This window comes from Brochothrix campestris FSL F6-1037 (assembly GCF_000525915.1).
In the GTDB taxonomy this organism is placed as follows: Bacteria; Bacillota; Bacilli; order Lactobacillales; family Listeriaceae; genus Brochothrix; species Brochothrix campestris.
Map to the genome: position 1 here is coordinate 1 of NZ_AODH01000021.1, position 54,585 is coordinate 54,585.

The following is a 54,585-nucleotide window of genomic DNA, read 5'->3' on the forward strand; positions in this document are numbered from 1 at the left end:
TTTGATTATCGCTATCATCGTTTATTTAACGGACAAAAAAGTTCGAGAGGAATCATCGATTACTTTATGACACTGGATGTTGAATTCAAAGAAACATACGAACTAGCACAGCAATTACTGATTGCGCTACAACACAAAAATTCCCCTGCTTACCAATCACTGATTCAGACTAAAAAACCTTTCGTTTCTTCACAACTGAAACGCAGTTTAAAAAACATTAAACAAGCATTTACCTGCAATCGAAAATAGCTTTAAATACGAGGATTCCAACGGGCATTTAGAAGGGATCAATAACAAACGTGCACGTCATGACGTTTGTGAAGGCGACTCTAGCGGGAAAAGTGGCCGCTGAATACCCCACAGCGGAGCGCGGAGGATGAAGCGTCACCCGCAGAAAGCGTCCTTCACATTAGGAATGACTACAAAAAAGCAACTACCAAAAAAGATAGCTGCAAAAATGACTTATTTTACTAAATTTTGAATAACAACACTATTTGACATAGTGCCTCTTTTTTTTGTGCGAAAAAAGACCCTGGATTCAATAAAGAATCCAGGGTCTTAAAAATTGCACAATAGAAAGTCTGAGACCTAACGAGAGTAAAACTCAACGATGAAGGCTTCGTTAATTTCTGGGTGTAATTCAGAACGTTCTGGTAAGCGAACTAATGTTCCAACGGTTTTTTCAGCGTCGAAAGATAAGTATTCAGCTACAGCTGGAGCCACTTCCAAAGCTTCTTTAATAGAAGAGTTGTTAAGTGATTTTTCGCGAACTGAGATAACTTGACCAGGATCTACTTGGTATGAAGGAATATCAACACGTTTACCATCAACCAATAAATGGCCATGGTTTACTAATTGACGAGCTCCACGACGAGTACGTGCTAAACCTAAACGATAAACCACGTTATCTAAGCGTTGTTCTAAAAGGATCATAAAGTTTTCACCTTGTTTACCTTGTAATTTACCAGCGCGTAAGAAAGTGTTGTGGAATTGACGTTCAGTAATACCGTAAGTGTGACGTAATTTTTGTTTTTCTTGTTGTTGTAAAGCGTATTCGCTTAATTTTGTACGTTGCGTAGGGCCATGTTGACCTGGAGCATACGGACGTTTTTCTAATTCTTTACCTGTTCCTAGAAGTGAAAGGCCTAAGCGGCGAGACAATTTCCAAGATGGACCTGTATAACGAGCCATTGAGAGACTCCTCCTTTGAATTTGTTTTAGCATAAAACAAATACGGATATGATTTACTACTGGCGGATTTCATCTTTACATACCTTCACCATGCAGCCGCAGGTTACACGATACACCTCATTATTAAAAACGGGAATGAAATACTGACCCAACAGCCACATACCAGCTGCACTATTTTACACAATATCTAGTATAACCCAGTAACTGATAATAAGTCAAGAACTAATCATTAAAGATAACGAACCACTTGTTCTAAATAGTGTTGGTCATCGGTCGAGAAACGCTCTTTTACGGGTGAATCAATATCTAAGACACCGATTAATTGCCCTTCTTTAATAATTGGAATCACAATTTCAGACTGTGATGCGCTGTCGCAAGCAATATGTCCTGGGAATTGATGGACATCAACTACGACGATACTTTCACGTTGTTGCGCAGCGGTACCACAGACTCCTTTGCCGATGGGGATATGAACACAGGCGACTTTCCCTTGAAAAGGCCCTAAAATAAGTTCTTCATTTTCATATAAATAAAAACCGACCCAGTTTATGTTTTCAAGTGTTTCATTGAGTAGCGCTGATAAATTACTCATGTTGGCAATGAGATTGGTCTCGCCAAATAAAAGGGCTTCTGTTTGTTTTACTAACCGTTCATATTTTTTAATATCACTCATATTTTATCCTCCCTTATCCATAGCACAAATTAAATAGAACAGACGAGCCAATTAACGGCTAAAATGTTTTATTTTTAAGCCTAATAGTGGTATTATAAACTATGTCTATAACCATTTACAATTAAAAAAAATCACGTCGACATTAAAGTAATAACTGACAGGAGGATGACCATGTTTTTAAAAATCTTAATCGTTTTTATCATCATTGTATTTATTATGTTATTGGTGTTTTACACGATGAGACGTCGTGCAGATAAGTTGATTGAGACAATTGAAACACGTAAAAAAGTTTTATTCGACCGACCTGTCATTGAACAACTAAATACAGTAAAAAAAATCGCCCTTAGTGGTGCAACAAAAGTTGCTTTTGAAGAAGAACGTCAACGTTGGGAAAAAATCGTTGATGTTGATTTACCACAAGTGGAAAAAGCAATTGATGAGATGGAACAAGATAACGAAATGTTTCGTTTCACATCAATTAAACCGGCGATTGGACAAACGGAGCAAAGTTTAGCTAAGATAGAACAAACGATGAATCAAATAAGTGAAGCGTTAGCACTGCTACAAGAATCACATGAAACGGTGGGTGAAGCATTGCAGCAGGCAGACACCGATTTAGTTGAAGCTCGCAAAGTGATGTTGACACAAGCCTACACTTTTGGTGATCAAATTGACCGGCTTGAAAAAGAAGAAGAACGTTTACGAGCTGAAATCACAACAGCGGAAACAGATTATTATGAGGGTGATTTTTTAGCGTTTTATCATCGCAAAGATGAAATTGAAGCTGACATCGCGAAACTGAATGTCCAAATTATTGAAATTCCGCCATTATTACAACAGATTAATCATGAACTGCCTAATGAATTCATCCAGTTATCTCGTGGCTACAATGGTATGAAAGCGCAGGGATATTCTTTGAATTTAATTGATTGTGATGGTGCCATTGAACGATTGACTGCTGAAATTAATGGTGTGAAATCGTTACTTAATGCTGGTGAGAATCAAGAAGCCTTCTCAGAAGTAGAACGGATGAGCAACGAAGTGAATGGGTTGTATGATCAATTAGAAGCAGAGGCAGTGGCGCGTCAATTTGTCGAGGCGGAGCAGTTAGAAACAGAACAGCAACTCCAAGCAGAAAAAGCGGCGGTTGATCTATTGTATGCAGAGGCGAAACTCGTGTTTGAAAAGTACGAACTCGATGAAGAGATGACAGCTAAGCCAGCGACAATGCGCAAGCAATTAAAGGCAGCTGAACAATCGTATGAACGTGTGAAACTTGCTTATGGTGAAGGAACAGTTGATCATTCACAAATTGCAACTGTCATTAAAGACCTTCAACAGACAGTCTGTGATAATCGTGACGAACAATTGGCATATAGTGAACAGTTGAAAAAAATCCGTAAAGATGAGATGGCAGCACAAGCGAAAGCTCAAAGTTATCTCGAACGCCTGAAGCGTGTCGACAACTATATTCGACGTTGTCGCATACCGGGTGTGCCAGCAGATGTTAATGAAAAGATTGAGGAAGCTTATGCAGCTGTTCAAACCTTGAATACGTCGTTAGAAGCTTCACCGATTAATGTGAGTGAGATGACGGGGAATTGGCGTTCTGCTGACAATAGCACGACGCAAGCGGAAGATACTGCTCATGAAATGGTGGAAGATGCACGCTTAGTGGAGGCTATTATTCAATACGCCAACCGCTACCGTTTTAAGAATCAAGAGATGGCGATGCAATTGCAAATAGCAGAAAGTTATTATGACTCCGATTATAATTATAAGAAGGCGTTAGAAGTAGCTGCTAAACAGTTAGAGAAAGTCGAGTCGGGTGCTGTCAATAAAGTTGAAGCACAGTTAAAAGAAGGCAATCAACCGTATTAAGCTGAACGTTATTAAAGGAAGGATGCCAGATGAATCTTTCGGTTTATCTGGCATTGTTGTGTGAAGAAAGGTGATAAAATGATTTATTTAGATAATAGTGCAACAACCCAACCTTATCCTGAGGTTGTGAAATCCTACAGTCAAGTGGCAACACAGTTTTTTGCCAATCCATCGTCGTTGCATGGCTTAGGTGGAACGGTCGAAAAGTTATATCGCGAATCGAAAAAACAAATGGCGCAGTTATTACAAGTCGATGCCCATGAGCTCATTATGACAGCGAGTGGGACTGAAAGTAATAATATGGCGCTTAAAAGTGTCGCCTGGACATTTAGAAACCGCGGTAAACATATTATTACGACGCAGATTGAACATCCCTCAGTCTTGAACACGATGGCTTTCCTCGAAAAAAACGGTTTTGAAGTGACGTACTTACCGGTTGATAAACAAGGACAGGTGGCGGTGGCAGACGTCGAGAAACATTTGCGCCCAGATACAATTTTAGTATCGATTATGCACGTTAATAATGAAATTGGTAGTATTCAACCGATTCAAGCGATTGGTGATCTGCTTGCAGACTATGATCATGTCTTGTTTCATGTTGATGCGGTGCAGTCACTGACAAAAGTACCGCTCGCGATTAAAGCGATGAAAATTGATTTATTAAGTGCGTCTGCCCATAAATTTCATGGTGTACGTGGCGCTGGAATCCTATACAAAAACAAATACTTGCGTTTAGAACCACTGTTACATGGTGGTGGACAAGAAGAAGGCTTCCGTAGTGGCACTGAAAATGTTGCAGCCGTTGTTGCGATGGCGAAAGCGCTCCGCATGGAGATGGCGCGAATGCAAACAGAAGTTAGTCAATTAGCTGCCTTGAAAAACGATTTCATTTTATGGTTGCAAACAATCGAGGCGGTAACTGTCTACTCGTCAACCATAGGCGCGCCGCATATTTGTTGTTTTAGCATAAAAGGGCAAAAAGGCGAGGTCGTCGTTCATGCGCTAGAAGCTGAAGGTATTTACATTTCAACAACAAGTGCCTGCTCATCGAAGTCAGCGACGATTGACGGCACATTGATTGCGATGAAGGTGCCAAATCAAGCAGCAAAAGGTGCTGTTCGTTTTAGTTTTAATTTTGATATTACAGCAGCCAAAATGGCACAAGTGAAAACAGCAGTGACGAAAGTTATAAAAAATTTAAGTGAAGTGGTGAACTAAATGATAGAATATGATCGTATTTTAGTACGTTATGGTGAATTATCAACGAAAGGGAACAACCGCAAAGTGTTCGTTCGTCGATTAGAAAAAAGCGTCCGTCAACTGTTAAAAGATATGCCAGAAGTGCATATTTCCGCAGAGCGTGACCGCATGTTTATTACGTTGAATGGGGCCGATTATGCTGTTATCATGGAACGTTTACATTTGATTTTTGGCATTCAAAGTTACAGTCCTGTGATTAAAGTTGAGCGCGACATCGAGGCGATTAAAATGATGGCAGTCGCCTTGTTTAAACGTCATTTTACGGAAGGAAAAACATTTAAAGTGCGCACGAAGCGTGCCGACAAAACGTTCCCGTTCGATACGAACGATGTGAACCTCATGGTCGGAGATGCTATTTTTGATGCCTATAACGATGATGTTGAAGTGAGTATGCGTCAACCTGACATTGAAATTACCGTCGAAATTCGTCAAGAAGCAGCCTACCTCTCGAGCGAGACGGTAATGGGGCAAGGTGGCATGCCAGTGAGCTCAGCAGGTAAGGCGATGTTAATGCTCTCAGGTGGGATTGATAGCCCTGTAGCAGGTTATTTAGCGATGAAGCGTGGCGTTGAGATTGAAGCTGTTCACTTTTACAGCCCACCATATACAAGTGAACGTGCTAAACAAAAGGCAATTGACTTAACTCAAAAATTAACGCGCTATACAGGTGATATTAAAATTCACCTTGTACCATTTACTAAAATTCAAGAAACAATTAAACAACGGATTCCAGAAGGTTACATTATGACATCAACACGTCGTTTTATGATGCGGATTACAGATGAGTTGCGTCGTCAACATGGTGGTTTAGCCATCGTTAACGGTGAATCGCTTGGGCAGGTCGCTTCGCAAACGATGATGAGCATGTTAGCAATTAACGATGTGACATCAACACCGATTATTCGCCCGTTAATTACGATGGACAAAAATGACATTATTAAAATCGCTGAAGAAATTGATACGTTTGAATTATCAATTCAACCGTTTGAGGACTGCTGTACGATTTTCACTCCGAAACAACCGAAAACGCAACCACGACTCGATAAGGTTGAACGATTTGAGTCGAATGTCGATTTTGATACACTTATTGCGGAAGCACTTGCTAATGTCGAGACAGTCGTTGTTTCAATTGAATCGAATACAGGTGCAGACGATGCGTTCGAGGGCTTACTGTAAGCTGATATAATAGCGTACGTACTGAATTAATCGTATAATAAGAGGGTAGCAATTAAAGAGTGAGAGGATGATTATAAAGATGACAACATTTAAAGGCGGACAAGTCACGTTATTAGGTAATAAAGTAAAAGTGGGGGACAAAGCACCAGACTTTACAGTGATTGATAATGCAACGGCGCCAAAAACATTAGCTGATTATAAAGGGAAAGTGAAATTAATTGCAGCTGTTCCTTCAATCGATACAAGTGTTTGTTCACAAGAAAGTCGTCGTTTTAACGTCGATGGTGGCAGCTTAGAAAACACGGTCGTTTTAACAATTTCAAACGATTTACCATTTGCACAAAAACGTTGGTGTGCAGCAGAAGGTTTACCAAACGCAATTACGTTATCGGATCATAAAGATTTATCATTCGGAATGGCTTATGGCGTTGCGATTGAAGAGTTACGTTTACTTAGCCGTGCTGTTTTTGTGGTTAATGCAAACGATGAAATCGTTTATGTTGAGTATTTAGACGAGGTAACAGATCACCCTAATTACGAAGCAGCACTTGAAGCGGCTAAAAACGCTTAATTTACTTCAGAGTAAAAGTAAATGATGAAATGCCCCCTCGAAGTTCGGCTGAAAAGCTAATTTCGAGGGGGCATTTTTTTATGGCTTTAAAAAGCATCGTCAACGCAAGGGGAAATTAAACAGTTGAATGAAGATGGGATAAAGGATGCTCGTGATGTATTTTAAATGGTATCCGAATAGTAATTTTTCTTTAACAACAAATTAAGCTCAATATATATATAAAGAAGCAACTGATGTTTTCACAATGTAATGCAAGTTAAAATATGTTTTTTTTATGAATTTTTCGCAAGGAATAAAAACGTTGAAGGATATAACAAAAACGTAATAGGTTTGGCGTGTGTCGAAAACAGTGACAAAAACAACTAAATGAAAACGCTTTAAAAAACAAGTGGTGCGGTGGGTTTGTGTGGGTGGTGTGAGCGGAACTGTTATAGTTTATTTATTTATCCGAATGATACACATATAATCAAAATGGTATGACTATGAAAGAAGGCGCTTGAAACAAGTTGAAAGAAACGGTTTAAACCAATGGGATTAATAGAAAAACACCACATTATCTGCTATTATTAGAGGTGAAGAAACACCATTAAATAGCAATACAGAAGGAATCTATACTAGTACAGATACTTTTTCTGTACTAGTTGTAAATCGGAGATGTCAGTTAATGGAGTTGAACGCAAGGATGGAAATTGAGTGGGCCATTTGTGAGGTTGAACCGTTTCAATTATGCCTGGCTGTGTCCAACAATCGCTTGGTGTTTGTTGGAGGCGATGCTAAAGGGGAAGCTGAGTTGTATCAATGGTTTCGTCAATCAAAAACGAAGGTGCATTATTGTTATAATCACTCCATCACTAAGGAGTATGCAACTCAACTAGAAGTTGCTTTGCGCGGAGAAGTAACGAGGCTGGTTGTTGAAATGTCGGGAACAGCTTTTCAACAGGCTGTGTGGTCAGCCTTACAAACAATTCCATACGGTGAAACGAGAAGCTATAGTGATATCGCGGCGCTGATTAACCGTCCGACAGCAACACGGGCAGTGGCAACAGCGATTGCCAAAAATCCGTTAACAATTTTGATTCCTTGTCATCGCGTGATAGCTAAAAATGGGCACCTCGCGGGTTATCGCGGTGGAATAGCGATGAAGAAACAGCTGTTGCACATCGAAGCGCAAAACAAAGGTATAATGTAGAGGCTAGCAAATCATTTATAGCGAAGTGAACTGAAAAAAGTGAACTTGCGTGGCTAGGCGTTACTCGATACAATATAAAGCGTATTGAGTCAGTAAAAAATAGGGGATGAATCAAATTATGTCAACAGAACAAACTTTCGAACAGCTATATGAGCAACTCAATCAAGTGATTGAAATGCTTAAAGGTGCACTTGGTACAACGTATTTAGAAGCCGTTTATCAAACGATTGAAAATATGTTTGAAGGGGAAATCAAGCAAGCTGAAGTGGCGCCAGAAACAGCGAAAACTTTATTAACAAGCTATCAAACAATTGATTTGGCGGATGTACCGGCTGAAGTCGTACGTCGTGCGTATCAATTGGTGTTGTTAAAAGGGTTACGTGAAGACAAAGTGCAAACTAATCATCAAATGACGCCTGATTCAATCGGTTTTATAATGGGGTACTTGGTTGATAAATTAACAGCTAAAACGAAAGAAGTGACCTTGTTTGATCCAGCGATTGGGACGGGAAATCTACTGATGACTGTGCACAATCAATTGAAGGCACGCGATGCGATTAACTTAGTCGGCGTTGAAGTCGATGATTTACTCGTGTCACTTGCGTATGCAGGTGCCAATTTACAAAGCACTCCAATTGAGTTAATGCACCAAGATGGCTTAGGCAACTTGTTGATTAATCCAGTGGATGCAGTTGTAAGTGACTTGCCCATCGGCTATTATCCAAATGATGAAGGGGCAAAAAGTTTCACCTTAAGAGAAAAAGAAGGGCATTCATTTGCTCATCTTTTGTTTGTCGAACAAGCCTTTAATTATTTAAAAGCAGATGGCTATGCAGTTCTTCTATTACCTTCTAATATTTTAGCAGGTGACGTTGGTAAGCGTTTAAACGCCTACCTCCAACAAGAGGGCAGCTTGGAGATGGTGTTGCAATTACCAGATTCATTGTTTGCTCAAAAAGAAGCTGTGAAAAGCATTATTGTCTTCAGAAAAAAAGGCAGTGTGGCTAAACCAGCCCACGATGTGTTAATCACACAGTTGCCTAATTTATCTGATGCTAAGAAAATGCTAGCTATTATTAAAAAATTGGAAGCGTGGTTTGAAAACACATAAAATATATCACGGAAGAGGTCGTATAATATGCATAAAATTATGGCAGTAAACGCAGGTAGCTCATCATTAAAGTTTCAATTATTTGAAATGCCAAGTGAAGATGTATTAGCAAAAGGTTTGATTGAACGTATCGGTATGAAAGATGCTGTTATTTCAATTAAAACACATACAGGCAAAAAACATGAGGAAGTTTCACACATCGCGGATCATGACCAAGCAGTAAAAATGATTTTAGAATTTTTAATTTCACTTGAAGTGGTTAAAAACCTCAAAGAAATTTACGGAACAGGTCACCGTATTGTTCATGGTGGTGAACAGTTTACTGGCGCAACAATTGTAACACCAAAAGTATTGGCTAAAATTGAACAGCTGGCAGAATTTGCGCCACTACACAACAAAGCTAATGCCACTGGTATTCGTGCGTTCCAAGAAGCAATTCCAACCGCTAAAACAGTTGCGGTATTTGATACAGCATTCCATCAAACAATGCCTCCAGCTTCATTCTTATACAGCATTCCTTACCGTTATTACCAAGAACATAAAATTCGTAAATATGGTTTCCATGGTACGAGTCATAAATATGTCTCACGTGAGGCTGCTAAATTTATGAACCGTGACTTAAAAGATTTACGTATTATTTCATGTCACTTAGGTAATGGTGCAAGTTTATGTGCGATTAAAGATGGTAAGTCAATCGATACAACAATGGGCTTCACACCGTTAGAAGGTTTAACGATGGGAACGCGTACTGGTAATATTGATCCAGCTGTTGTGCCATACATCATGGAAAAAGAAAACATGAGTGCGGCAGAAGTGATTGATGTCTTCAATAAAAAATCAGGTTTGTTAGGTATTTCTGAACTGTCGAGTGATTTACGAGATGTGACTTCGGCAGCTCAAGAAGGCAACTATCAATCAGGTTTAGCCTTATCAATCTTTATTAAACGGGTAAGAGAAACAATTGGAGCTTATGCTGTTGAGATGGGCGGCGTTGATGCCATAATATTCACTGCAGGTGTCGGTGAAAATAGTGTTATTGTACGAGAACAAGTGATTGATGGTTTACAATTTATGGATATTAAAGTTGATAAAAACTTAAATGAATCAAATGAAAACCGTGGGTCAACACGTTCAATCAGCTCATTCAATTCAAAAGTTGAAATCTTAGTGGTTCCAACCGATGAAGAAGTTGAAATTGCTCGTGACGTATTAAGTTTATCAAATCAAGGGTAATTAAAAAGAGCCTCATCTAAATAAATTAGATGAGGCTCTTTTTGTATTTGAAACGCTATTATAATTCTTCTTTAACGACTTCATCAAGATCAGAAGCTGTTCCTCGCACGATGAGAACGTCGCAAGGTGCGTGGCGGATAACGTATTCAGTTACACTACCAACGAGTAAACGTTCAACAGCATTAAGGCCCGTAGCTCCACACATAATTAAGTCGGCATTAAAACTCTTCGCTACCTCACGTGAGATAACTGTTTTAGGTGAGCCGTATTCGATATGAATTTCAACATGTTCAAGTCCGTTTTTGATAGCGACATCCTTGTATTCGCCTAATAACTTTTCGGCATACTCAGTAGCTTTATCTGTCATGGCGCCGTCGTACGATGTAACGGCAGAAAACGCGCGTGTATCAATCGCGTGTACAAGACCTAAGGTTGCGTTGTTTCGACGCGCTACCGCAGTTGCTTCTTTAAAAGCTTGTTCGGATGCTTTCGAACCGTCGATCGCTACTAAAATTCGTTTGTATGATAATGTCATGATGGATGTCCCCCTCAAATTTTAATCTTGTTCTACTTATAGTATACCCTTTAATTACTTATTTAAGCCCATGTCACAAAAAGTTCATAAAAAAGCCCCCTATCAAAAGATAGGAGGACTGAGCAATTTATTTAATTACTTTTTGTTTGCGTATTAATGAAGATTCTTTAGGGTTAGGAATCATTCCGTTCAATAATTGACGAAATTCATCATTGTTACGCGCTAAAATAACTTCTTTTTTAGAGTTATTTGTATAAATCATACAAGCACTTCCTTTCTTAAAGTACAACACTGCTAGTTAAATTTAACAATCGAATCAAGGCGGGTTCAATTATTAAAGCTCCGTATTAACCACGTGTAACAATAGTATATACCCACTAAGGCTAAAAGTAAACCATTATGTTTATAAATCACTATGATTATGACTTATATGAGAGGAAATGAAGTGAAAAAAGGTCTAATTATCTCTAGTGATAATGATTTTTTTGTGTAGGGATAAAGCACTGTTATTCTTTTGCTTTATCGACACAACGGCCAATCGCATCAATAACGGCATAACGGAAGTTGTGTTTTTCGAGTGTCTTTACAGCTTCGATAGTCGTTCCGCCAGGCGAACAGACCTGGTCTTTCAGTTCACCAGGGTGCAATTTTGAGACCTGCATTAATTTAGCACTTCCAATTAATGTTTGAGTCGCCATATCATAAGCCAGTTGACGAGGTAGGCCTTTTGCAACTGCGCCATCTGCTAATGACTCGATAAACATATCGATGAGGGCAGGAGCTGATCCAGCCAATGCCGCAGTAACGTCCATTAAGCGTTCTTCGATGACGACGGTTTGACCGAGCGGTGCAAATAAGGCTTCAACCGTTGCTAATTCGGCGGCTGAAACATTTTGATTAGGAACGATACTCATCATTCCTTCACCAACTGAAACAGGTGTATTAGGCATGATACGGACTAATTTGATAGCAGTCGATAACTGTTCTTCATATGAGGCGATGGTTAAGCTACCTGCTATTGTGATAATAAGTGTCTGTGGTGATTTGAGGAGTTCCGTTTTAATTTCAGCCAAGACGCTTGGCATAATAATCGGTTTAACACCTAACACTAAAATATCAGCCATGGCTGCTACATCCTTATTCGTTGTTAATTTGATACCTGTTTTTTGTTGCAGGGCTTTTGTACGGGGACCAGTTCCGCCAGACATGATGAAATTGGCTGCAGTCATAGTTGGTTGCGTAAGTAAGCCTTCAATAATTGCGCCGCCCATATTGCCGACACCGATAAATCCGAGTTGAGTCATGATAAATAACACACCTTTCGATTCTGAATATGCATTTACTGTACAGTTTTTCACAAAAGCTGTCTAGTTATTTGCCCGTCATAGGTGAAACATGCAATTTAGCTCAAAAACAGCTAAAATAAGAATGATAGTGAAAGGGTGACGAAATGGATCCGATTTTATCAGTAAAACATGTTCGTAAAATATATGGGACAAATGAAGCGGTCTCGACTGCAATTAATAGTATTTCATTCGATGTGCCAAAAGGTGAGTTTGTTGGAATTATGGGACCATCGGGTGCAGGAAAATCAACACTCCTAAATATTATGTCGACAATTGACGAGGCTTCAAGTGGTGATGTCTTTATTGAAGGCGTTGATATTACACAATTATCAGAAAAGAAAATGGCACAGTTCCGCAAAGAAAAACTTGGTTTCATCTTTCAAGAATATAATTTAATTGATACATTGACGGTGAAAGAAAATATTATTTTGCCGCTTACCATCATGAAACAGAAACGACAAATAATTGAAGCGAAGTTCCAACGGATTGTAAAGGCGTTTAGAATTACAGAGATGGCTGAGCGCTATCCGTCCGAACTGTCAGGTGGTCAGAAACAGCGAACAGCAGCGGCTCGGGCGTTCATTTCAAATCCAGCCGTGTTATTTGCCGATGAACCGACAGGGGCACTTGATTCAAATGCCTCGACACAGTTGCTCCAAATGCTCGAACAGGCGAATGAAGTCGAAAAAACGACAGTGTTAATGGTGACCCACGATGCTTATGCAGCGAGTTATTGTCAGCGAATCCTTTTTATTAAGGACGGGAGCATTTTTATTGAATTGTATAAGGGCGGTAAATCGCGCCAAGTGTTCTTGAAGAGTATCTTAGATGTGCTTGCAGTTATAGGAGGCGCTAACGATGATTTTTCGAATGGCCATACGTAACATTCGACGTAGCCTTAGTATCTATCGTGTTTATATGACAGCCTTAGTGTTTGCTACGACCGTTTATTATTTATTAGCGACATTAAAATACAATCAACAGCTCATGCGTTATTTTGATGTTAAAGGCTATGTTCAATTGGGCTTTAATATGTCAGCGGTCGTGCTCCTATTTGTTATGGCAATTTTGATTTTTTTTCTCCAGCAATTATTTTTTCAAGGAGCGTCAACAGGAGTTAGGGATTTATTTTTTAATCGGGATGCGTAAATATCAAGTGCGCTTGTTAGTGTTTTTGGAAACCGTCTGTATTAGTAGTGTCGCCTTAATCGGCGGCTTTTTAGCAGGCATGTTTTTTTCACGCTTAGCGACAATGATATTATTTAAATTTATCGGATTGAATGAAACGACCGAGGTTGTGAATCATCATCTTGCCTTGCTTGAAACAGGTACGGTTTACGTTTCCTTGATTGTATTGGCTTCGTTGACAGGTCTATCACGCTTAAAACATTTTCCAATCATTCGTTTGAAGGAGAACAAAAAGAAGAGGGGTCATCTATGGCTCCGCTGGTTGTTAAGTATTTTAGGACTGGTAATGTTAGCGTCAGGCTACTATATCGCCTATGAGATAAAAGGAATCGATGGTCAGTTTATCGGCATCTCTTACTTGCTATGGATACCTTTGGTTACGATGCTTGTTAGTCTGGCGACGTATCTTATTATTCAATCGGTGATACCTACAGTTTTAGAGGGCGCTAGAGCACTGAAATTGTATAGTTATCATGGGATTAATATGATGTGGTTGTCACAACTAAGAGCACGAATGGGTTCCCAAGTGGTGATGATGACGACGATTACGCTATTGAGTGCAGTGACGATAACTTTTTTTTTGTATCGTGAACAGTTTATTTATTTCCGAAAAAATCAAGGTCGATCAAAGCCCCATTATTAATTATCAAATCGTTAATCCAACAGCAAAATTGAGCGCAAACATTCTCGCAGGCATCGATAATAACAGTGTAGCGTTTAGTTTGAAAACGACATTAATAGAGGACGCTGTGAATGATGCAGCGAAAACCAAACCGTATCAATTATCGATTATTTCGTGGCAGACATATGCACAAATTAGTGAAACGTATCACTTTCCTGTCGGAGAGCAATTGCAAGGGGATGAAACAAAACTATTATTGGCTCAAGAAAATACTAAAGATGAGAGTAATACTACTCAGAAGTTAATACCGTATCAATTAAAGAAGCAGACGGTTAAGTTCGATGTTTCCAACGTAAGTGAACGGCAAAATGTGTTCAGTCGTTACGATGATTATTTAGTCGTGAGTCAACAAAAGTACAAGACGCTAAGTCGTGTGGTTACACCAACGTCGGTGTTGTATATCAAAATGAAAGCTCAGCAAGATAGCCCGCAGGTCGTTAAGACAATCAAACACGTGCTGAAAAACGCAGAAGATGTTTACCTCTATTCAGTTGAAGAAGATGCAAATTTCTTTAATTTAACTTTCGGTATTATTATGTATATAGGTATCTTTTTAGCGCTTGTGTTTATTGTGGCAACCGGCACGATTATTTACTTTAAACAAATGCTTGATGCCACCAAAGCTAAGCAAACATATCAGACTTTGTATCGTATGGGTGTGTCTTATGAAGAAATGCGCATGATTGTTATCAAGCAGTTAGGCTTCGTTTTCTTTATGCCATTGTTGTTAGCAATTGTCCATAGTTTGTTTGCCCTCAAGGCCTTTTATGCAATCATCGAGAGTTCGTTTGACCCGCTTATTTTAGGTAGTATCTTGTTGTATGCGCTGATTTATTTTGTCTATTATGTGATGGGAGTGCATCATTATTTAAAAATCGTCTGCCCACCCGAGATGCGCACAACTATTTAATTAAAGGAGTGAGACCATGAAAGTCTATGTTGTAGAAGATGATCCCGTTATTATTGAATCAATGGCCCTTAATTTAGGGCGTTGGGGTTTAGAGGTATTTAAGGTAACCGATTTTGAAAAAGTGTTAGAAGAATTTATTACAATTGAACCTCATTTTGTTATTTTAGATGTGACACTGCCGAAGTTTGACGGTTTTTATTGGTGTCGTCAAATGCGTGACATCTCGAAGGTACCGATTATTTTTATTTCATCACGTGATTCACAGATGGATCAAATTATGGGAATGAATATGGGGGCTGATTATTATATTGAAAAACCGGTCGATATGGATATTTTGATGGCACGAGTCAATGCCTTATTGCGCCGAGTGTATTCTTATAATGAGATTGCACAACCAGTCGTACTTGAACAAGATGGTTTAGTGTTACAGGTCGATACGAATGTAGTCAGCTATCAAGATGCCAAACAAGAGCTTACGAAAAATGAGTTTTTAATCCTCTACACACTGATGCAACAACGGCAAAAAATCGTATCACGTGATGAAATCATGAGAGTTCTATGGGAAGATGAAAGTTTTGTTGATGACAATACATTAACCGTTAATATCGTACGCTTACGAAAAAAACTGCTTGAAATTGGCATCAAAGACCGCATTCAAACGAAAAAAGGACAGGGTTATATGCTTAATTAATCGGAGGTGTCAATGTGAGTCTGTTGCATTATTTGAAAGAGAAAAAAAAACTTTTTAGTATACACCAGCGTGCTTTTTACGGTTATTTCACTGTTTTTGATGACGCAACCTGGCAATCGGATGATGTTGACTGATTATCGTTATTTATGCTTAATATATATTGGTTTAACCTTGTTGTATTTAGTTAGCGATTATTTTAAAATGCGTCGCTTTTGGCGTGCGATTGAGGCAGTGATGTCACGCAATGAAACGATTGATAATATTGCAGCCTTGCCACGTGGTTACTCGACACAACAAAAATTATTTGTAAGGGCGCTAAAAAAGCAAGTGAATAATTATCATCGTTTTGTCGCCACGTCGATTGATAAAGATAAGGATAAACAAAATTTCGCGATGTACTGGGCTCACGAAATTAAAACACCGGTGATTGCCAGTAAGATGTTATTAGCGGATCATAAAGAGGTGCTACCAGAAAAAGTAAGGCAGCAGCTCGACTACCAATTGAATGAAGTCGATCGTTTGACGATGCAATCGCTCTATTTCGCACGATTGGATTCCTTTGAAGCGGATTATATTATAACAGAAGTTAATTTAGCGCGGATTATTAAAGATGTTGTTAAGCGTCAGGCAACGCTCTTTATAAGTAAAAAAATCAAGTTAACAATGACTGTGCCAGATGTATGGGTACGCTCTGATTCGAAGTGGTTGAGTTATGTGTGTGATCAAATCATTTCTAATGCAATCAAATATACACCTCCATCTGGTGAAGTGACCTGTTCAATTGAACAAAGAGATAATCATGTGAGTTTAAGCATCAGTGATAATGGTCCAGGCATTGCTAGCGAAGACCAACAACGAGTGTTTGATAAAGGATACACCGGCTCCTTAGGAAGAAGCAGCCATAAGGCTACAGGGATGGGGTTGTACTTAGCGAAACAAATGGCGCTGAAACTCGGACATGAGTTAAGCTTGAAGTCCGAACTTGGCAAGGGGACAAGCATCCAGATTATATTTGAGACGAAACCCCAGTATTTTATGCCAGAATAAAAGTGACAGCAACCGTTTAGAACTATCGAAATAGACTCGATATATTAAAATAGGCAAGACAGTGAATGAGCGACTGTCTTGCCTGTTTGTATGTAAGCTTCCTAAGATATGTTAGTTGGCTTGTTGTTGAAAGCTCTCTAATGCTTTGATTGTGTCAACGACCCGTTCTGGAGTAACGGGACTTGCTAAAAAGTGAATGCTTTCACCTGGTGCACAGGCACGTTGCGCAATCGTTAATAAAGCGTCGTCGTTTAGCTCAGAAAGGTTGAGATCAGCTAAGGTTTGAGGAAGCTTAAACTGCTCATAAAAAGGAGCTAGTTTAGTGATTTCGCTCCATTTATCCTCAAGTGCAAGTTGCACAAGCACACCGTAAGCGACTTTGAATCCGTGTAAAAAAACATGTGTTTCAGTTCGAGCGGTCAAGGCATCATGGATTGGATGGGCAGCAGCGGTGCGACCGTAATCATCGCCAAAACCGCCAACGAGTCCACCGGCCATGATGTTGGTTTCCATTACTTTGAGCCATGCATAACTGGGGTTCTTGTCACGCATATCAGTGACGGCCTGTTGGGCGAGAGCTAAAGGGATATCATGGCACTGTTGTGCAGCATAACGACATAAATCTAGCGCAAGACTCGGTTGTTCAACCTGCGATAAGATTGCATCAGCTTCATACCATTTGGCTAAGGTGTCGGCAATACCGGCAATGAAAAAAGCGATGGGTGAATCGATGACGACACGTGGCTCGACCAACAGTAAGGCTGTCTGTTGGGCGTAGACTTCAAAACCAGTTGAGCTACCGTCTTCAGTATAAAGGACGCTTAACGGTGTCCAAGCCGCACAATTACTTGCCATTGTCGGCAGTAAAATCACCGGGACATAGCCACTACGGAAACCGACAGCTTTAGCTGTATCCATCACTTTTCCACCACCTAAGCCGATAATAGCATCTGCTTGAGCCGCTTTGAAGAGTGTGAGTAACCGTGTGATTTCAATGTCAGAGCATTCACCGTTAAATTGCACAGTAATAACCTCTATATTGCCGAATTCAGGTAAAAAGGGTGCGGCTACACGATAGGCATTTTCACCATGCAAGATCAGTACCTTTTTGATAAAACGTTCCGCTAGTTTGCCCGGAAGCTGTGCATAAGCGCCTTCCTGGCATAAATATTCTTGTGGTGCTGGTCGGAGTGTAAGGTTCATCGTCACGTTAAAGCACCTCTCTTTCTGAAGTGTAATGATTGATTAAAAAATCTTTGAACAGCTGTTCGCTCGGAGAAAGACGACGTTGGAGGGTGAAACCAATTCCGACAGTCCGGGTTAAGCTTGGGTTTTCAATTGTTAAAATATGAGAGTCGTTTGAATGAGCATCGGCTAAAATGATTTCAGGTAAAATAGCAATGCCTAAACCGGCTTCGACAAGGCCATTAATCGTGTGTAAATCAGCACTTTGGAAAATAATATCCGGTTTAAAACCGACACTTTCACAGGCGTTAATGATGTCGGTATAAAGTGAAAAGGTTTCAGGAAAAAAAACGAATTTTTCGTTTTTTAAATCGACTAAGTTAATTGTTGTTCGTCTGTTTAAAGGATGATTTTTAGGAACGACAAGTTTTAGTTTTTCTTCAAAGAAGGTAAAAGTGTCGACTAAGGTTGTTTGCTCAGGCAAAGGTGAAAAAAAGGTTAAGTCCAAATTGCCACTTAACAAATTCTCATTTAATTCCTTGTTTGACCCCTCAACAAATTGATAATTAACGTCGGGGTATTGCCGACGAAATGAAGAGATTAACTTTGGCACAAGGTTCGTAGCTAAAGATGTCGGGAACCCAATCTTAACGGTGCCAATTTCGGGATTGGCATACTCAGACACGATATTGGTTGCCTTGTTTAATTCATTCAAGGCAATCTTGACTTGAGCTAAATAAAGCTCGCCAATTTTTGAAAGGTGTAAATTACGGCCCATGCGATTAAAGAGGGCGACACCAAGTTCATCTTCTAAGTTAGTAATTTGGCGGCTAATGGCAGATTGTGCCACGTGTAGTTGCTCGGATGCTTTTGTCATATGTTCAAACTTAGCGACCTCGACAAAGTAATGCAATTGGCGTAATTCCAAAATATATCCCTCCAATGAAAATCGATTAATTATATACATGCTATCGCAAAAAAGCATAACTGACTAGTGTTTTTTGCAAATTAACAGTAATTTATTTGAAAATTCAAATAAATAAAAAGAAGAGAACGGGTCTTCGCTTAAGAAACTAATGCAATCTAAGGTGCTTTCTGTCATAATAAAAGAGAAGAATTGAGCAAAGAAAGGTTGTTATTTTTAAATGAATCAATCAAATTGGCCGAAAGAATGGCAAGATAAATGGGTAGAATTAGGATATAGTGAAGCAACACCCATTCAACAACAAAGTTATGAGCCACTAATGTCAGGTAAAGATGTCGTTGGCCAAGCACCAACGGGCACTGGTAAAACACTTGCATTTGCATTAGGGCATCTTGAACGAATTACAACTGAGAAAAAGAGTCAATGGCTCATACTAGCACCATCACAAGAACTTGTCGTTCAAATTGCAGATGTAATCCGTCCGTTTTTATTAACGGGACAAACGATGACAACACTGGGCGGCGGAGCCAATATTAAACGTCAGCTCGAAAAATTAAAGAAAAAGCCGAATGTGCTTGTAGGGACACCAGGTCGTGTGGCCGAATTAATCAAGCAAAAGAAATTAAAAATGCATGAAATCAACTATATTACAATTGATGAAGCCGATGTTTTATTAACTGAAGAACACGAAGCAACAACAGTCTTTATCTGTCAGTCAGCCAATCGTGATCGTCAAATCAGTCTGTTTTCAGCGACGACATCAGATCGGTTAGATGAATTTTTTGCCAACGTTGAAAGCGTTGAGCAAGTGGAAGTTGTGGCAGGTGATGCGAAGATGCCTGATTCGATTACGCATGTTTATATTCAGTCAAACCCACGAGATAAAGTGAAAACATTATATCGCCTTGCTCAAATTGAGGGCATGAAAGCAATTGTTTTTGTCAATACGATTGGACGACTCAATACGATTTATGAAAAATTGAACTTTGATGGATTGAAAATCTCAGCTTTACACAGTGATCTTTCTAAAATTCAACGTCAAGAATCAATCCGAGATTTCAAAAAAGGTGAGACAGCTTTATTATTAGCAACAGATGTTGCCGCACGTGGGATTGATTTGCCCAATCTGCCTGCGATTATTCAATTCGATTTACCAAAAAGTTTAACACAATATGTTCACCGTAGTGGTCGTACTGGCCGAATGGGCGAACCAGGTGCTGCTATAAGTATCGTAACGGATCGCGAGGCACGTGAATTAAAACAAATGGTCAAAGAAAATGATGTTGAAATGATCGAGAAACTAGTGAAGTTCGCACATTTAGTTGATCCTAAAAATTAATAAAAGGGGCGAGTGATGATGATTGATTTGATTGTTTTAATCTTCGTCATGTTAATAACGAGCTTTGGTATTTACTTTAGCACTTTACCGTTTGTTCCAGATATAATGATTAATGCACTTTGGGCTTTTTTTATCCTTTATCTGATTGTACGGATGGTATGGGGGAAATTTTCGCGTAATCGTGAAGTGACCGTGGTCTTGTTTACACTAGCTTGGGTTATTATCACGTATGTTATCGCGTATTTCATTTGAAAAGGACAGTAAGACTATATTAAGGGAGTATACTAACATGATTAAAGAAACATTAGAAACAATTGCACAGTGGGTTAACGGAACAATTGAAGGTGACCAGGCAACTGAGGTTAAAGGGATATCGTTTGATACACGTAAAATTAGCCGTGGCAACTTATTTATTCCATTTGTAGGTGAGCGCGATGGTCATGCTTTTGTCGTGGATGCTTATCAAAAAGGAGCTGTGGCAGCCTTATGGCAGGTCGATTCAGAGGCTAATAAGCCCGAGGGATTGCCAATCATTTTAGTCGAAGATACGTTGGTTGCATTACAAACGTTAGCCTCAGTCTATTTGCAACAGGTGAATCCGAAGGTGATTGGTATTACGGGTAGTAATGGTAAGACAACAACCAAGGACATGTTGGCGAACGTATTGGCAACGACCTATCGTGTGCATAAAACACAAGGGAACTATAATAACCATATTGGTGTGCCGTTTACGATTTTGAATATGCCGTATACGACAGAAGTGTTGGTGCTTGAAATGGGCATGAATCATGCGGGTGAAATTGCAGTGTTAACTAAAATCGCCCAGCCTGATATTGCGATTATAACGAACATCGGCGAAGCCCACCTCGAATTTTTAAAATCGCGTGGTGGTATTGCTGATGCTAAACTTGAAATTGCCGAGGGATTAACTGCTGAAGGGGTGCTTATTTATCCAGATGATCCATTACTAACAGAGCGTCTCATGGGAAACACGCCATTTGAGCGTCAACATTTTGGTGTATCTGAAAATAATGCTATCTATCCAACTGCAATAACAGCCTTAATGACGGCAACTGAATTTAAAACATCGTTAACAGCTAATACAGAATTTCACGTGCCAATTGTTGGTGTGCATAACGTTTATAACGCCTTGGCAGTCATTTTGGCCGCTCGTCGTTTAGATGTAGCTGCTGATGAGATTAAAGCGGGATTAGCAATTGTCGATCGAACAGCTGACCGACTCGAATGGATAGATGGTACAAAAGGTATTAAAATTTTAAGTGATGTTTACAATTCAAGTCCAACGGCATTGAAAGCAGTGCTTGAAACATTTGCACAAATACAATCAGATCGTCGCAAAGTTGTTGTTGTGGCTGATATGCTAGAATTGGGTGCTCAAGCGCCGATGTTACATGCAGGTATTGCCGATTCACTAACACCCGCTATTGATGAGGTATTTGCCTATGGACCATACATGTCGTACTTTAGTGAGGCTGCTAAATCACTCTTATCTCCAGAAAAAGTACATTATTTTACTGATTTAACAAAATTAACAGCTGCCTTACAGGACTCGCTCGTTGGTGATGAGCTCCTGCTGTTTAAAGGGTCTAATTCGATGAAGTTGAATCAAGTGGTCGCTAAGCTAACTGATGAGGCATCATCTAATTAAGTGAATGTTGTTGTCACAATGGCTTCGCTTATTTTTAAATTAAAAAAGTGCTCTTTTGGGACTTTTGCTACACTTGCGACACACTGTGAAAACAGTGTGTTTTCTTTCATTTTGAAGCTGTAAATTAATGAAAGAAAATAACGAATGTGTCAAAAAATGAACGAAACTATTTGAAATATTAAACTGTACGTGTTATTATTAAACTAGATTAGTAAGCCGAGCTAATTAAGGCGAGGGCTTTTTGAGTGAATATTAGTTTATAAGTAGTTACTGTGAGACACACTTGCTTGGTACGCAATACTAGACCAGGCTTTTATTATGGATAAAACTAAGACTGTAAAAAAACAGTGACAATTGTAGAAGAGATCATACAGAAGCTCTCCTGAATAGATGGTTAAACACCAATTTTGTTTCACAAAGGAGAAGAAGATATTGACTAAATTTTCAGAACTAGGTTTAGATGAAAACGTATTAAAATCAGTAGAACGCATGGGGTTTGAAGAAGCAACACCAATTCAAGCGAAAACAATCCCACTTGCAATTGCAGGTAAAGATTTAATTGGACAAGCACAAACAGGTACAGGTAAAACTGCTGCCTTTGGTTTACCACTTATCCAAAAAATCGATCCTAAAAACGACAGCGTGCAAGCAATCATTATTGCACCTACTCGTGAATTAGCGATTCAAGTTGCAGAAGAACTTTACAAATTAAGCTATGACAAACGTGCACGCGTTTTATCTGTTTACGGTGGTAGCGACATTGGTCGTCAAATCCGTTCATTGAAAAAAAACCCACAAATCGTTGTTGGTACACCGGGACGTGTGTTAGACCATATTCGTCGTAAAACATTGAAATTACAAAACGTTGAAACTGTTGTAATGGATGAAGCAGATGAAATGTTAAACATGGGATTCATTGATGATATCGAAACAATCTTAAGTGAAATTCCAAAAGAACGTCAAACATTACTTTTCTCAGCAACAATGCCTGATCCGATTCGTCGTATTGCGGAACGTTACATGCAATCGCCAGAAATTGTTCGTGTTGCAGCTAAAGAGATGACTGCTTTATTAATTGAACAATTTTACGTGAAAGTTCAAGAAAAAGAAAAATTCGAAGCATTAGTACGCCTCTTAGATGTACAAGCTCCGAAATTATCAATCATCTTTGGTCGTACAAAACGTCGTGTTGATGAAGTTTCTCGTGCATTAGACATGCGTGGCTTTAACGCTGAAGGTATTCATGGTGATTTAACACAAGCGAAACGTTTAAGTGTTTTACGTAAGTTTAAAGAAGGAAAAATCGATATCTTAGTTGCAACCGATGTAGCAGCTCGTGGATTAGATATTTCTAACGTTACTCACGTTTATAACTTTGATATTCCGCAAGACCCAGAATCATATGTTCACCGTATCGGCCGTACAGGTCGTGCAGGTAAAGAAGGTATGGCTGTAACTTTCGTCTCTCCTCGTGAATTAGGCTACTTACGTATTGTTGAACAAACAACTAAAAAACGTATGACACCTCTTGCTCCACCAAGTGAAGATGAAGCATTCACAAGCCAATTAACACAATCAGTTGAAACAGTAATGGAAAAAGTGCGTGAAGGTAAATTAGAAAACTTTGTTGCATCTGCTCGTGATTTATTAGAAAACGTGTCAGCAGAAGATGCTGTAGCAGCGATGTTAGCATTAGTAACTAAAACACCAGATCAAACACCAGTACATATTACTGAAGAACGTCCATTACCTAACCGTGGTGGCGGACGTGGCGGCAGCGGCGGCGGTTACAAAGGTAAACGCAGCAGTGGCGGTGGCAGTAAAGGCGGTTACAAAGGTAACGGTGGCGGTAATCGTCGCAGTTCAGGTGAACGTTCTAAAGATGGTGGCGCTCGTCGTGAACGTCCAGCCGGCGGTAACGGTGGCGGATCTCGTCGCAGTTCAGGTGAACGTAGCTCATTCAAAAAATAAGCACAATCAAGAAAACCAATTCGTTGGTTTTCTTTTTTTTTTGACTAAGATAGTTGTGAAATAAGCAGACCTCCATTACACTGAAAGAAAGGTAGGTGTGTTATGCAACAACAAAAATTACCACTAACGATTCGTAAGGTGTGGCGTCAAGTCACTTATATTAACAGTTCGGTTATTATCGGATTGACAGGTCTATATTTAATGTTAGCAATGTTCTTCCACTGGAGTTGGCTCTTTAGTTTAATTGGTGTAGTCCTCATTATCTATCAATTATTTGTCAAAGAAATGTTTATTAATAAGTGGCGGTGGGCGCGCTTTAGTTATAGTATTTATGATGAAGAAATTGAAATTGTGACAGGTGTTATATTTAGAAGTGAGGAACTGATTCCGATGATTCGTATCCAACATGTTGAAACAAATCAAGGACCACTATTACGAAAGCAACAATTGAAAGAAGTGCATATTTATACAGCAGCCTCGACGCATATAATACCTGGTTTAGCTGAGGAGAGTGCGACTCATTTACAGGCGAAAATTATTGAACGTGTAAAGGTGGCGACAGAAGATGTCTAATGAAGTTAAGGCATCAAGAAGGGAACACCCGATTCAACTTGTAATGATTATAGTGAAATACTGTAAAGATTTTTGGTTTCCGATGCTTTTTATGGGCGTCTATAGTATGTTTGAAGGGAAATTGAGTTGGACAAATTGGCGTTTGTATGTTGTGCTTGTATTATTTAGTGTTTTAGTGTGTCAACTACTCCAGTATTTTTTTAGGCGTTTTTATATCAATGAAGATGGGGTAGGCTATTATGAAGGGATTTTTTTTTAAAGAACATATCTTCATGCCTTATGAACGAATGCAAGCAATTGATGATAAACAATGGTTTTTTTATCGTCCGTTTAAGGTCTGTGAAGTTCAAATTCATGTAGCAGGAACCGAAAAAACACTGACGTTGCATGCAATTAAAGTCACGGAAGCAGTTGAGATAAAGCAACGACGAACGAACAATTTTGGCGTGATTGATGTCAACGATGAAACGGAAGGGAATTCGGTTATCGAACAGGCGAAGTGGACAGTTGAATTATCGGTGTATCATACCGTCTTGGAAGCGGTTTTATCGCTAAAAACCTATGTCGGTATGTTTGTGTTGCTCAGTTTTATCACACAAGTAAGTGAATATTATGATAGTCATCAATTGGAGGCGTCGGTTTCAAAAATTATTTCTCTCGGTTTTTTTGTGATTGTTATCGTTGTGATGGGGGCATTTATCATCAGCACACTACTAGGGATACTAATGAAGTTAATCCGTCATTACCACTTTATCGTGTCAGGGTTCGCGGATTATTTTGTCATTGAACGAGGTTTGTTTCAACGTCATCGGACCACGATTAATCATGCAAAAATACAAGCGTACACTTTAAAACATAATTGGCTAATGCACTTGTTAGGTTATACGAGCATCAGAGTTATACAAGCAGGTGACGACACCGAAAGTAGCAATTTAATCATGCCTTTAATAAAAAAAGACGAGCTAAGTGTTTTTTTTTGAAAAGATAGCGCCTAATAATATCTTTCCAATAGTAGAAAAAGGGCTTGCTCCAAAGGCTTCTTTGCGGTTGTTTTTGACGAGGGTTGTCTGGATAATTATCCCGATTATGGCTGTGATGTTTGTTATTTCATTTAAATATGCTGTGTATCTCTTAATTATTCCAGTTGTTCTTGGGGTGAAATGTCGGATTGAGCAGAAACATAGTGGTTATAATCTAGCGGAGCACGTACTTGTATTTCAGATGATTCGTTTGTGGGGTGTTGAAGTGGTTTATACCGAAAAAAAGCGAGTGCAATCTTTGGTGCATCGTCAATCGGTTTGGATGAAGCAATCAGGTCTATCTCATCTGACGATAACTTTGGCGGAACAAGGGGCGTATCAGCTACGACTAAACTATTTAAAAAATACAGATGCTGAAAAAATCTATTTTTGGTTTCGCCGTAAATCCTAACAGATGTGCTAAATCAGTCGTTTAATCGTAACGAGCTATGTTAGAATAAGTGTATATTATGTAGAAAAGAAGGTATGAGATGATTTTTGGAATTGGAATAGATACAGTTGATTTAAATAGAATAGCAACCTTATTACAAAAAAAATGACCGTTTTCTTAATCGAATTTTAACCGCTGCTGAAACGTCGGCCTATCGTCAATTAAAACAAACACGTGCGATTGAATTTGTCGCGGGCCGTTTTGCTGCTAAAGAGGCTTTTTCAAAAGCGTATGGCACAGGGATTGGGCCGGAATGCTCCTTTCAAGATATCGAAATATTAAACACAATGAATGGCAAACCAATTGTAACTCATCCCTTTGAATTGAAAGCGTTTGTTTCGATTACGCATACCGACACAGTAGCGATGGCACAAGTTATTTTAGAAGAGAGGGACTAATAGATGGAACCAGCATTACACCGTAACACTTGGCTTGAAATTAACACAACAAATATTTGTTACAACATTAAACAGCAACAAAAACAATTGCCGCCAGGAACCGTTATCTTTGCAGTCGTGAAAGCTAATGGCTATGGTCATGGTGCAGTTGAAGTAGCCCGTACAGCAATCAAGGCAGGTGCGAAAGGTTTATGTGTGGCAGTTCTAGATGAGGCATTATCACTAAGAGCTGCCCGAATTACAGTTCCTATCTTAGTATTGGCTCCAATTAGAGCAGAAGATGTGGCACTTGCTCAGTTGAAGGACATTAGTGTGCCGATAACAAGTGCTGAGTACTGGCAGAAACTCGTGCCGTTTATCAGCGCTGAGAAGCCGTTAAAAGCGCACCTCGTGATAGATTCCGGCATGGGCCGAATTGGAGTGCGGACCGCGACAGAGTTATCGAGCTTAGAACAACAGATTCGACAAGAAACGTTTGTCGAACTTGAAGGAGTCTTTACTCATTTTGCGACGGCAGATCAATTAAACCAAGTATACTTTAACCGTCAACTAAGGGTGTTTGAAGAAATGGTAGCAGTGCTAAAAGAACGACCTCTCTATGTACATTGCTCTAATAGTGCAACCGCCTTACTCCATTCACAGTTGCAACAGTCAAGTGTCCGCTTAGGTATTGGTATGTACGGCTTATCACCATCGCCCGAAATTGTTGAGGCATTACCCTATCAGTTACGACCAGCCTTAAGCTTATATTCGCAATTAATTCATGTTAAATGGGTTGAGGGTGGGGAAACGATTGGTTACGGTGCGACTTATACAGTTAAAGCACCGGGTGAATGGATTGGGACGATTCCGATTGGTTATGCAGACGGTTGGTTGCGTGATCGAACAGGTAGTCAAGTGATTGTCGCTGATCAATTCTGTGAAATCGTCGGACGTGTTTGTATGGATCAATGTATGATTCGGTTACCGCAACGCTATCCATTGCAAACGAAGGTGACCCTAATTGGACAAGATAAAACGAAACAGCTGACGGCTGATGATGTAGCTCATTATACAGATACAATCAATTATGAAATCATTTGTTTACTGAGTGATCGCATACCACGTGTTTATACTGAATAAAGTCGTAGGCTTGATGAGTTCGTGTGGAGAAGGACCAACTTCGGCAGATGGAGGGGTGGGAGAATGATAAAACGAGGTGAGATATATTATGCAGACTTATCTCCTGTCAAAGGATCGGAGCAAGGTGGAATTCGTCCTGTTTTGATTATTCAAAATGATATTGGTAACAAGTTCAGTCCGACTGTAATTGTCGCTGCGATAACTGCAAAAATACAAAAAGCAAAGTTATTAACACATGTGGAAGTGAAAGCCACTAAAAAGGGCTTGAACAAAAATTCTGTCGTATTACTAGAGCAGATTAGAACGATTGATAAACAACGACTTACTGATCGAATTACTGTATTAGATAAACAAACGATGGAAGCCGTCGATAATAGCTTGAAAATCAGCCTTAGTTTAGTTACTTTCTGATTTTTTGATAAATTTCAAAACGAGTCTATCCTATAAAAATAGTCTATACTAAGAAGAGTAAGTATTATAAGTCTCTTGACTGATTATAGGTGATAAAATGCGAATAAAAGAAAATTATGAAATAAACAGTGAGTGGGATATCGTTGACGCCAGACGCTACACTAAGAAGGTATGTATAAAATTAGGATTCGATTTTATAACTCAAGCATACATTGTGAATTTTATTAGTGAACTATGCCAAAATATGTATACAGTGGCACAATCAGGTATTTTATCAGTCGAAGCTATTATTGAGGAAACACGCAGAGGGATTGCGATTAAGGCTGTTGATAATGGCCCTGGTATTGCGAAAATGACCGATTTTTTATTAGAAAATAATATTAATGAGGACTCATCTGATAGTCGCTTAAATGTGATTGGGATGCGACGTTGGTTCGATGAATTTGCAATAGCTTCGGTTGAAGCGGGGGTAAAAGGCCTAGAAATAACAGTTATCAAGTGGTTAACCACAGGGGAGTGATTAGTCTGAAACAAAAGTTTGAGCAACAGTATCAGCATTTTTTTTAACTTATATTTGGAAAGTGGCGATGAAACTAATTTATACCAACTCAAAAAATGGAGCGATGAAGTATTAGCGTATGGTATATCGCCAGATGAAGTGGTAGCAATTCATCGTAAGGCACTGCTCAGTCAATCTACTAAAGTTTCAAACAGTATGGTGTTGGCTTTAGAAATATTAATGACAGTAATGATTACATATGGCACGGATTTCAGACAAAGTTTAATGATAAAAGAAAAGCAAATGGAACTACAAACTGAAATTAAAAAAGCAAGTAAAATTCAGCGGAAACTATTAGAAACGAAGGTGCCGCAAACGGATTACTTGGAAATCGGCATTTGTCATCAGCCAGCGCATCAACTTAGTGGTGATTTATATCATTTTAACGAGAACAACGGTGGGATTTCAGTCTGTTTAGCTGATGTGATTGGAAAAGGAGTGCCTGCGGCGTTAATTATGTCGATGCTTAAATATGCGATGCTTAATACACCAGACACGATTAAATCAGTCAATTCATTATTGAGTTATTTGAATGATGTAACCGTGGAACACTTAAGTGAAAATATGTTTGTGACGATGTTTTTAGGGGTATATGACAAGTTGAATGGGTCTTTTAAATACAGTTCAGCTGGTCATGAAATTGGTTTTTTTTATCAAGCAGAAACCGGTAAGTCACAAGATTTGTATGCGAAAGGTTTAATTTTAGGAATCCAAAAAGAAGAGGTATATCGTGAATATGAACAAATGTTACAAATTGGCGATATCATCATTATTTTATCAGATGGCGTGACAGAAACGCGTGTAGCTGACGGTTTCATTGAACGGTCTGAATTGAAACGATTAATAAATAAATATCATTGTCTGCCAGCTCAGGCGATTGTTGATCAAGTGTATCATTCATTAGCGGCTTTACAGGATTTTAAATTATATGATGATTTTACATTAATCGTCTTGAAACGTGTGCGTTAAGAAATGAGGGAGAGCATGGGACTACAAATTAAGTGTGAACAACAAGCTAACAACACTGTTTATTTCACATTGAGCGGTGAGATTGATGGTAATACTGCCCCGCATTTAGAAGCGGAACTGGCCCGTTTTTTCACCATAACTCAAGGGGTGATAACAGTTGATTTTGGGTCTGTTAGTTATATGGATAGTACAGGATTAGGTGTGTTAGTAGGCACATATAAAGCGATGGTTGCAAATAAAAGTCAACTCATTATTACTGAGGTATCTGAACGGTTATTTCGATTGTTTTCGATTACTGGTCTGGATAATATAATGACAATAATTCGTCAGAAAAAGGATGGCATTGTGGATGACAATAAAAAAAGGTGAGGTTATAGAACTGAAGATTCCAGCTAAATCAGAGTATATTTCGTTAGGGCGATTAGCAATCGCTAGTGTTGCTAATCGTTGCGGATTTAACTTTGATATAATTGAAGATTTGAAAATCGTGATTAGTGAGGCGATTACCAATGCGGTAAAACATGGCTACGTCTGTACGGATGATGGCGTGATTGATATTCGTTTCACTATTTTTGAGGAATACTTAAGTGTGCTCGTTAAAGATAATGGCAAACTTGCGAAGGGCTCATTACCAGAAGAAACGCTCCCGTATTCGACAGATGTGACGAGCGATACATTAGAAATTGGCGGTTTGGGGCTCCTATTAATCAAATCACTAACAGATGATGTTATAATAAAAGAAGATAAGGGACTCTCAATCGAAATGATTAAATACTTTGGCAAAGAGTAGGTGACTACAACATATGGCGCAAAGAGGGAAAATAACTGAAACAACAAAAGAAATGGTGGATGAATGGATACAGCGGGTGCAAGAAAGCGATGATGACGCGGCGAAAACCGAATTGGTACTTCATTATGCAGGTCTTGTTGAAGCGCTCGCTCGAAAATATTCTAAGGGCAAGGTTGCCTACCATAATGATTTGGTGCAAGTTGGTTATTTAGGATTATTAGGGGCAATTTCTCGATTTGATGCAACATTTGATCGAAAATTTGAATCGTTTGCGATTCCGACAATTATTGGCGAAATAAAGCGCTATTTACGAGATAAAACATGGAGTGTTCATGTGCCACGTCGGATAAAAGAATTAGGGCCTAAAATTAAAAATACAGTTGAAGAGTTAACAACGGAGCTACAACGTTCTCCTTCAATTATTGAAATAGCACAGACGATTGGTTGTGAAGAAGAAGAAGTGCTGGAAGCGATGGAAATGACGCAAAGCTATCAAGCGTTATCGGTTGATCATACGTTTGAAACGGATAATGATGGCTCACAAATGAGTTTGTTGGATGTCGTGGGAAATGAAGACGAGGGCTATGAACTCGTCGAAGAACGGATGATTTTAGCGAAGGTAATGCCCGTTTTAAATGAGCGGGAACAAATGGTAATACAGTTGACTTTCTTTGATAATTTAAGTCAAAAAGAAACAGGTGAAAAAATGCAAGTGTCACAGATGCATGTCTCACGATTACAAAGAGGCGCGATAAAAAAATTACGAACGGCCTTATTAGAATTGAATGAACATGATCAAACATAAAAGACAAAGCCACTTTAATTGCTGTGACGTTGTCTTTTTTGTTTGATGATAAATAATGCGTCTAAAAGACAAACTATGATAAACTAAAGTTAGTTACGACTGCAAACAGACTCACACTTAAAAGGGGTAATCGAATGAATGAACTAATCATCCAACAATTAACAACTGAATTAAATATAAACAAACAACAAATAAAGACGACCTTAACCTTACTTGAAGATGGCAACACAGTTCCTTTTATTGCTCGTTATCGTAAAGAAGCAACCGGCGAATTGGATGAGGTGCAAATACGGGCGATTGAAGACCGTCACACGTATTTAACAAAATTAATGCAACGCAAAGAAGATGTCATTCGTACAATTGCCGAACAAGAGAAGTTAACACCGAGTTTACAACAGGCAATTGAACAAGCGACGAAGCAACAAGTAGTTGAAGATTTATATCGTCCCTTTAAAGTGAAGAAACGCTCAAAGGCAACAATTGCAAAAGAACGAGGCCTCGAACCGTTAGCGAAATGGGCGTTAGCCTTACCACAAAGTGGCTCGATTGACGTTGAGGCCCAAAAGTACGTGTCGCTTGAACAAGAATTACCTGACGGAGAGGCGGTCATCGAAGGCGTGGTCGAGATTATTGCGGAGGTCATTAGTGATAACCCGACCTATCGAACATTTATTCGGGATCTGAGCTTAACAAAAGGGCGAATTACAGCCGTTAAAAAGAAACAAGCTGAAGATGAACAAGAAGTATTCGCAATGTATTACGATTACAGTGAAGCAGCGAATAAAATTGTGCCACATCGCGTGTTGGCGGTTAACCGTGGTGAAAAAGAAGGTGTCTTAAAAGTGACACTCGAAGTGGATGTTGAAGCGGTACACCGTTATTTAGCGCGTCAACTGCTACATAACAAAACAACAGTTGCTGACATGCTTTTAAATGACGCGATTACGGCAGCCTATAAACGTTTTATTGGACCCGCAATCGAACGTGACATTCGGAGTGATTTGACTGAAAAAGCGCAAACACATGCGATTGACATCTTTGGGAAAAACTTACGTAAATTATTATTACAATCGCCACTTAAAAATAAAACAGTATTGGCACTTGATCCAGCTTATCGTACCGGTTGTAAATTAGCGGTGCTTTCTAAAGATGGGCAAGCGGTGACGACAGCGGTCATTTATCCGCATAAGCCTGTTAATAAACGAGCAGAAGCAGAGCGTATTATGCTTGAGTTGATTGCCCAATACGACGTTGAAATTATTGCAATTGGTAATGGAACGGCATCCCGTGAATCGGAGCAGTTTACGGCGGCGTTAATTAAAGAAAAGCACTTAAATGTATCGTATATTATTGTCAATGAAGCGGGTGCTAGTGTTTACTCAGCGAGTGAAATGGCTCGTGAAGAATTCCCGGATTTAACAGTTGAAAAACGCTCAGCTATTTCGATTGGGCGTCGCTTACAAGATCCGCTCGCCGAGCTTGTCAAAATCGATCCGAAATCGATTGGCGTCGGTCAATATCAGCATGACGTTTCGCAAAGAGAACTGAGTGATTCGTTAACTTTTGTCGTCGAGACGGCGGTTAACCAAGTGGGTGTTAATGTCAATACGGCTTCGAGTGCGTTGTTAGAATACGTCTCAGGACTCAACAAAACAACGGCACATAATATTCGCTTATATCGTGAAGAAAATGGTCCGTTTAACAGCCGCGCCGAGTTAAAAAAAGTGCCGCGCTTAGGTGCGAAATCGTATGAACAAAGCATTGGCTTTTTACGTATTCCAGAAGGGAAAAATAAATTGGACGCGACTGCCATTCATCCAGAAACGTATGATGTCGCTAAGTTAATTTTACAACAATTGGAATTAAAACCAAGTGATTTGGGTACAGAGCTGTTGCGTGGAAAAATTAAAACAATTAAACTCGAAGACTTGAGTGAAGCAACCGGTGTCGGTATGCTCACATTAGCAGATGTAATTGAAGCAATGGAAGCTCCGAGTCGTGATTTGCGAGATGATATGGCCGCACCGTTGCTCCGTCAAGATGTTTTGACTGTCGAAGACTTAAAAATCGGGATGGAATTACAAGGCACAGTTCGCAATGTTGTAGATTTTGGTGCCTTTGTTGATATTGGTCTCAAACAAGATGGTCTCGTTCACATTTCGAAGTTAGCCACTAAATTTGTGAAAGATCCGATGAAAGTCGTCTCAGTTGGTGATATTGTGACTGTTTGGGTTGATAAGATCGACAGTGTCAAAAATAAAGTAGGGTTGTCAATGGTGGCAGCAAAAGTGAAGGTCGTTTAAATGAACAATCAGGAATTACAAAGTTGGGTCGAGGAGGTGTCCGAACGTGTATTCGGATACCCTTTTGTTCATCAAGCCACGTTTAATCGTCGGTTACGGACAACCGGGGGGCGCTATTTGCTAGCGACACATCATATTGAAATGAACGAGCGTTATTTGTTAGCCTATGATGCAGCTTATTTTGAGACAATCATCAAGCATGAATTATGTCATTATCATTTACATTTACAAGGAAAAGGCTACCAACATAAGCATCAAGATTTTAAACGACTGTTAAAACAAGTAGGAGGCTCACGTTTTTGTCAGCCGATTGAAACCGACTGGCGTTACTGTTATCAATGCGTGAACTGTCAAGCGCTGTTTCAACGTCGTCGTCGCTTCAATGTCGCTAAATACAGCTGTGGTCAGTGTCGTGGTCAATTGCAAGAACGGTCACAAAATGTTAGGCAAAAGACAATCTTTTAATTAAGGGAAACTTTTTTTTATTTTTTTTAAGATAGTTTCAAAAAAATGGTTGACGCTAGCTCTTAAAGTCTATATAATACTAAGAGTAGTCGAGAGCAATACTTCTTTTAAGGAGAAATACTCAAGTGGCTGAAGAGGCGCCCCTGCTAAGGGTGTAGGTCGCGAAAGCGGCGCGAGGGTTCAAATCCCTCTTTCTCCATAGCGCAATCAGGCCCGTTGGTCAAGCGGTTAAGACACCGCCCTTTCACGGCGGTATCACGGGTTCGAATCCCGTACGGGTCATTGGTCTGGTAGTTCAGCTGGTTAGAATGCCTGCCTGTCACGCAGGAGGTCGCGGGTTCGAGTCCCGTCCAGACCGCCAGTTTTTTAAAGAAAGTGACGTAATAAGAGATAACACCTATATTGGTCTGGTAGTTCAGCTGGTTAGAATGCCTGCCTGTCACGCAGGAGGTCGCGGGTTCGAGTCCCGTCCAGACCGCCAGTTTATGGGGTGTAGCCAAGCGGTAAGGCAATGGATTTTGATTCCATCATGCGTAGGTTCGATCCCTGCCACCCCAGTCATAAAACAGTGCAGAGTTGCACTGTTTTTTTTTATTGAAAAAAAACAAAAATACTTTTAAAAAAGCTGTTGACACTGGTGCGGTAATACGGTAATATAAGTGTTGCAAGTGTTGTTTATCTATTTTTGAAAATAACATAAACAATCAGCGGCCATGGCGGAATTGGCAGACGCGTCAGACTAAGGATCTGGTGCCCGTTTAGGGCGTGGAGGTTCAAGTCCTCTTGGCCGCATAATTTAAGACAGTCGGATATTAATCTGACTGTCTTTTTCTTTTGAAAATAATGGAAGGAGGCATGGAATGAACTACTTAATGGTCTTTGTTTTTGGCGGTTTAGGTGGCATTAGTCGTTATAGTCTCAGTCTGATGCTACAAGGAAACGTGTTTCCGTTTAGTACATTAATTGTTAATTTACTGGGCTGTTTCTTGCTCGTGATAGTGAATGAATATCTGAGTCTTAAATGGAAGTTACCGAAGGCTATCATTGTTGGAATAGGAACTGGTTTTATCGGTGCCTTTACGACTTTTTCGGCCTTTAGCATGGAATTTATGCAATTATATAAGGCAGGTGAAGTCGCCTTAGCGCTTACATATATTGGTGCGAGTTTAATTGGTAGTATGATTGTGATTAACCTTGCGTATTGGCTCGTTCATCACGCGTTGAATAAGAAGGGGGGCAATGTATGAGTTTTTTACTTGTGGGTATAGGGGCGGCCTCAGGAGCGTTATTACGCTATCTTGTCTCTCGACTTGTGCACCTTTTTTATAAGGGCAGTTTTCCGTTAGCAACCTTCCTTGTTAATATGGTCGGTTCATATATGATGGCATTATATCTCATCACAAAACCTTCGGAAACAGTCAGCTTAGTGATGTTAGTTGGTTTCTTAGGTGGCTTGACGACCTTCTCAACCTTTGCGGTTGAAGGCGTGCAATTATTAAAGAAAAAAGAAGTGTTTACTTTTATTTATTACATCGGGATGTCTTATGTTTTAGGGATACTATTAGCTTCATTACGTTACGTTTTATAATAGGATAAAGAAAGTAAGGTGGAGTAAGTGACAGGCAAGAATGAACAAGAAACACAACCGAGTGTGAAACGGCAACTAAAAACGCGTCATTTATCGATGATTGCGATTGGTGGTAGTATCGGTACAGGCTTATTTGTGGCCAGTGGTTCAGCCATTTCAACAGCAGGGCCAGGTGGGGCGCTTTTAGCTTACATCGCCATTGGTATCATGGTGTTTTTCTTAATGACGAGTTTAGGTGAAATGGCGACTTATTTACCGGTATCAGGATCTTTTAGTACATACGCAAGCCGTTTTGTTGATCCGGCCTTTGGTTTTGCCATGGGTTGGAATTATTGGTTCAACTGGGCAATTACGTTAGCCGTCGATGTCAGTACGGCCGCTTTAATTATTGGCTATTGGTTACCAGATGTACCTGGTTGGATTTTTAGTCTCTTTTTCTTAGTGGTAATCTTTTTGCTGAATGCGATGACAGTTAAGGCGTTTGGAGAGGCGGAATACTGGTTTTCAGTCATTAAGGTCGTGACGGTCATTGCCTTTATCATTATTGGGTTATTAACGATTTTTGGTATTTTAGGCGGTCATTATTACGGTCTCTCGAATTTCACACATAAAGAAGCGCCATTTGTTGGTGGTATGCCAGCTATTTTAGCGATGTTCGTCATCGCCGGTTTTTCGTTTCAAGGAACAGAGTTAATTGGGATTACAGCAGGTGAGTCAGAAACGCCTGAAAAAAGTATTCCGAAAGCGATTAAAACGATTTTTTGGCGTATCTTACTGTTTTATATTTTGGCGATTGCGATAATCGCTGCAATTATTCCGTACACGAGTCCTGACTTATTAGGTGGTAGTGAAACGAACATTGCAATGAGTCCATTTACGCTCGTGTTTAAAAATGCCGGCTTAGCGATAGCGGCTGGAGTGATGAATGCGATTATTTTAACATCGGTACTATCGGCAGGAAACTCCGGCATGTATGCCAGTACACGGATGCTGATGGCAATGGGTCAATCAGGCCAAGCACCAAAGGCAATGGGAAAAGTGAATAAACGTGGTATTCCGATGAATGCCCTTATTTTCACAGCCGTGATTGGAGCCTTAGCGTTACTGAGCTCTATTTTAGGGCCACAAGTTTATTTATATTTAGTGGCTGCCAGTGGTTTGACCGGCTTTATCGCCTGGGTTGGTATCGCGGTATCGCATTTCCGGTTTAGACGAGCTTATATTAAGCAAGGTCACCAACTAAGCGCATTGAAGTACAAAGCTAAATGGTTCCCGTTTGGACCATTGTTAGCATTGATTTTATGTATCTTTGTTATTATCGGCCAGGATTTAGGTTCGTTTGCTAAATTTGATTTACAGGCGATTTTAATGACTTATATGAGTATTCCGTTGTTTTTATTCTGTTTTATCTTTTATAAGATTAAGTATAAAACTAAGTTGATTCCGTTAGATGAGGTCGATTTAGAACAGATTGATCTCAAAAAAGAGCAGTAAGAATAGAATATAAAAGGCGGACAAACAGAGCATGTTTGTCCGTTTTTGTTTTTATCAAAAAATAAAATGTTATATTAATAAAAAAAGCGTATGATAGAAGAAAGGAAGAGGGATATTATGTCAAAAGAAACATTGCAACGCTCATTAACAGGAAGACATATTATGCTGATTGCCATTGGTGGCGCAATCGGGACAGGTTTGTTCTTAGGTGCCGGTCGGAGTATTAGTTTAGCAGGTCCTTCGATTTTACTCGTGTATGCGATCATTGGTTGTTTGTTGTTTTTCTTAATGCGTGCCTTAGGAGAATTGCTATTATCAAACACAGACTTCAATTCATTTGCAGATATTGCGCGTGCCTACTTAGGTAATTGGGCGGGCTTTTTTACCGGTTGGACGTATTGGTTCTGTTGGGTTGTAACAGGTATGGCTGAAATTACAGCTGTTGCTAAGTACATTGGTTATTGGTGGCCAAGTATTCCCCAATGGCTTTCAGCTTTAGCCTGTGCACTCTTATTATTAATGATTAACTTATTAACAGTGAAAGCCTTTGGTGAGTTTGAATTTTGGTTTGCAGTCATTAAAGTAACGACAATTGTCGTCTTAATTGTGATTGGTGCGGTGATGATAATCATGGGAACAAAAACACCGAGTGGTCACGTTTCGCTCACACATATATGGAGCCATGGCGGTTTCTTCCCCAATGGGGCTAAAGGCTTTATTCTAGCCTTCCAAATGGCGGTGTTCTCGTTTGTTGGTGTGGAATTAATCGGTGTTACTGCAGGTGAAACGAAGGATCCCGAAAAAACATTGCCAAAGGCAATCAATGCGATTCCAATTCGGATATTGCTGTTTTATATCGGAACGCTGATTGTGATTATGTCAGTGACGCCTTGGAACAAAATTTCGGCGGTAGATAGCCCGTTTGTAACGCTATTTGCCTTTGTCGGTATTCCAGCCGCAGCCACAATTATTAATTTCGTCGTTATTTCAGCCGCTGCGTCTTCATGTAATTCTGGCTTGTTCTCAACGAGTCGGATGTTATATGGGCTTGGGAAACAAGGAGATGCTTCTCCAAAATTCGCACAATTAAACAGTAAAGGTGTTCCGGCTTTAGGTTTGATTTTTTCAGCAATAATTTTATTGTTTGGTGTCTTGCTGAACTACTTTTTACAAGCCGATCAAGTGTTTACGATTGTAACAAGTTTAGCAACGGTGTTGTTTGTTTTTGTATGGGCCATTATTACCGTCTCATACATCCTTTACCAACGTCGTGATCAAGTGTTGGCAGCTAAACAAACCTTTAAGATGCCATTTTCAAAAGTGATGCCATGGATTTTAATTGTCTTTTTTATCTTTGTATTAGCCGTTTTATGTTTAGATGTAGAAACACGAATTGCGATATATGTCGCGCCGATTTGGTTTGCTTTACTAGGGTTATTTTATGTGCTGAAACAACGACACGCGCATAAGCAGTAACAATCTCAGATGAGTAAGACTGTTCTAGGGTGTTATTCCTTGCTTGTTCGGGATGACTTACTAGCAGTAAGTGCACCAATCTTGACCAATGACGATGACAATGTCGCTATTCAGTCATATCATCTTGTAGCCAAAGTCACTTGAACTAACGTTCAAAGTAAAACCAGTTTAATTCGACTTTGTCTACAATCTGAGAGGAGAATGTTTCTCCTCTTTTTTTTATGCCCGATTAAAAAGCAGCTACACCTTTTAGCAAGTTTGTGTTACGCTAACTGTACACAATAAAATGGATACGTCTATGCTGTCAGAGGCATACAGGAGGAATAAGTCGAATGAGTACATTTAAACAGTTTCAGTTAAGTAAAGAAATTATCGGGGCGATTGAAAAATTAGGGTATAATGAGCCAACAACGGTACAAACCGAAGTTATCCCAGCCTTATTAGAAGGTAAAAATCTGATTGTTAAATCACAAACAGGAAGTGGTAAAACAGCGGCCTTTGCAATTCCGATTTGCGAACGTGTACAATGGGAAGAACGCAAACCACAGGTGCTTGTCTTAACACCAACACGTGAATTAGCATCGCAAATTCAGCAAGATATATTTAACATTGGTCGCTATAAACGTTTAAAAGTTGAAGCGATTTTTGGTCGCAGTTCATATGAACGTCAAGCCTATAACTTAAAACAACGAACACATGTTGTGGTTGCAACGCCAGGGCGCTTAATTGATCATATGACGCAAAAAACAATCGATTTAAGCATGATTGATACGGTTATCATTGATGAGTCGGATGAAATGTTAGCAATGGGCTTTATTGAACAAATTGAAAATGTAATGAAAGTCGTACCACCAACAGCAACATTGGCGCTGTTCTCGGCGACAATGCCAGCCGAAATTAAAACGTTAGCAACACGTTACTTGAAAGATCCGCTCTTAATTGAAGTGAAATCAGAAAATAAAGTAACGCAACGAATTAAACAACAGTATTACGAAATTCCGTATGATGAAAAAATCACTGTACTCGAAGACGTGTTAACGGTTGTTAATCCTGAAAGTAGCATTGTTTTTTGTAACACTCGTGCCGCGGTTGAAGAAATTGCAGAAGCACTCGAAGCGTTAGAGATTGAAGTAGAAACATTACACGGTGGGATGGAGCAACGTCATCGTACGGCGGTAATTAACGACTTTAAGCATGGTTACTTCCGTTATTTAGTCGCAACCGATGTGGCAGCACGTGGCTTGGATATTGCTGATATTGCCTTAGTTGTTAACTTTGACTTACCTGAAAATGTTGAAAGTTATGTGCATCGAATTGGTCGTACAGCTCGTTTTGAAAATGATGGACATGCGATTAGTTTTGTTTCGTCATCAGATTACCGTTACTTAAACCCCATCCAAGCGATGATGGACGACCGCCTCGTAGCGATTGAACGCCCGACCCAAGAAGAGGTGTTGGATGCTCAAGCGGCCTTTAAAGCAACACAACAAACAAAAATGAAATTAAAGAAAGAAAAAGGACATGATTTTAAAGAAGAAATCATGAAATTACATATTAATGCAGGTAAGAAAACAAAAATGCGTGCGGGCGATGTTGTTGGGGCTTTATGTAATATTGAAGGTATGACGGGAGCTGACATTGGTGTTATCAGTTTATTAGATGTCTCGACCTTTGTTGAAATTTTAAATAGTAAAGGTGAAATGGTGTTGGCGGCCTTACAAGATTTTCCGATTAAAGGGCGAGTTCGTCGTGTTAGCAAAGCGAATGAAACAACGTATGAGAGTGATTTGAAAAATGAGGAAGACTAAAAAAACGTTCAAAAGCGTCACACGCTTTTGAACGTTTTTTTTATTATTTTTTGATGTCTTTTTTTGTTTTTTTTGAAGAAACATTAATAAGTTGACTGCACGAATGTAATCAATGGCAGCGAAACAGATGAGCATAATTGGATAGAAGGTCCAACCATTTTCTGTTACTGGTCGAATTGCTAAATAAGTGAAGATGACTCCGAAAAGCAAATTGAAGATAATTTGATTGCGGATAGATTGCATAATAAAACCCCATTCTTAGTTAATTAGGTAGAAAGACACTTATTAATAAGGCAGTGCCGTTCATTAAAGCATGAATACTAAACGAGACAAGCAGTCGTTTTGTTTTGTAATAAAAATAACTGAAGACGAGTCCCATTCCAGTGTAAACGAGTAAGTAGGCAAAGTCGAAATGGATTGCTGCGAACACTACAGAGCTGAATAATGCGGCCACGCCGACCGGAAGCTTGTTGGTTAAGCCACCGAATAACACTTTTCGAAAGACGACTTCTTCCAAAAAAGGTGCGATAATCACAATCGTTAAAATGAAGAGTGGATTCGTTTGGGTAATCCCGATTAAGTCAGCAGTATTCTCTGATTGCGCAACGGTTCCTCTAATCATCGCTGTAATTGAGGCAGTAATCGCTTGAACGATAAAGGCAACAATCACACCACCAATAATGTAAAGCGTGCTTTTTGCAAGCGGCATTGGTGCTTGTTGATCAATGTATGATGAACGCGGAGCTGTTTTTAGCAACCAAAGAAAGAGTAATGCCCCAACCGCAAAGGTGCCAATCGACCAATTTGTGACAATTAAGTTGGCTTGTTCTTTTGTGAATGGTGTCGCGTTATCGAGTAGCGCGACGTAATAAATACCGAAGGTGGACACCACTTGAATGATGAGGTAGAGTACTAAAATCCACCAATACTTCTTATTCATGGCGCTAGACCCCTTTGTTTATTGTATTTTGTTATAGTCTCATTGTAGCGATAATTGGTCGCTTGAGCAACTAAAATTATTCATATGACTTGCAAATTTGACCAAAATTGTCTATTATAAATGATGTGATTAGCACTTGCTTAATGCGAGTGCTAACATTAAATTATCTGAGGAGGTTGTACTATGTTAAAACCATTAGGCGAGCGCGTAGTTATCGAAGTTATTGCAACGGAACAAAAAACAATTGGTGGAATTGTCCTACCAGATTCTGCAAAAGAGAAACCATCTGAAGGTATCGTTATTGCTGTTGGGACAGGTCGTACATTAGCAGACGGAACAAAAGTTGCACTTGAAACAGCAGAAGGCGACCGTGTTGTCTTTTCACAATATTCTGGTACAGAAGTAAAATACGATAACAAGGACTACCTTATCTTGCGCGAAGAAGATATTTTAGCGATTGTCAAATAAGCAGTACAAATAGTAAATGAATTAGAGGAGGAACTCACATGGCAAAAGAATTGAAATTTAGTGAAGATGCACGTGCAGCAATGTTACGTGGTGTTGATCAATTAGCAAACGCAGTGAAAGTAACATTAGGACCAAAAGGACGTAATGTCGTACTTGAAAAATCATTCGGCTCACCACTTATTACAAATGATGGTGTGACAATTGCAAAAGAAATTGAATTAGAAGATGCTTTTGAAAACATGGGTGCGAAGTTAGTTTCTGAAGTCGCAAGTAAAACAAATGATGTTGCCGGTGACGGGACAACAACAGCGACTGTATTAGCGCAAGCATTAATTCAAGAAGGTTTAAAAAAATGTGACATCTGGAGCTAATCCAGTCGGTATTCGTGAAGGAATGGAAAAAGCGACAGCAGCAGCAATTGAAGCACTGAAACGTATCTCTAAACCAATCGAAGGGAAACATTCAATCGCACAAGTTGCAGCTGTTTCAGCAGGAAGCGAAGAAATTGGCGAATTAGTAGCTGAAGCGATGGCACGTGTAGGTAATGATGGTGTCATTACATTAGAAGAATCAAAAGGTTTTAAAACTGAACTTGATGTCGTTGAAGGGATGCAATTTGACCGCGGTTACCTTTCTCCCTACATGTCTACAGATCAAGAGAAAATGGTCGCTGAATTAGAAAATCCTTATATTTTAGTAACCGATAAAAAGATCAATAACATCCAAGATATTTTACCCGTATTACAACAAGTGGTTGAACAAGGACGTGGCTTGTTAATTATTGCCGAAGATGTTGAGGGCGAAGCCTTAGCAACACTCGTGTTAAATAAATTACGTGGTACGTTCAATGTTGTTGCTGTAAAAGCACCAGGATTTGGTGATCGTCGTAAAGAAATGTTACAAGATATTGCGATTATTACTGGTGCATCAGTGGTGACAGATGAGCTTGGTTTAGAACTAAAAGATGCAACCCTTGATCAATTAGGAACAGCAACCCGTGTTAACGTTACGAAAGAAAATACAACAATCGTAGAAGGTGCGGGTCAATCAAATAACATTGAGGCACGTATTGGCCAAATTAAAGCACAACTAGAAGCATCAACATCTGAGTTTGATCGTGAAAAATTACAAGAACGTTTAGCTAAATTAGGTGGCGGTGTCGCAGTCATTAAAGTCGGGGCTGCAACTGAAACAGAATTAAAAGAACGTAAATTACGAATTGAAGATGCGTTAAATTCAACCCGTGCCGCAGTTGAAGAAGGAATCGTCTCAGGTGGGGGAACTGCCTTAGTTAACGTTTACAACGACGTAGCTGCGCTCGAAGAAACAGGCGATGTGCAAACAGGGATTAACATAGTTTTACGTGCGTTAGAAGAACCAGTTCGTCAAATCGCTATTAATGCTGGTGTTGAAGGTGCAATCATTGTCGATCGCTTGAAAAAAGAAGCGATAGGCATCGGTTATAACGCGGCCAATGGTGAATGGGGTAATATGATTGAGCTTGGTATTGTTGATCCAACAAAGGTAACGCGTTCAGCTTTACAAAATGCAGCCTCAGTGGCGGCGCTCTTCTTAACAACCGAAGCTGTTGTAGCAAACAAACCATCAACAGAACCACCAATGGCACCAGATATGGGTGGCATGGGCGGCATGGGCGGCATGATGTAACTAGAAAAACATCAGTAAAAGCAATCGGTTAGAAGCCAATAACTTGGAAAATAACTGAAGGCGACTATTTATCGTCGCAACTTTTCGGTGAAATATCATCTTGTAGCCAAAGTCGCTTGACCACTTTTGACAGAACAAGCAGTTTAATTCGACTGTGACTACAATTTGGAGCCAGCATGCTACTAAGTATGCTGGCTTTTTACTTTTATTAGTGAATCTCTCTTTTGTATGTTATAATCATTATAAAGTAGAAAAACATAAAACTGATGTCCTAATCCAAAGGATATCAGTTTTTGTTGTTTTTATAACTATGTGAGAGTGGTAGTCATTCTCAATTGAGAGGGTGATTAAATTGAAAAAAACGAAAATTAAAAATCTAATTGAGAAAAGTCGTCGTCATCAGGAATTGATTGCTGCGTTGGTAGCAGGGGTAATGATTGTTCTGGCCCTTTGTTTACAAAAGCCTCTGCCACAGGTGACACCGATTGTTTTTTGTAGTGCTTATGTGATTGGAGGCTATGCCAAGGCAAAAGCTGGCTTGTTAGAGACCATCACTTCGAAAAAATTGAATGTCGAGTTGTTGATGATATTAGCTGCGATAGGTTCAGCACTCATTGGCTATTGGTTAGAAGGTGCCTTATTGATAGTTATTTTTGCGCTTAGTGGCGCACTCGAAACGTATGCACTGAACAAAAGCCAACAAGCAATGAGTGCCTTGTTAGCGATGCAACCGCATGAAGCATGGTTACTTGATGAACAGAAGACGGTGACACGTGTTCAAATTACTGAGTTAGTTGTGGGTGATAAAATACTTGTTAAGCCAGGTGAACAAATACCAGTTGATGGCAATGTACGTTTAGGGAAATCCGTTGTAGATGAAGCGGCTCTAAGTGGTGAAGCACAAGGAGTTGGTAAAAGCTATGGTGATAGCGTGTTTGCAGGCACCTTTAATCGCCAGGCCACACTGACGATTGAGATGACAACCTTGCCTGAGCAAAGTCTCTTTCAAAAAATAATCGACTTAGTGAGAGAAGCACAGTCAAAGAAAACAAATAGTGAACAATTTATCGATCGTTTTGAAGGGGTGTATGTCAAAATTGTCTTATTTGCTGTAGTTCTAATGATGGTATTACCGCCTTTATTAGGAGGTTGGACATGGCAAGTGGCAACTTATCGGGCGATGGTATTGTTAGTTGTTGCTTCTCCTTGTGCGTTAGTGGCATCGATAACGCCTGCTTTATTAGCTGTGATGTCTAATGGAGCGAAACACGGGGTGCTATTTAAAGGTGGCGATCAAATCGAACGGTTAGCTCGTATTACAACAATCGCCTTCGACAAAACAGGTACCTTAACAAAAGGGCAACCAATAGTGACAAGGTGTTATGTTGCTCCCACTGAAAACGTGCGCGAAGCGTTAGCGATAGTCGCAGGGATGGAAGCTCAAACGACACACCCACTGGCAGCGGCAGTAATGGATTATTGCAAAACAAAAGCAATTGAACTAGCGCAAGTAGATAGTATCATAGATCACCCCGGCTTAGGCATCTCAACAACGGTGGCAGATACGACCTATCTTGTTGGAAAAGGAGCTTTTATGAACAAGGCGGCATTAACAAGCTTTAGACGTATTAAAGGTGAGGTGGATTCTGAAACAGTGGGGACTGTTATTTATATGCAACGAGGCACTGAGGTCATCGTCGAATTAACCGTGAACGATACGGTTAGGGCTGAAAGTCATCGGGCAATCAATCAATTAACAAATTTAGGCATTCATACAGTGATGCTTACCGGTGATAATGAACAGACAGCGCGACAGATTGCGGCAGAAACGAAGGTGGAAAAGGTTGTCGCCAATTGTCTACCAGCGGAAAAGGTCGAAGCGATTACACAGTTACAACAAGCCGGTGAAGCAGTCGCGATGATTGGTGATGGCATTAATGATGCGCCTGCCTTAGCAACTGCCTCACTTGGGATTGCGATGGGTGAAGGATCTGATATCGCGATTGAAACCGCGGATATTGTCTTAATGAAAAATGATTTACTTAAATTAGTGAGTGCTGTCAAATTAAGTCGGCGGGCGAGTCGAATTATTAAACAAAATATTATGTTTTCATTGAGCGTTATTGTGTTATTGATTGCATCGAATACGCTCCAATGGATTAATTTACCGTTTGGTGTCATTGGCCATGAAGGAAGTACAATTTTAGTAATTCTTAATTCACTACGATTATTACGTCATTAACAACGAAAAGAGAATCGCAATGCGATTCTCTTTTCGTTGTCTTTATTTTGTTGCGGCAGGAAACGCCCGTACATATTGTTTGGGTAGCTCAATCGTTTTGTTTAAAGTGTCGGCTGCATTCAATGCCCAATAAGGATCGCGTAATAAAGCGCGACCAACAGCAACCATATCAGCTTGGTTATTGAGAATAGCTGCATTTGCCAACTGTGGATTGCTAAGTTTTCCGACGGCAATCACAGGCGTTGTCAAAGCTTGTTTATAAGCTGCGGCAAGTCCAAGTTGATACCCCGCATCGCTTCCAATTGTAGCAGACGGTCCGGTGGGACTTTCACCACCTGCACTGACATGAAAAACATCGACGCCAGCTTGTTGGTAAGCCGTCGCCAGTTGTAAGCTCTCAGCTAACCGGTAGCCGTTTGCGTCAAATTCAGTGGCTGAGATTCTGAAAAGTAATGGCATCTCAGTCGGCATCACCTGCTTAACAGCTTGAATGACTTCGGTACCGAATAAGGCTTTATCGGCGCCGTATCGATCGGTACGTTTGTTTGTTAAAGCCGATTGAAATTGATGGATTAAATAGCCATGGGCGCCGTGCAGTTCAATCGCATCAACACCGGCTTTGACTGCCCGTTTAACAGCAGCAGCATACTTGTTAACCATGTCAGACACTTCAGCTGTTGAGAGCGCCCGTGGTGTTTTTGAAGCGCCGTCAAACGGGATGGCTGAGGCGGAGACCGGGGTGATTGCGTCGGTAGCCTTTCGCCCAGCGTGCGCAATTTGAATCGCGACTTTGGCACCCGCAGTATGACAGGCTGCGACGATTTTTGCGAGGCCTTCGATTTGACCGTCTTCCCAAAGGCCAAGGCAGTTGTTTGAAATACGACCGTCGGGCTCGATGTTGGTCATCTCGATAATGATTAAACCTGTACCACCAATGGCCCGTGAGGCATAGTGCATCACATGCCAGTCTGTACTGTAACCATCTTGGTTGCGGGCAGAGTACATACACATGGGTGGCATGACGATGCGGTTTTTTAACGTTAAGCCCTTAATTGAGAGCGGTGAATATAAGTCAGTTGTCATTAAAATTCCCCCTTAAAGATATCTCTTACTATAGCTGTAAATCGCGGTTACGACAAATGAAGTGCCTAAAAAACAGAATGGCAAGGGCCATTCTGTTCAGGTTGTTGACACTAGTCTCTTTAAAAAAGCAGTCAAGCGGTTTTTCGCTAAGAAGATAAACCACTGTTACTTAGTTTGTTCTTGGCCACGAATATTCCAAGTGAAGGCAAACACGATTGCCGCTAAGATACATGAGATGAAGATGAGTGTGAAACCAACATCCCAGCTATAGGCATCTACAACGAAACCGAGTAACGCATTAGCCATCACAGCCCCACCGAGGTAACCGAATAATCCAGTTAAGCCAGCCGCTGTTCCAGCTGCTTTTTTCGGTACAAGATCGAGGGCTTGTAAGCCGATAAGCATAACAGGACCATAGATTAAGAAACCGATGGCGATCAAAGCGATGTTATCGATTAAAGGATGGCCAGCAGGGTTGAGCCAGTAGACTAAGACCGCAACCGCGACACCGAGCATAAACACAACACCGGCAGGCCCACGACGCCCTCTAAAGAACTTGTCTGAAATCCAACCACAAAGTAAGGTACCAGGAATTCCTGCCCATTCATATAAGAAGTAAGACCAACTTGTCTTACTTAAATCCATGCCTTTAACTTCGTTTAAATAGGCAGGCGCCCAGTCTAATACGCCATAACGTGTAAAGTAGACGAACACGTTGGCGATCGCAATCATCCACACCCATTTATTGCTAAGGACGTATTTGAATAAGATTTCTTTGACGCTGAGTTCTTCTTCAAGCGTTTCATGAGAAGAGTTGGGATAATCGTTACGATATTCTTCAATTGAAGGTAATCCTTCAGATTGAGGTGTGTCACGCATTAAAATGTACGAAATAATCGCAACGATAATCGCGATCAACGCAGGGAAGATGAAGACGCCATTAAAGGCTTTAATGCTAATTATGTACGTTGAGGTTAAACTGATCCCTGCAACTGCAATCGGAGCCATAATTCCGCCACCGACATTGTGAGCAACGTTCCAAATTGCTGTTTTGCCACCGCGCTCATTTAATGAAAACCAATGAACGAGCGTTCGACCAGCAGGTGGCCAACCCATGCCTTGGAACCAACCGACTAAGAACAGCATCACGAACATTGTCGTAATTGAAGACGTGAAATACGGGATAAAACCTAATAATAAGTTAATAATAGCAGCTAAAACTAAACCAAGTGGTAAAAAGATACGGGCGTTACTACGATCGGAGACAATCCCCATCACAAATTTACTGATACCATAGGCGATTGAAACAGCAGATAAAGCTAGACCCAATTGTCCCTTAGTAAATCCTTCTTCCATTAAGCCAGGAATTGCGAGTGAAAAGTTTTTACGTAATAAGTAATAACCGGCGTAACCGATAAAAATTCCGATGAATACTTGTAGCCGTAAACGACGATAAACAGGGTCGATTTCTTCTTTTGGTAACCGCTTTTTGGCGGTTGGTGGTGCTAAAAATGACATGTAATTTCCTCCTTTTAATAAGTAATAGGGTCAGTATAGCAAGGAATAATAAGGTTGTAAGCGTTTTTTTTTATAAAAGTGACTTTAGTTCGACGCATTAAACGCAAGAAAACCTCCATTTTAGGAATGTTTATATCAAAAAAAAAGAACAACGAAGCTTGTCTGTACAAGTGGAGAGGCTAGCGGTGTATACCACTTAAGGTCGAATTGTGAAAAAAGGCCAGTTCTGTGAGTATAGTCCTGTTCTTGTCGGTAGTTGTGAAGGCAATAAAAAAAACGCTTAAATCTACTCGGAATTTGAGCTGATTTAAGCGTTTGACAATTATTTAAAGGCTTTATAGTACATCCAACCAATTGTTTTACCCTTTACCTGGAACTGATAATAGATACCGTTTTTAGTAGTGGCTTGTTTGATGATATGGACTTTTTTTTGCTTGGTATTTTTTGCCGGAGTTTAATTTTTTGTAGCCATATTCTTTATAAGGGAGTGTTGCAACGGCATAATCTCTCCCGTTAATTACAACTGTTCGATTGAAGGAAACTTGTTTTTCGGCAGTGACCTGTGGAGCAACAAAGGCTTGTTTTAATACCCACCCAATTATTTTGTTATTGTACGTGAATTGATAAAAAGTACCATTACTTGTAGTTGTCTCAGCAGAAACAGATACTTTTTTGAGGTGATAGCTGCTGGCTTTTGCTAACACTTGTGTTTTTAGCTGTCCGTTCGGCTGGCTATAAATTGTATCCTTTCGATTTGATTGATCAATAAACAGTGTGCGTTTTATTGGCTTAATCGAAAGCGGTTCGGTCGTAACAAAAGCTTTATGATACATCCACCCAATCGTTTTGCCATTCAGTTGGAATTGATAATAGAGGCCATTTTTAGTAGTGGCTTGTTTAATGACAGTCACTTTTTTATTTAAATAGGGTTTGCCAGCGCTTAATTTTTTGTATCCGACTTCTTTATAAGGAAGTGTTGCAACGGCGTAATCTCTGACGGGTAATGAAATGTAGCGTTCAAATGACACCGTCTTCTCCGAGCTTACTTTTGGTGTAACAAATGCTTGTTTAGCGAGCCAACCAATTGTTTTGTTGTTTGAGCTGAATTGATAAAATGTCCCTTTACTGGTGGTGGTTTCGGCAATGACTTTTACTTTTTGGTAATGATAAATTTTGGCGTTTCTAACAGTTGTGACATTGAGTAGACCGTTCGGACGACTATATATTTTATCCGCACGACTGCTTTGATCGATGTATTTTGTAAGATTCACTGTTTTAATGGTTATTTTCTCTTCTGGGACGAAAGCTTTATGGAACATCCATCCGATTGTTTTACCATTGATTTGGAATTGGTAATACAAACCGTTTTTAGTGGTTGCTTGTTGAATAATGTGAACTTGCTGACCTTCATATTTTTTGCCAGCGCTTAATTTTTGATAACCAATTGCTTTATAGGGTTGTGTTGCAACGGCATAGTCTTTGTTAGGCAATGAGATAAAGCGATCTGACGAGAGGGTTTTATGGCTCAAAATATCGGAGGCGCTAACAAAGGCTTGTTTAGCAAGCCAGCCAATTGTTTTATTGTTATAACTGAACTGATAAAAGTTTCCTTTACTAGTGGTGGTTTCGGCAATGACTTTTACCTTTTGATAATGATAGGTTGTGGCATTTTCAACTGTTGTGACATTCAGCAGACCGTTCGGACGACTGTATATTTTATCGACACGACCTGTTTGGTCGATGTAGCGGTCCAAATTGACGGCTTTAACAACGGTCTTTTCTTCGTCAACGAAGGCGCGTTTATCCATCCACCCAATTGTTTTGTTATTTACTTTAAATTGGTAATAAGCCCCTTTGGTAGTGGTCGCTTCAGCGATGATGTCTGCTTGTTGTCCATCGTAAAGGGTACCGCTAGCTACCTTAGATGTGCCATTTATCCGATAAGGCTGTGACCAAATGGTATCTTTACGTGTTGTTTGTTTGATAAACCGTTGCAAACTAATCGCTTTTTTTTGTCGTCGTATCCGGTTTGAAAAAGGCTGCCTTATGAAGCCAACCAATGACCTTGTTATTGGCTTTAAACTGGTAGTATGTGCCACTGGCTGTGGTTGCTTCGGCAACGATAGTGACCTCCTTGTCGTGCCAACTGGAAGCTGTCCCGCTTTTTTTTACACCGACAATATTATTAGGTTTGGACCAAATGATATTGTTCTTATTCGTTTGATCAATGAAGCGGGTGTAATTAACCGTTTTTTGAGAAAGCAGTTCGTCATACTGTTTGAAGGCTTTCTTATCGAGCCAACCAATTGTTTTTCCAGCAATCTGAAATTGGTAGTAGGTGCCTTTTGTTGTAGTTGCTTCAGCGATTACGGTTGCTTGTTGTTGGTTGTATTTACTCGCGGCCCCGACTGATGTAGCGCCGGCTGTATTATAAGGTTTGGACCAGATAATATCTTTCTGGTTACTCTGTTCAACATATGTCGTAATATTCAGTTTTTTTTGACTGGTAATAGCGTCGCTCATTTGGTTGTAATGACGAACAACAAGGTCATAAAATTGGCTCTGGGTATAGCCGAATTGAGCGAAATAACCGCTCGGATCACTATGATTTGTTCCTCCTAAAAAAAGTGTAACTGTGGAGTGAAACCAAATCGTACCGATTCCATCAAACTCAGCGTTGTCTGGCTTGAGGTCAAACGTTCGTAAGACAGCGGCCGCATAATACGCTTGATTATTGACACTTCGTGCGAATTTATCATATGTATTGGTTTCTGTTAATTCAACATGAGCCATTAACGCGTTGGCATAGCGTCCTGCTCCCCAAGCGCTATAGGCAGGATCGTGCAATTCGATGATGCTTTGATAATCAACAAAGCTATGAACGAAGGCGTTTCCCCAATTATTGACCATGTAATTAATTTCGTTATCAATTTTATCATTTGGCCCACCAGCTGTCGCATGAATGACGATGCCATTTGGTTTTTTTGAGGTTGTTTTATAAGGCATTGTTTGATTTTCTTTATCGAGTACCTGTTGTAATAAAAAACGTTTGTTTTGAATTGCATTCGGTGTGAGTTTCTGCGCTAAAAGATAGTCGTTGACCGGTGGATAAACAACTTTAGCGCTGAAACTTCGTAGTTTGGGAGAGTTCTCATCGTCTGCAACCGCTGTTTCCGGATGATCATTTGCATTAGTTTTACTATCGTACAGAGAGAGGTCTTCGTCTTTTAATGTTTCGAGTGCAGTTGTGGCGTCGACGGCTGTCTCTGTTGTTAATGCATTGGTAGTGAGTGGGCTGAATAAAAGACCGACAGTGGCAATTAAAGTAGCTGGTAATAAAAGGTGGCGCATAGAAATCCTCCAATCAAATCGTGTAATAGGGTTAAACAAGGTAATAAAAAAACCTCACTTTTACAAGGAAGGTTCATCTAAGATGTTTATTGTTCGGTGATTTTAGCGCTACAATAGGCTAAAATTTCTGCTTCTTCATCTTCGTCTAATGCAATGTCAATCTGTGTGTCTTTAGCGATTGAACGAATATGGTAAGTAATCAGACGGATGTTTTCGTCTTTCTTGCCAATTAAGACGCGTAATTCAAGGCCGTTTGCTTCATACAGTTCATCATCCTCATCAACCGTAAAATTAATAAAGAATTCAAAACGTTCACCTTCAATAATACCAGTTGGATCAAATAAGAGATCCATAGTGTGGGAAAGTAGTTCCATTTAGTTCAACTCCTTTAGTCGTTCTATCTTCTATTATCAAAGGTAAGGCCAGAATAGTAAAGGTTTTTTACAATAATTATTGTAATTAAGCGAGACAACAGTGATGTTAAAGCGGAAACGTGTATAATAAAGAACAAAGCAATCAGATGAATTATTAGAGGATGGATGACGAAAATGAAACGATATAATCACTTGAAGAATGAAACATCACCCTATCTAAAAGCGCATGCAACAGATATTGTTAATTGGTATCCTTGGAGCGAAGCGGCTTTTTTGGCGGCAAAGTCAGAACAAAAACCGGTATTTTTAAGTAGCGGCTATTCGACCTGCCACTGGTGTCACGTCATGAGTGATGAATCGTTTAATGATCCAATCGTGGGCGCCTATTTAAATGCGCATTTTATCGCGATTAAAGTTGATCGTGAAGAAAGACCTGACATCGATTCGCTCTATTTAAAAGTGTGTCAAATATTAACGGGGACTGCCGGGTGGCCGTTGAATGTCTTTTTAACGTCAACACAGCAGCCGTTTTATGCCGCGACGTATTTACCAAAGGTGAGTGAGGGTAGCAGACCCGATATTATGTCAGTCTTGCGTCATTTAAAACGGATGTATGAAGAAAAACCGGTAATGATTACCGACATAGGTCACCAATTGGTGGCAGATTTGGAGCGAAGCAGTAAAAGTGAGCCGCTATTAGAACCGTTGCCATTACAGCGAATGTATCGCTCATTATTACAGGCCTTTGATGTCAAAAATGGTGGTTTTGGGGCAGCACCTAAATACCCGACAAGTGCACCTTTGCGTTTTTTGATGGCTTATCAGACAGCGTATGCAGATGTTTATTCGAGTCGAATGGTCATTCAAACCTTAGATGCTTGGAAAAATAGCGCGCTTTATGATCAGCTTGAATATGGTTTTTTTAGATATAGCTCAGATTCCCGTTACCGCATGCCTCATTTTGAAAAAATGCTCTATGATCAAGCGTTGCTGCTTGAAGTCTATATTGAAGCTTATGAAAAGTATCGGTTGCCACGTTATCAAAAGGTCGCGAGACAGATGCTTCAGTTTATTGATGAGAACTTTAAACAAACGATGCTATATGCAAGTGCGATAGATGCAGATAGTAATCAAATAGAAGGCGATTATTATACGTGGACATTAGATGAAGTGCTTGCCGTTTTAGGTGTTGAGCGAGGTGTTCCGTTTGCTTATCGATACGGTATTAAACAAGAAGGTGATATCGCAGGGGAAAATATTCTCTATATCAACGAAGCGGAGACGGATCTAACAGCTGTTGAATTGCGTGAATGTCGTGATAAACTGGTTGAAAGCCGTCGTCGACGAACAGCTCCTTACATTGAAACGCAACAAAAAACAGGTTGGAATGCATTGATGATAAAGGCGATAGCGAAAACAGGGCGCGTGTTGCAGGCAGAAGTGCTTATAAATCAGGCGATTCAACAGTTTAAGGCCTTATATGATAGGAGTTATAAAAATGAACTTTATGCCATCGTCAATCAAGGGGTGAGCGGCAAAAAAGCATATTTAGAAGACTATGCTTATTTTATAAGTCTCTGTATCGAAATGCACCAATCAACCTATCAAACAGCTTACCTTGAGATTGCTATCAGGTTAGCTGCAGAACTGTGTGAATGTTTCGAAGATAAAGAAACAGGGGGATTCTTCTATACAGCCGAGCAGTCGGAGCGATTGGTTGTACGTGAGAAGGATGGGCTTGACACCGCCTTACCAAATGCCAATGCTGTAATAGCAATCACCTTTGTTCAGATAACACAGCTGACAGGGGATGAAAAGTATGCGCAGCTTGCGGAAAAAGCCTTTCGTTTTTTTAGTGGAGATATTGAGCGTTATGGCTTGTCAGCAACGAGTTGGGGCAGTTACTTAATCGCCCAAGACAAGGCTGATACAACTTTTGTTTTTCAAGGGAAAGAAGTCATCCGAAAGGTGAAGACATTACAAAAATATCAAAAGATGACTGATATTTGGCAAGTGTATGAAACCGAAGGGCCGCTCCGTTTGCAAATTTGTTATGAAAAAACCTGTCGCTTCTATAATGAAGAAGCGATAAAAGATTATTTTGAAAAACGTGTGATGGAGGCGATGGATAAATGATTATTAGGGAAATGCAAAAGACTGATGCGCTACAATTACGCCTGTTGTTTAATAAGGTTAGGAAGGAATGTTTTTCTTGGGAACGAAAGGAGTATCATATTATGGAATTTGATCAGCAAACGATTGATGAAGCGATTTATGTCTGCGAAAAGAGAGGTCGAATTATTGGTTTTATTAGTGTTTATTTGCCAGATAAGTTTGTTCATCACCTGTATGTTGATCAAGTAGAAAAAGGTCGTGGCGTCGGTCGTGCGTTACTACAAACAGTGATTGATCTAATTGATGAGCCAATAAGTTTAAAATGTGTGTGTCAAAATGAAACGGCATTGCGATTTTATAAGCAATTAGGCTGGAAGTCGGTTAGTATAGGGCATGATGAATCTTCGTATTGCTTGTTAAAGTATTTTAAAAACACCTTGACCGAAGAAAGGTGACGTGGTATTATTAGGAAGTTGTCAAAAAGAACACAGCGATGTGAACAAAATGATAACGAAAAAAGATGTTGACGCAAGTTAATAGACATGCTATACTAAAGTAGTTGTCAGCGAGAGCCGATAACGATTGACCTTTGAAAACTGAACGAACAAAAAAGATGTTATATGGTTAAACTCTTAGGAGTTTAACCAATTAATTTCGTAACGACAACAAGTAATAAATTTTTAGCTAGCGAACTAGTTAAGGATCATTTGACGGTTTAAACACCGTTACTTTTTAACGAGAGTTTGATCCTGGCTCAGGACGAACGCTGGCGGCGTGCCTAATACATGCAAGTCGAACGAACGGATAAGGAGCTTGCTCCTT

The 54,585-nt window shown here is 39.9% G+C and carries 56 protein-coding genes, 6 tRNA genes, 1 rRNA gene and 1 pseudogene; 49 read left to right on the top strand and 15 right to left on the bottom strand.

Annotated features, from left to right (window positions below):
- A partial coding sequence (locus BCAMP_RS13805; protein WP_035314200.1) for a hypothetical protein occupies nucleotides 1-249 on the top strand: 249 nt, incomplete at its 5' end.
- A 339-nt stretch (nucleotides 250-588) separates the two neighbouring features.
- On the opposite strand, the gene rpsD is transcribed toward BCAMP_RS13805, so the two are convergent.
- On the bottom strand, nucleotides 589-1,191 hold the full coding sequence (gene rpsD, locus BCAMP_RS05055; RefSeq protein ID WP_035314202.1) for a 30S ribosomal protein S4: 603 nt from the start codon (nucleotides 1,189-1,191) through the stop codon (nucleotides 589-591).
- 229 nt (nucleotides 1,192-1,420) lie between these two features.
- Complete coding sequence (locus BCAMP_RS05060) at nucleotides 1,421-1,864, bottom strand: GAF domain-containing protein (RefSeq protein ID WP_035314204.1); 444 nt, start codon at nucleotides 1,862-1,864, stop codon at nucleotides 1,421-1,423.
- 171 nt (nucleotides 1,865-2,035) lie between these two features.
- Between BCAMP_RS05060 and BCAMP_RS05065 the strand changes: the two genes are divergently transcribed.
- From BCAMP_RS05065 to BCAMP_RS05095, 7 genes are all read left to right on the top strand, one after another.
- Nucleotides 2,036-3,745, top strand: a complete 1,710-nt coding sequence (locus tag BCAMP_RS05065) for a septation ring formation regulator EzrA (RefSeq protein WP_035314206.1) — start codon at nucleotides 2,036-2,038, stop codon at nucleotides 3,743-3,745.
- A 78-nt stretch (nucleotides 3,746-3,823) separates the two neighbouring features.
- The gene (locus BCAMP_RS05070; protein WP_035314208.1) at nucleotides 3,824-4,963 is read left to right on the top strand and encodes a cysteine desulfurase family protein; all 1,140 of its coding nucleotides are present in this window, start codon (nucleotides 3,824-3,826) and stop codon (nucleotides 4,961-4,963) included.
- 3 nt (nucleotides 4,964-4,966) lie between these two features.
- Nucleotides 4,967-6,181 (top strand): tRNA uracil 4-sulfurtransferase ThiI, encoded by a 1,215-nt coding sequence (thiI, locus tag BCAMP_RS05075; RefSeq protein ID WP_035314271.1) that lies wholly within the window; start codon nucleotides 4,967-4,969, stop codon nucleotides 6,179-6,181.
- A 73-nt stretch (nucleotides 6,182-6,254) separates the two neighbouring features.
- The gene (gene tpx / locus BCAMP_RS05080) at nucleotides 6,255-6,752 is read left to right on the top strand and encodes a thiol peroxidase (protein WP_156921149.1); all 498 of its coding nucleotides are present in this window, start codon (nucleotides 6,255-6,257) and stop codon (nucleotides 6,750-6,752) included.
- A gap of 682 nt (nucleotides 6,753-7,434) precedes the next feature.
- Nucleotides 7,435-7,941 (top strand): methylated-DNA--[protein]-cysteine S-methyltransferase, encoded by a 507-nt coding sequence (locus BCAMP_RS14680; RefSeq protein ID WP_269479267.1) that lies wholly within the window; start codon nucleotides 7,435-7,437, stop codon nucleotides 7,939-7,941.
- A gap of 118 nt (nucleotides 7,942-8,059) precedes the next feature.
- Entirely contained in the window at nucleotides 8,060-9,052 is a 993-nt protein-coding gene (locus BCAMP_RS05090) for a class I SAM-dependent methyltransferase (RefSeq protein ID WP_035314215.1), read from the top strand.
- A 27-nt stretch (nucleotides 9,053-9,079) separates the two neighbouring features.
- Nucleotides 9,080-10,285: an acetate kinase gene (locus tag BCAMP_RS05095; RefSeq protein ID WP_035314217.1), complete on the top strand. Its 1,206-nt coding sequence runs from the start codon at nucleotides 9,080-9,082 to the stop codon at nucleotides 10,283-10,285.
- A 58-nt stretch (nucleotides 10,286-10,343) separates the two neighbouring features.
- On the opposite strand, the gene BCAMP_RS05100 is transcribed toward BCAMP_RS05095, so the two are convergent.
- The 3 genes from BCAMP_RS05100 to proC all read right to left on the bottom strand — a co-directional run bounded on the left by BCAMP_RS05100 (nucleotide 10,344) and on the right by proC (nucleotide 12,124).
- Entirely contained in the window at nucleotides 10,344-10,820 is a 477-nt protein-coding gene (locus BCAMP_RS05100) for a universal stress protein (RefSeq protein WP_035314219.1), read from the bottom strand.
- A gap of 127 nt (nucleotides 10,821-10,947) precedes the next feature.
- Nucleotides 10,948-11,082: a hypothetical protein gene (locus tag BCAMP_RS14685; RefSeq protein ID WP_269479268.1), complete on the bottom strand. Its 135-nt coding sequence runs from the start codon at nucleotides 11,080-11,082 to the stop codon at nucleotides 10,948-10,950.
- 244 nt (nucleotides 11,083-11,326) lie between these two features.
- Nucleotides 11,327-12,124, bottom strand: coding sequence for a pyrroline-5-carboxylate reductase (gene proC / locus BCAMP_RS05105; RefSeq protein WP_035314221.1), 798 nt, complete (start codon nucleotides 12,122-12,124; stop codon nucleotides 11,327-11,329).
- A gap of 146 nt (nucleotides 12,125-12,270) precedes the next feature.
- Between proC and BCAMP_RS05110 the strand changes: the two genes are divergently transcribed.
- The 6 genes from BCAMP_RS05110 to BCAMP_RS05135 all read left to right on the top strand — a co-directional run bounded on the left by BCAMP_RS05110 (nucleotide 12,271) and on the right by BCAMP_RS05135 (nucleotide 16,684).
- Complete coding sequence (locus tag BCAMP_RS05110; RefSeq protein ID WP_035314223.1) at nucleotides 12,271-13,050, top strand: ABC transporter ATP-binding protein; 780 nt, start codon at nucleotides 12,271-12,273, stop codon at nucleotides 13,048-13,050.
- On the top strand, nucleotides 13,025-13,315 hold the full coding sequence (locus tag BCAMP_RS05115) for a hypothetical protein (RefSeq protein ID WP_035314225.1): 291 nt from the start codon (nucleotides 13,025-13,027) through the stop codon (nucleotides 13,313-13,315). The genes BCAMP_RS05110 and BCAMP_RS05115 overlap by 26 nt, the downstream gene beginning before the upstream one ends.
- A complete protein-coding gene (locus BCAMP_RS05120; RefSeq protein ID WP_332248511.1) occupies nucleotides 13,302-13,997 on the top strand; it encodes a hypothetical protein in 696 nt (231 codons plus the stop codon). The genes BCAMP_RS05115 and BCAMP_RS05120 overlap by 14 nt, the downstream gene beginning before the upstream one ends.
- A 79-nt stretch (nucleotides 13,998-14,076) precedes the next feature.
- Nucleotides 14,077-14,946, top strand: coding sequence for a hypothetical protein (locus BCAMP_RS05125; protein WP_156921146.1), 870 nt, complete (start codon nucleotides 14,077-14,079; stop codon nucleotides 14,944-14,946).
- Between the two features lie 16 nt (nucleotides 14,947-14,962).
- Complete coding sequence (locus tag BCAMP_RS05130; protein WP_035314230.1) at nucleotides 14,963-15,637, top strand: response regulator transcription factor; 675 nt, start codon at nucleotides 14,963-14,965, stop codon at nucleotides 15,635-15,637.
- 99 nt (nucleotides 15,638-15,736) lie between these two features.
- Nucleotides 15,737-16,684 carry a sensor histidine kinase gene (locus BCAMP_RS05135; RefSeq protein ID WP_156921147.1) on the top strand — a complete coding sequence of 316 codons (948 nt, stop codon included), beginning with the start codon at nucleotides 15,737-15,739 and terminating at the stop codon, nucleotides 16,682-16,684.
- A 111-nt stretch (nucleotides 16,685-16,795) separates the two neighbouring features.
- Here BCAMP_RS05135 and BCAMP_RS05140 read toward each other — a convergent pair whose 3' ends face one another.
- Nucleotides 16,796-17,887: an iron-containing alcohol dehydrogenase family protein gene (locus tag BCAMP_RS05140; RefSeq protein ID WP_232217923.1), complete on the bottom strand. Its 1,092-nt coding sequence runs from the start codon at nucleotides 17,885-17,887 to the stop codon at nucleotides 16,796-16,798.
- Between the two features lie 7 nt (nucleotides 17,888-17,894).
- Nucleotides 17,895-18,797 (bottom strand): LysR family transcriptional regulator, encoded by a 903-nt coding sequence (locus BCAMP_RS05145; protein ID WP_035314234.1) that lies wholly within the window; start codon nucleotides 18,795-18,797, stop codon nucleotides 17,895-17,897.
- Between the two features lie 217 nt (nucleotides 18,798-19,014).
- Between BCAMP_RS05145 and BCAMP_RS05150 the strand changes: the two genes are divergently transcribed.
- The 29 genes from BCAMP_RS05150 to BCAMP_RS05285 all read left to right on the top strand — a co-directional run bounded on the left by BCAMP_RS05150 (nucleotide 19,015) and on the right by BCAMP_RS05285 (nucleotide 40,004).
- On the top strand, nucleotides 19,015-20,133 hold the full coding sequence (locus BCAMP_RS05150; protein WP_035314236.1) for a DEAD/DEAH box helicase: 1,119 nt from the start codon (nucleotides 19,015-19,017) through the stop codon (nucleotides 20,131-20,133).
- A 15-nt stretch (nucleotides 20,134-20,148) separates the two neighbouring features.
- Nucleotides 20,149-20,385: a hypothetical protein gene (locus BCAMP_RS05155; protein ID WP_035314238.1), complete on the top strand. Its 237-nt coding sequence runs from the start codon at nucleotides 20,149-20,151 to the stop codon at nucleotides 20,383-20,385.
- A gap of 37 nt (nucleotides 20,386-20,422) precedes the next feature.
- Nucleotides 20,423-21,802 (top strand): UDP-N-acetylmuramoyl-tripeptide--D-alanyl-D-alanine ligase, encoded by a 1,380-nt coding sequence (locus tag BCAMP_RS05160; protein WP_035314240.1) that lies wholly within the window; start codon nucleotides 20,423-20,425, stop codon nucleotides 21,800-21,802.
- A gap of 432 nt (nucleotides 21,803-22,234) precedes the next feature.
- Nucleotides 22,235-23,773, top strand: coding sequence for a DEAD/DEAH box helicase (locus BCAMP_RS05165; RefSeq protein ID WP_035314242.1), 1,539 nt, complete (start codon nucleotides 22,235-22,237; stop codon nucleotides 23,771-23,773).
- A 102-nt stretch (nucleotides 23,774-23,875) separates the two neighbouring features.
- Nucleotides 23,876-24,346 (top strand): PH domain-containing protein, encoded by a 471-nt coding sequence (locus BCAMP_RS05170; RefSeq protein WP_035314244.1) that lies wholly within the window; start codon nucleotides 23,876-23,878, stop codon nucleotides 24,344-24,346.
- Nucleotides 24,339-24,605, top strand: a complete 267-nt coding sequence (locus tag BCAMP_RS05175) for a hypothetical protein (protein ID WP_035314246.1) — start codon at nucleotides 24,339-24,341, stop codon at nucleotides 24,603-24,605. The genes BCAMP_RS05170 and BCAMP_RS05175 overlap by 8 nt, the downstream gene beginning before the upstream one ends.
- The gene (locus BCAMP_RS05180) at nucleotides 24,586-25,326 is read left to right on the top strand and encodes a PH domain-containing protein (protein WP_035314248.1); all 741 of its coding nucleotides are present in this window, start codon (nucleotides 24,586-24,588) and stop codon (nucleotides 25,324-25,326) included. Before BCAMP_RS05175 ends, BCAMP_RS05180 begins: the two co-directional genes overlap by 20 nt.
- A complete protein-coding gene (locus BCAMP_RS05185; RefSeq protein WP_035314249.1) occupies nucleotides 25,313-25,777 on the top strand; it encodes a PH domain-containing protein in 465 nt (154 codons plus the stop codon). The genes BCAMP_RS05180 and BCAMP_RS05185 overlap by 14 nt, the downstream gene beginning before the upstream one ends.
- 164 nt (nucleotides 25,778-25,941) lie before the next feature.
- Complete coding sequence (acpS, locus tag BCAMP_RS13045) at nucleotides 25,942-26,214, top strand: holo-ACP synthase (protein WP_332248512.1); 273 nt, start codon at nucleotides 25,942-25,944, stop codon at nucleotides 26,212-26,214.
- A gap of 3 nt (nucleotides 26,215-26,217) precedes the next feature.
- Nucleotides 26,218-27,336, top strand: coding sequence for an alanine racemase (alr, locus tag BCAMP_RS05190; protein ID WP_035314251.1), 1,119 nt, complete (start codon nucleotides 26,218-26,220; stop codon nucleotides 27,334-27,336).
- Between the two features lie 63 nt (nucleotides 27,337-27,399).
- Nucleotides 27,400-27,747, top strand: coding sequence for a type II toxin-antitoxin system PemK/MazF family toxin (locus BCAMP_RS05195; RefSeq protein ID WP_035314253.1), 348 nt, complete (start codon nucleotides 27,400-27,402; stop codon nucleotides 27,745-27,747).
- 244 nt (nucleotides 27,748-27,991) lie between these two features.
- Complete coding sequence (locus BCAMP_RS05200) at nucleotides 27,992-28,267, top strand: ATP-binding protein (protein WP_156921148.1); 276 nt, start codon at nucleotides 27,992-27,994, stop codon at nucleotides 28,265-28,267.
- Between the two features lie 18 nt (nucleotides 28,268-28,285).
- A complete protein-coding gene (locus BCAMP_RS05205; protein ID WP_035314255.1) occupies nucleotides 28,286-29,275 on the top strand; it encodes a PP2C family protein-serine/threonine phosphatase in 990 nt (329 codons plus the stop codon).
- A gap of 15 nt (nucleotides 29,276-29,290) precedes the next feature.
- Nucleotides 29,291-29,644: an anti-sigma factor antagonist gene (locus BCAMP_RS05210; RefSeq protein WP_035314256.1), complete on the top strand. Its 354-nt coding sequence runs from the start codon at nucleotides 29,291-29,293 to the stop codon at nucleotides 29,642-29,644.
- Nucleotides 29,625-30,065, top strand: a complete 441-nt coding sequence (gene rsbW, locus BCAMP_RS05215; protein ID WP_198015716.1) for an anti-sigma B factor RsbW — start codon at nucleotides 29,625-29,627, stop codon at nucleotides 30,063-30,065. The genes BCAMP_RS05210 and rsbW overlap by 20 nt, the downstream gene beginning before the upstream one ends.
- A gap of 13 nt (nucleotides 30,066-30,078) precedes the next feature.
- Nucleotides 30,079-30,870, top strand: coding sequence for an RNA polymerase sigma factor SigB (gene sigB / locus BCAMP_RS05220; RefSeq protein WP_035314257.1), 792 nt, complete (start codon nucleotides 30,079-30,081; stop codon nucleotides 30,868-30,870).
- 134 nt (nucleotides 30,871-31,004) lie between these two features.
- Complete coding sequence (locus BCAMP_RS05225) at nucleotides 31,005-33,173, top strand: Tex family protein (RefSeq protein ID WP_035314258.1); 2,169 nt, start codon at nucleotides 31,005-31,007, stop codon at nucleotides 33,171-33,173.
- Complete coding sequence (locus BCAMP_RS05230) at nucleotides 33,174-33,638, top strand: SprT family protein (protein ID WP_035314259.1); 465 nt, start codon at nucleotides 33,174-33,176, stop codon at nucleotides 33,636-33,638. It begins immediately after the preceding gene.
- Between the two features lie 111 nt (nucleotides 33,639-33,749).
- Nucleotides 33,750-33,837, top strand: a tRNA-Ser gene (locus BCAMP_RS05235).
- 11 nt (nucleotides 33,838-33,848) lie between these two features.
- Nucleotides 33,849-33,920 (top strand) — tRNA-Glu (locus BCAMP_RS05240).
- 2 nt (nucleotides 33,921-33,922) lie between these two features.
- Nucleotides 33,923-33,999 (top strand) — tRNA-Asp (locus BCAMP_RS05245).
- Nucleotides 34,000-34,042: 43 nt separating this feature from the next.
- Nucleotides 34,043-34,119 (top strand) — tRNA-Asp (locus tag BCAMP_RS05250).
- A gap of 5 nt (nucleotides 34,120-34,124) precedes the next feature.
- A tRNA-Gln gene (locus BCAMP_RS05255) sits at nucleotides 34,125-34,196 on the top strand.
- Between the two features lie 149 nt (nucleotides 34,197-34,345).
- A tRNA-Leu gene (locus tag BCAMP_RS05260) sits at nucleotides 34,346-34,430 on the top strand.
- 68 nt (nucleotides 34,431-34,498) lie between these two features.
- On the top strand, nucleotides 34,499-34,885 hold the full coding sequence (locus BCAMP_RS05265; RefSeq protein ID WP_035314260.1) for a fluoride efflux transporter FluC: 387 nt from the start codon (nucleotides 34,499-34,501) through the stop codon (nucleotides 34,883-34,885).
- Nucleotides 34,882-35,226 carry a fluoride efflux transporter FluC gene (locus BCAMP_RS05270; RefSeq protein WP_035314261.1) on the top strand — a complete coding sequence of 115 codons (345 nt, stop codon included), beginning with the start codon at nucleotides 34,882-34,884 and terminating at the stop codon, nucleotides 35,224-35,226. The genes BCAMP_RS05265 and BCAMP_RS05270 overlap by 4 nt, the downstream gene beginning before the upstream one ends.
- Nucleotides 35,227-35,322: 96 nt before the next feature.
- Nucleotides 35,323-36,720: an amino acid permease gene (locus tag BCAMP_RS05275; protein ID WP_051456907.1), complete on the top strand. Its 1,398-nt coding sequence runs from the start codon at nucleotides 35,323-35,325 to the stop codon at nucleotides 36,718-36,720.
- Nucleotides 36,721-36,837: 117 nt separating this feature from the next.
- The gene (locus BCAMP_RS05280) at nucleotides 36,838-38,196 is read left to right on the top strand and encodes an amino acid permease (protein WP_035314262.1); all 1,359 of its coding nucleotides are present in this window, start codon (nucleotides 36,838-36,840) and stop codon (nucleotides 38,194-38,196) included.
- Between the two features lie 332 nt (nucleotides 38,197-38,528).
- Complete coding sequence (locus BCAMP_RS05285) at nucleotides 38,529-40,004, top strand: DEAD/DEAH box helicase (RefSeq protein ID WP_035314263.1); 1,476 nt, start codon at nucleotides 38,529-38,531, stop codon at nucleotides 40,002-40,004.
- Here BCAMP_RS05285 and BCAMP_RS15015 read toward each other — a convergent pair.
- On the bottom strand, nucleotides 39,912-40,247 hold the full coding sequence (locus BCAMP_RS15015; RefSeq protein ID WP_084038578.1) for a DUF4305 domain-containing protein: 336 nt from the start codon (nucleotides 40,245-40,247) through the stop codon (nucleotides 39,912-39,914). The two genes, BCAMP_RS05285 and BCAMP_RS15015, sit on opposite strands and share 93 nt — an antisense overlap.
- Before the next feature lie 19 nt (nucleotides 40,248-40,266).
- On the bottom strand, nucleotides 40,267-40,944 hold the full coding sequence (locus BCAMP_RS05290) for a CPBP family intramembrane glutamic endopeptidase (RefSeq protein WP_051456902.1): 678 nt from the start codon (nucleotides 40,942-40,944) through the stop codon (nucleotides 40,267-40,269).
- 183 nt (nucleotides 40,945-41,127) lie between these two features.
- Here BCAMP_RS05290 and groES point away from each other — a divergent pair, with 183 nt between their 5' ends.
- The 3 genes and pseudogenes from groES (at nucleotide 41,128) to BCAMP_RS05305 (ending at nucleotide 45,322) form a co-directional block, all read left to right on the top strand.
- Nucleotides 41,128-41,412, top strand: a complete 285-nt coding sequence (gene groES / locus BCAMP_RS05295) for a co-chaperone GroES (protein ID WP_035314264.1) — start codon at nucleotides 41,128-41,130, stop codon at nucleotides 41,410-41,412.
- A 38-nt stretch (nucleotides 41,413-41,450) separates the two neighbouring features.
- Nucleotides 41,451-43,080, top strand: a pseudogene (groL, locus tag BCAMP_RS05300) (chaperonin GroEL).
- Nucleotides 43,081-43,432: 352 nt separating this feature from the next.
- Complete coding sequence (locus tag BCAMP_RS05305) at nucleotides 43,433-45,322, top strand: heavy metal translocating P-type ATPase (RefSeq protein WP_232217922.1); 1,890 nt, start codon at nucleotides 43,433-43,435, stop codon at nucleotides 45,320-45,322.
- A gap of 42 nt (nucleotides 45,323-45,364) precedes the next feature.
- On the opposite strand, the gene BCAMP_RS05310 is transcribed toward BCAMP_RS05305, so the two are convergent.
- From BCAMP_RS05310 to BCAMP_RS05330, 6 genes are all read right to left on the bottom strand, one after another.
- Nucleotides 45,365-46,405 carry an oxidoreductase gene (locus tag BCAMP_RS05310; RefSeq protein ID WP_035314265.1) on the bottom strand — a complete coding sequence of 347 codons (1,041 nt, stop codon included), beginning with the start codon at nucleotides 46,403-46,405 and terminating at the stop codon, nucleotides 45,365-45,367.
- 165 nt (nucleotides 46,406-46,570) lie between these two features.
- Nucleotides 46,571-47,923 carry a glycerol-3-phosphate transporter gene (gene glpT, locus BCAMP_RS05315; protein WP_035314266.1) on the bottom strand — a complete coding sequence of 451 codons (1,353 nt, stop codon included), beginning with the start codon at nucleotides 47,921-47,923 and terminating at the stop codon, nucleotides 46,571-46,573.
- A 322-nt stretch (nucleotides 47,924-48,245) separates the two neighbouring features.
- Nucleotides 48,246-48,341: a GW dipeptide domain-containing protein gene (locus tag BCAMP_RS15020; RefSeq protein WP_084038586.1), complete on the bottom strand. Its 96-nt coding sequence runs from the start codon at nucleotides 48,339-48,341 to the stop codon at nucleotides 48,246-48,248.
- Complete coding sequence (locus tag BCAMP_RS14295; RefSeq protein ID WP_232217924.1) at nucleotides 48,319-50,022, bottom strand: GW dipeptide domain-containing protein; 1,704 nt, start codon at nucleotides 50,020-50,022, stop codon at nucleotides 48,319-48,321. Before BCAMP_RS14295 ends, BCAMP_RS15020 begins: the two co-directional genes overlap by 23 nt.
- A complete protein-coding gene (locus BCAMP_RS12535) occupies nucleotides 49,922-51,274 on the bottom strand; it encodes a GW domain-containing glycosaminoglycan-binding protein (RefSeq protein WP_051456904.1) in 1,353 nt (450 codons plus the stop codon). Before BCAMP_RS12535 ends, BCAMP_RS14295 begins: the two co-directional genes overlap by 101 nt.
- Nucleotides 51,275-51,360: 86 nt before the next feature.
- A complete protein-coding gene (locus BCAMP_RS05330) occupies nucleotides 51,361-51,648 on the bottom strand; it encodes a DUF6509 family protein (protein WP_035314268.1) in 288 nt (95 codons plus the stop codon).
- 174 nt (nucleotides 51,649-51,822) lie between these two features.
- Here BCAMP_RS05330 and BCAMP_RS05335 point away from each other — a divergent pair, with 174 nt between their 5' ends.
- From BCAMP_RS05335 to BCAMP_RS05345, 3 genes are all read left to right on the top strand, one after another.
- Nucleotides 51,823-53,784 carry a thioredoxin domain-containing protein gene (locus BCAMP_RS05335; protein ID WP_198015717.1) on the top strand — a complete coding sequence of 654 codons (1,962 nt, stop codon included), beginning with the start codon at nucleotides 51,823-51,825 and terminating at the stop codon, nucleotides 53,782-53,784.
- Nucleotides 53,781-54,218 (top strand): GNAT family N-acetyltransferase, encoded by a 438-nt coding sequence (locus BCAMP_RS05340; RefSeq protein ID WP_035314269.1) that lies wholly within the window; start codon nucleotides 53,781-53,783, stop codon nucleotides 54,216-54,218. The genes BCAMP_RS05335 and BCAMP_RS05340 overlap by 4 nt, the downstream gene beginning before the upstream one ends.
- A 276-nt stretch (nucleotides 54,219-54,494) precedes the next feature.
- Nucleotides 54,495-54,585 (top strand): 16S ribosomal RNA (locus tag BCAMP_RS05345); the annotation flags it as partial.

What these genes read in the sequence shown, in the direction of transcription:
- BCAMP_RS05160 (WP_035314240.1), top strand. Translation starts at nt 20,423, where the DNA reads ATGATTAAAGAAACATTAGAAACAATTGCACAGTGGGTTAACGGAACA.
- BCAMP_RS05275 (WP_051456907.1), top strand. Translation starts at nt 35,323, where the DNA reads ATGATTGCGATTGGTGGTAGTATCGGTACAGGCTTATTTGTGGCCAGT.
- BCAMP_RS05170 (WP_035314244.1), top strand. Translation starts at nt 23,876, where the DNA reads ATGCAACAACAAAAATTACCACTAACGATTCGTAAGGTGTGGCGTCAA.
- BCAMP_RS12535 (WP_051456904.1), bottom strand. Translation starts at nt 51,274, where the DNA reads ATGCGCCACCTTTTATTACCAGCTACTTTAATTGCCACTGTCGGTCTT.
- BCAMP_RS05065 (WP_035314206.1), top strand. Translation starts at nt 2,036, where the DNA reads ATGTTTTTAAAAATCTTAATCGTTTTTATCATCATTGTATTTATTATG.
- BCAMP_RS05280 (WP_035314262.1), top strand. Translation starts at nt 36,838, where the DNA reads ATGTCAAAAGAAACATTGCAACGCTCATTAACAGGAAGACATATTATG.
- BCAMP_RS05195 (WP_035314253.1), top strand. Translation starts at nt 27,400, where the DNA reads ATGATAAAACGAGGTGAGATATATTATGCAGACTTATCTCCTGTCAAA.
- BCAMP_RS05110 (WP_035314223.1), top strand. Translation starts at nt 12,271, where the DNA reads ATGGATCCGATTTTATCAGTAAAACATGTTCGTAAAATATATGGGACA.
- rsbW (WP_198015716.1), top strand. Translation starts at nt 29,625, where the DNA reads ATGACAATAAAAAAAGGTGAGGTTATAGAACTGAAGATTCCAGCTAAA.
- BCAMP_RS05200 (WP_156921148.1), top strand. Translation starts at nt 27,992, where the DNA reads ATGTATACAGTGGCACAATCAGGTATTTTATCAGTCGAAGCTATTATT.
- BCAMP_RS14685 (WP_269479268.1), bottom strand. Translation starts at nt 11,082, where the DNA reads ATGATTTATACAAATAACTCTAAAAAAGAAGTTATTTTAGCGCGTAAC.
- BCAMP_RS05140 (WP_232217923.1), bottom strand. Translation starts at nt 17,887, where the DNA reads ATGAACCTTACACTCCGACCAGCACCACAAGAATATTTATGCCAGGAA.
- BCAMP_RS05210 (WP_035314256.1), top strand. Translation starts at nt 29,291, where the DNA reads ATGGGACTACAAATTAAGTGTGAACAACAAGCTAACAACACTGTTTAT.
- proC (WP_035314221.1), bottom strand. Translation starts at nt 12,124, where the DNA reads ATGACTCAACTCGGATTTATCGGTGTCGGCAATATGGGCGGCGCAATT.
- BCAMP_RS05090 (WP_035314215.1), top strand. Translation starts at nt 8,060, where the DNA reads ATGTCAACAGAACAAACTTTCGAACAGCTATATGAGCAACTCAATCAA.
- BCAMP_RS05330 (WP_035314268.1), bottom strand. Translation starts at nt 51,648, where the DNA reads ATGGAACTACTTTCCCACACTATGGATCTCTTATTTGATCCAACTGGT.
- BCAMP_RS05310 (WP_035314265.1), bottom strand. Translation starts at nt 46,405, where the DNA reads ATGACAACTGACTTATATTCACCGCTCTCAATTAAGGGCTTAACGTTA.
- BCAMP_RS05060 (WP_035314204.1), bottom strand. Translation starts at nt 1,864, where the DNA reads ATGAGTGATATTAAAAAATATGAACGGTTAGTAAAACAAACAGAAGCC.
- BCAMP_RS05340 (WP_035314269.1), top strand. Translation starts at nt 53,781, where the DNA reads ATGATTATTAGGGAAATGCAAAAGACTGATGCGCTACAATTACGCCTG.
- BCAMP_RS05335 (WP_198015717.1), top strand. Translation starts at nt 51,823, where the DNA reads ATGAAACGATATAATCACTTGAAGAATGAAACATCACCCTATCTAAAA.
- BCAMP_RS05285 (WP_035314263.1), top strand. Translation starts at nt 38,529, where the DNA reads ATGAGTACATTTAAACAGTTTCAGTTAAGTAAAGAAATTATCGGGGCG.
- BCAMP_RS05230 (WP_035314259.1), top strand. Translation starts at nt 33,174, where the DNA reads ATGAACAATCAGGAATTACAAAGTTGGGTCGAGGAGGTGTCCGAACGT.
- BCAMP_RS05095 (WP_035314217.1), top strand. Translation starts at nt 9,080, where the DNA reads ATGCATAAAATTATGGCAGTAAACGCAGGTAGCTCATCATTAAAGTTT.
- BCAMP_RS05100 (WP_035314219.1), bottom strand. Translation starts at nt 10,820, where the DNA reads ATGACATTATCATACAAACGAATTTTAGTAGCGATCGACGGTTCGAAA.
- rpsD (WP_035314202.1), bottom strand. Translation starts at nt 1,191, where the DNA reads ATGGCTCGTTATACAGGTCCATCTTGGAAATTGTCTCGCCGCTTAGGC.
- glpT (WP_035314266.1), bottom strand. Translation starts at nt 47,923, where the DNA reads ATGTCATTTTTAGCACCACCAACCGCCAAAAAGCGGTTACCAAAAGAA.
- BCAMP_RS05290 (WP_051456902.1), bottom strand. Translation starts at nt 40,944, where the DNA reads ATGAATAAGAAGTATTGGTGGATTTTAGTACTCTACCTCATCATTCAA.
- BCAMP_RS05155 (WP_035314238.1), top strand. Translation starts at nt 20,149, where the DNA reads ATGATGATTGATTTGATTGTTTTAATCTTCGTCATGTTAATAACGAGC.
- alr (WP_035314251.1), top strand. Translation starts at nt 26,218, where the DNA reads ATGGAACCAGCATTACACCGTAACACTTGGCTTGAAATTAACACAACA.
- BCAMP_RS15015 (WP_084038578.1), bottom strand. Translation starts at nt 40,247, where the DNA reads ATGCAATCTATCCGCAATCAAATTATCTTCAATTTGCTTTTCGGAGTC.
- BCAMP_RS05070 (WP_035314208.1), top strand. Translation starts at nt 3,824, where the DNA reads ATGATTTATTTAGATAATAGTGCAACAACCCAACCTTATCCTGAGGTT.
- groES (WP_035314264.1), top strand. Translation starts at nt 41,128, where the DNA reads ATGTTAAAACCATTAGGCGAGCGCGTAGTTATCGAAGTTATTGCAACG.
- BCAMP_RS05265 (WP_035314260.1), top strand. Translation starts at nt 34,499, where the DNA reads ATGAACTACTTAATGGTCTTTGTTTTTGGCGGTTTAGGTGGCATTAGT.
- BCAMP_RS05175 (WP_035314246.1), top strand. Translation starts at nt 24,339, where the DNA reads ATGTCTAATGAAGTTAAGGCATCAAGAAGGGAACACCCGATTCAACTT.
- BCAMP_RS14680 (WP_269479267.1), top strand. Translation starts at nt 7,435, where the DNA reads ATGGAAATTGAGTGGGCCATTTGTGAGGTTGAACCGTTTCAATTATGC.
- BCAMP_RS05130 (WP_035314230.1), top strand. Translation starts at nt 14,963, where the DNA reads ATGAAAGTCTATGTTGTAGAAGATGATCCCGTTATTATTGAATCAATG.
- BCAMP_RS05135 (WP_156921147.1), top strand. Translation starts at nt 15,737, where the DNA reads ATGACGCAACCTGGCAATCGGATGATGTTGACTGATTATCGTTATTTA.
- BCAMP_RS05180 (WP_035314248.1), top strand. Translation starts at nt 24,586, where the DNA reads ATGAAGGGATTTTTTTTTAAAGAACATATCTTCATGCCTTATGAACGA.
- BCAMP_RS05225 (WP_035314258.1), top strand. Translation starts at nt 31,005, where the DNA reads ATGAATGAACTAATCATCCAACAATTAACAACTGAATTAAATATAAAC.
- BCAMP_RS05115 (WP_035314225.1), top strand. Translation starts at nt 13,025, where the DNA reads ATGATTTTTCGAATGGCCATACGTAACATTCGACGTAGCCTTAGTATC.
- BCAMP_RS05270 (WP_035314261.1), top strand. Translation starts at nt 34,882, where the DNA reads ATGAGTTTTTTACTTGTGGGTATAGGGGCGGCCTCAGGAGCGTTATTA.
- BCAMP_RS05150 (WP_035314236.1), top strand. Translation starts at nt 19,015, where the DNA reads ATGAATCAATCAAATTGGCCGAAAGAATGGCAAGATAAATGGGTAGAA.
- sigB (WP_035314257.1), top strand. Translation starts at nt 30,079, where the DNA reads ATGGCGCAAAGAGGGAAAATAACTGAAACAACAAAAGAAATGGTGGAT.